Below are 49,016 nucleotides of genomic sequence, written 5' to 3'. Positions count from 1 at the left end.
TCTAGCTTCTAGCTTCTAGCTTCTAGCTTCTAGCTTCTAGCTTCTAGCTTCTAGCCAGCCAACTTAAATTACCATCCATGAAAAACAACAGTTTCACCGCCACATTGGAAATCATCGGAATTAATCCTTTTGTATTTGTTCCGGAAGAAATACTGGACACGATTTTTGAAAAATCAGGGAGAAATAAAAGTCCCATTGCTGTAAAAGGAATGGTGAATGGAAAAGAATTTAAGCAAAACCTTATGAAATATCTGGGGGAATGGAGGCTGTATGTGAATCTGACCATGCTGAAAAATTCTCCAAAAAGAATTGGAGAAGTCATCGAAATTGTGTTGGAATACGACGATTCTGATCGAAGTATTCCCATTCATCCTCAATTAGAAAAGGCAATCAAAGAAAGTGCTCTGGCAACAGAAAATTTCGAAAATCTGATTCCATCAAGAAGAAATGAGCTGATCCGATATATCAATAATTTAAAAACAGAAGCCAGTATTCAGAGAAATATCGAGAAAATCATCAGGCATTTACATGGTGAAACAGATTTTTTTGGAAAGATGATTGAATAGGATAGCCAAAAATTAAAGGTCAGAGTTTTAAAAACGCAAAGATTAAATTGAATATTGATAATTATTAAGCAAGAGAAGAAAGTGACAAAGATTGGAGTATGTACTGGATCTCTGCGTTAAATTTAAGTTAGACATAATAAAAAATGCCGGAAAAAACTTTCCGGCATTTCGTTTTTACTAAGAATTTAATGCTTTGCTAAGCTTTACAGCATCCTGGTTGGTAGGATCATACTGTATAGATTTTGCAATATGTTCTTTTGCTTTATTAGGATCAGTTTGCTGCTCTGTAAAGGCAAGATAGAAATATGCGTATGCCAGATTCTTCTTATTTTGCTCTACTTCTTCAGGCTTTACTGTTGCAATATACTTTTCATAAGCAATTTTTGCATTGGCATCATCTTTTGCAGACTGATAGGAATAAGCCTGGCTGTAATAAGCCGGAGCCCAGTCCGGTAATAAAACTGATATTTTTTTCCAGGTATCAATAGCGTTTGGCCAGTCTGAAGCCTCCTGGTAAGCATTAGCCAGTTTTGCTAATGATTCTGCATCCTTTGGATTGGCCGCGATCTGTTTTTTAAGATCTTCGATAGTTGGATTAGTTGTTTGACTCGTTGTCGCCGATGTTTCAGGCTGAGTCGTTTGTGCATTTACAAAACTTACACTGCCTGCTAGTATTAAACCTAAAAATAGACTTCTACTATTAATTTTACTCATTTTCATAATCTTATATTTTAAATTCATAATCTAAAATTCAATAATAATTCCACAAAACCGTAAAATTTAGAGGCTTTAAGTTTTTTTAGAAAATATTAACGGGAAACAGAATTTTTTTAGTTTAATTTTTGATTCGTTCATCTTTGAAGCTATCTTTGTGATTCATTTTTATTATTAATACCGATAATTTCATCATATGAACATTATATTAGCTTCAACCTCCACACTTTTTGGTGGAGAATATCTGGAATATTTAAGAGAAGAATTAATCCAACTCTATAAAGGAATCGACGAAATTGTGTTTATCCCTTTCGCTAGACCAGGTGGAATTTCTCATGATGACTATACGGCAAAAGCACGTTCTTTCTTTGAAACCATTCATATAAAAGTGAAGGGACTTCATGAATTCGAAGATAAAAAAGAAGCCATTCATCAGGCAAAAGGTTTCTTTACCGGAGGCGGAAATACTTTTTTATTGGTTAAAACATTACATGAAGAAGGGCTGATGTCTGTACTGAAAGAAAATGTATCAAAAGGAAAAGCATATCTCGGATGCAGCGCAGGAAGCAATATCGGAGGCCAGAATATGAAGACAACGAACGATATGCCGATTGTATATCCGCCAAGTTTCGACTGTATGGGATTAGTTCCTTTCAATATCAACCCACATTATCTTGACCCTAATCCGGACTTAAAACATAATGGAGAAACAAGAGAAACCCGTATCCAGGAATTCCTTACCCAGAATGATATCAAAGTAGTTGGTCTCAGAGAAGGAAACTGGATCAGAAGAACCGGAGATTCAATAACCGTTGAAGGAAGTGAGCTGACAAGGATTTTTGAAAAAGGAAAAGAGCCATACGAAATAGAAGCAGGAAGCAGCCTTTAATGAACAAAGAAGAAATCAATCTTTTCATAGAACGTAATCTCACTAATTTTTCAGTGAACAGCACCGGATGGGATGAACTGATCCGGAACTTGCTGCATGAATTTGCCGTTGCAGGATGGAATATGAATCATCGTGTCTTTGGAAAAGAAAAGTTGGGTGAATTGAGATGTTACACCTATTCCGAAGATGAAATTCTCAATGGCAAACTTAAAAAAATCAAAGATAAATATTCAGAACTTTCTGTCAAGACCTGTGAGATTTGTGGAGAAGAAGGTAAAATGAGAACAATCGGCGCATGGCAGACCACATTATGCCTGAATCATTTTCTGGAACAGCAGCCCGTTATTGAAATTGATGACAAACAGAATATCACGAGAAACAATAAGACCGTTCTGAATATTAAAAATATTACCAGCGCTGAGGTTGAATATGACCTTCAGAGATTACAGCTGTATAACAGGGAAGAAGAAGGAGTTTATTTTTCATGGCAGGAACCCAATTATTATCTGCTTTTAAAAACAATACCTATTTCACTTTTTCCGAAAGAAAATCAGCATGAGATATTAGCATTGTTTCAAAACTTACAGGATTGTGAAATATGTGGTCATAAAGCTATATATCAAAGAAGCTGTCTGCGCTGTCATCATGAACCCTGGAATGATTCCGGGTATTTTATTGAAGATTACGGAGAAAAATCAAACTATATAAAAGAATGTCAGATGGATATTTTTATAGATGAAGATGATTATGAGAAATATTTCAAACATGACCGTTCATTTGAAAAATCTCCTTACCATCAGGTTCTTTTCAATTCCGATGATCTCAGGGAGTATGAAAAGCTTTTATTTTAACTATATTTGATTTAGAATTTAAATCAATGAAAAGAGGGTCAGATACTATCAGGAATATGTATTTGAAACTTAATCATTTTGACTCAAACAACAATGCAATGAAAAAGACACTTGCTGTTCTCGTACTTTCTGTACAGATGGTAGCTGCGCAGAATATGGCCCAAAAATTAGATAAGGTAACAAAGGATCTGATGGATTCTTCGGGAGCAGTATCTTCCAGTTTATCTTTTTATGTTTCCGATGAAAATGGCAATTTTATATACGAGTATCAGGGAAATAAAGGACTTTCCACTGCTTCTACACAGAAGATTTTCACGGCAGGCGCAGCATTGGAAACATTAGGAAAAAACTATACTTTCACAACCACTTCAAGCTATTCCGGAAATATCTCCGGAGGAACGCTGAACGGAAATCTTTTCATCAGCTCCAACGGCGATCCTACATTAGGAAGCTGGAGATATGATGCCTATAAACCTGAAAATTTTAAAAAGAAGCTGATTGAGGCAATTAAAAACTCAGGGATAAGAAAAATATCAGGAGATCTTGTTATTGATGATTCATATTTTGATCACCAGACCATTCCGGGAGGCTGGCCGTGGGATGATCTTGGAAATTATTATGGTGCAGGTGTATGGGGAATCAACTGGAAAGAAAACCAGTTTGATATCAATATTAACGGAACTGATTTTAAAAGCTTTTCTTATCCGCTGGAAGGTGTGAAGTGGCTCAATGACCTTAAAGCAGGAGGAAGCTCAGATCAAAGTCTGATTTTTACAGCTCCTCATTCTGATGTCGCGCTGATTAACGGCATGCTTCCGGCAGGAAAAACGGTGACGGTTTCCGGTTCTACGCCTAATCCGCCACTCCAGCTGGCCACAGAAGTAAAACAATGGCTGAAAGAATCCGGGATTGAACTTTCAGGAAAAGCAGTAACGAATTCTCAGCTCGAAATAGAAGGAAAGCAGCCTTTAGCAGCTCCGAAAAATAATATTCTCCTGACTTATCAGTCTCCGACTTTAGATAAAATTGTCTACTGGTTTTTAAGAAAAAGTATCAATCTGTATGGAGAAACATTGATTAAAACTTTAGGAAAGGAAAAGAAAGGAAATTCAAGCTTTAAAAGCGGGGTTGCTTATCTGAAAGAATTCTGGAAATCAAAAGGAATCAATCCTAATATGATCAATTTTGCAGATGGAAGCGGACTTTCTCCACAAAATTATGTGGCTGCAAAAGCAGAAGTACAGGCGCTTTTATATGCAAAAAAACAATCATGGTTTGAAGCGTATTATGACGGATTTCCGGTTCAGGATAATGGGATGAAGATGAAAAGCGGAACGATGAGAGATACCAAATCTTTTGCAGGATATCACACCGCGAAAGATGGAAAAAAATATGTATTTTCAATTATCATCAACAACTATCAGGGAAGTGGAAATACTGAGCTGCAGAAAATCCTGAATGTTTTAAAATAAAAAACCTTTGAGAAAATCCATACTCACCAGACTGAATAACTGGATCATTTTTGTTGTCATGACTACTTTGGTTATTGCCATTGTAGTGGCCTCAACATCGCTTATTAATTTTCTCAGAAAAGAGGAGATTAAAAGGATCAGCCTTCTTTCCAAAGCCATAAGGATACAGCAGGAAGTGAAAACTCCGGATACAGATGTTCTGGATTTGCTGCCGGATATTCTGAATATCAACAATACCATTCCCTTCATTGTAACAGATAAATATAAAAACCCGATTCTTGACCTCGGATACTACAGAAATATTCCTGAAAGCACAATTAAGAATCCTGAAAAACTGCAGAGTCTGATCCGGAATATGGAGAAAAATTATGATCCTATTGAGATCAAAGTGCCGGATGGAAACAATCAGTTTGTGTATTACGATAACTCGCGTCTGCTTAATAATCTCCGGTATTCTCCCTATATTTTAGGTTTGTTTATTCTGTTGTATTTCGGTTTTTCTTTCTGGTTTTTCAGAACCATCAAAAAGACGGATGAAGGCTATCTTTGGGCTGGATTGGCTAAAGAAACCGCCCATCAGATCGGAACTCCTTTATCTTCTATGATAGGATGGATGGAAATCATGAAGCTTGATAATCCTGAATCAGAAGGAGTACATGAGATAGAAAAAGATATTGAAAGGCTTAGAACTATTTCTGAAAGATTTTCAAAAATAGGTTCTGTTCCAGAGCTGAACGATAGAAATTTCAATGAAACCATACAGGAGAATTATGATTATTTAAAAACAAGAATCTCCAGAAAAATCAATTTTACCCTCAATCTACCTACATATACCGTTCTGGTTCCCCACAATAAAATCCTGATGAGCTGGGTGATCGAAAATCTGGTGAAAAATGCTGTGGATGCCATGAAAGGAGAAGGAGCTATCACCATGTCTGTCTTTGAAAGGAATAAAAATATTCTCATCGAAGTAAAGGACAACGGAAGCGGAATGACCAAACAGCAGGCAAGAAATGCTTTTAATCCAGGGTATTCTACCAAAAAAAGGGGCTGGGGATTAGGGCTTTCACTGGCAAGAAGAGTTATTCATGAATATCATAATGGAGATATCAAGATTTCTCAGACTGAAGTAGGAAAGGGAAGTACTTTTAGAATAACAATCAGAAAGGAGGAAATTCTTTAACTGCAAATTTCTTTTACAAATAAGAAACCTAACAGGTTTTTAAAACCTGTTAGGTTTGAATGTTAAGCCAAGATTTGAATATTAAACCGAATATAAAGATCACTTGAGAAAATAAAAAGCGGGGAAACTTTTCCCCGCTTTTCTCTTTATTTTTTACCAGTAAGCCACTGTGTCTGTAGTTTCAGTTCTTCCGGAGTTGGATTTGCCTTGAATGCAGGTATTTCCATAGTCATTTTATCCAGGATTGCTTTTCCTTTCAATGTCATTTTCTCTTTTTTACCGGCGTTGTCTCTTAGAATGGTTACCGTAACTTCCTGTCCGTCCTTGATGGTTCTGGTATATCCGATAAAATCCTGTACCTTTTTGATATCTACCGTTCTTCCATCTAAAGCAAGTACCTGATCTGTGATTTTAAATCCGATACTTTTTGCAAATGGAGACAATGCAGAATGTTCATCAAAAGCAAAGGCATTGGTCTTTTCATCAAAACCTGTCTGGTTCGGATCTTTGATAAACCAGAACAGAGGCTGGCTTTCCTGCTTTTTAATATCCACACCTACCATGTTCAGGTATTGTGCATAAGGTGTTGGCTGGTTTCCTGCAATATATTTGTTGTAGAATTCTTTTACCTGAGGATATCCGGTTACCGTTACCAATTCGTCAATCAGTTTATTATCTTTGAAAGGTTTGTTTTCACCAAATCTCTGAGACAGCTTTCTGATCATATCACGATATCCCATTTCTCCGTTGGACAATTTTCTAAGCTCAATATCAAGACACATCGCAAGAAGAGCTCCTTTCTCATATACATTTCTGTACTGGTCTTTATAAGGCTCTACCAATACATTTTTACTCATTACCGTAAATGGCATCGTATCATCATAGCTCTTGGAGTTCGCAATCTTCTCTCCGATTCTTTCAAGGAACTGATCTTTATTGATCAAACCTTCCTGAATCTGGAAAAGATTGGCGAAATATTCCGTTCCTCCTTCATACATCCATAAGTGTTGAGACATTTTCGGATCTGCATAATCGAAATAGTGAATTTCTTCTGAGTGGGTTTTCAGAGGGTTTACTGTATGGAAAAATTCGTGGGAAACCACATCTGTAATGGTCTTGTCAATAGCATCTTTCGGCATTCCTTCAGGAAGAACCACACTTGTAGATTCATGGTGTTCCAAAGCTCCGAAACCTTTTATTTGAGGTCCGTCACCACCGGAAAGATAAAGCATGATGGCGTACTTCTTATTGGTGTTCATATCCCCAAGGAATTTCTTCTGGGCAACCACCATTTTTTCAAGATTTTCTTTGAAATCTGCTGCTTTATATTTTCCTGTCGGAGAATATACACCCAGTACAAGATCCATTCCTCCGGCATTGAAGGTAATATAATCCGGCTTTGTATACATTAACGGAGAATCTGTTACCTTCGCATAGTTGGCAAGAGTATAGGTATCTGTAGATTCAGATTTATCCTGATCTACCAGTGCTGTAGTTCCGTAGAAATCAGTTGGTTTCTGAACGACAAGCTGATAAGGAACATCCTGCATGTTCTCGATATATCCGATAAATCCGTGGGTATTGATCATATATACTTTTCCTTCTTCAATATCAGTTCCTGAAGGAGAAAATACAGCTTTATGCTTTGATGTATCCAATTCATCATCGAAACTGTCATTCACAAGATAGGAGATTTTGGAAAGACCCTGCGCATTTTTCAACGAATAGGTATTATCATTTACTTTAGTATAAGTAAGTTCTTTTCCTTTATTATCGTAAAATTTGATTCCTTCGATGAATCTTCCATAGTCGTCTACAGAATACGTACCCGGAACTGTTTTTGGAAAATGAAATTTAATATCTCCGGATTTCATTTTCGGAAATTCCATGGTAACGGCTACTTTATCATCTTTTACATTGACAAGGTCAATAGTGGTTTTTATAGACTGAGCATTTGCTAAAAAAGCAGCAAAAATACCAAGGCTAAGTACTGTTTTTCTCATTAGGTGTAAATTAATAGTTAAATAGTTGCTTTTTTTCTGAATTTGTTACGAAGAAAGTATTAAACTTTTCTTAAAATTTTAAAGGTAAAAAGAGAAAGGCAAATCTGCTGGTATGCAAATCTGCCTTTTTCTTTATTTAATATTTTTATAATTAATATAATAGTTGGGATCAAGCTCAACCGGAGTGCTCTTTTTAAGCTTTACAGTCTGCCATTCTTCCGTTGGATTTATGGTTTGATCACCATTGATGATGATAGGTAATTTCAGTTTTTTTACCACATCGGTATACCGGAACTTTAAAGTGTCACCATCCTGAGCATACTCAAAAGTTGGAATTTTTATTGTTCTCAGGTACTGATCAAAGACCGTTGAAAAATCGATTCCTGATTTTGAGGAGATATAATTTTCTACCTGTTGTGTGGTAACCGTCTGATGATAAAAATCTTTATTCAAACCTCTTAAAATCTGTCTGAATTTTTCATCATTATGGATGATGTGTCTTATGGTATGAATCATGTTGGCACCTTTCGGGTACATGTCTCCACTGCCTTCGTTTCTTACGCCGTACTTGCCAATAATAGGAACATCATTGCCTATCCCTTGCCTGATCCCCTGAACATAGATGTCCGCAGATTTTTTGTCCATATATTTTTCCGTGAAAAGAGTCTCGGAATAGTTGGTGAAACTTTCATGGATCCACATGTCAGCCTGGTCTTTTGCTGTGATATTATTGGCGAACCATTCGTGGCCGCTTTCATGAATAATAATGAAATCCCAGTTTAATCCCACTCCTGTACCTGAAAGGTCTCTTCCAAGATAGCCGTTCTGATATTTGTTTCCATAGGCTACATTACTCTGATGTTCCATACCAAGGTGAGGAGACTCTACCAGTTTGTATGAATCTTCATAAAATGGGTACGGACCAAACCAGTATTCAAATGCTGAGAGCATAGGTTTTACCTGTTGAAACTGTTTTTTTGCCTTGTCCAGATTATAGTCAATTACCCAGTAATCCAGGTCCAGTTTTCCTTTTTCACCGTCAAATGTATCTTTGAAATTTACATATTTTCCTATACTTGGGATAATGGAGTAGGCATTGATAGGATTTTTAACCTCCCAGGTATAGGTCGTTTTACTGCCGGTAGTTTTTTTGTCAGTGAGTCTGCCATTACCCACACCTACCAGATCATTAGGAGTTATAATTTTCATGATGATTCCGTTGTCAGGTTCATCACTCCAGATATCTTTGGTAGGAAGCCATATGGAAGCTCCTATGCCTTCGTCAGCAGCAGTCATCCATGGATTTCCTTTCTCATCTTTAGTGAAAACCCATCCGCCATCCCAGGGAGCTCTTTTAGCAATGGTAGGCTTTCCGGAATAAATGACGTTAATCGTATATTTTTCTCCTTTTTTGAATTTTTTATTCGTAGTAATGAAAATAAAGTCTCCATCCTGCTTATAATTGGAAATGGGAAAATTTCCTTCTACTTTATCTGCTTTCATGGGCTGCTGAAGATCAATCTGGAAAACAGGATTGATAACATCTTTAATAATCTCAAAGCTGATTTTATTATTTCCTTTGATACTTTTCTGTTCAAAATCCGGTTCTACGGAAAGGTCATATTTCTTGACATCCCAGAAATTTCTGAATTCAGTATTGGAACCCTTTAAAGTATCCTGTTTGGTGAAAACCTTATCCTTCTCAAAGAACTGTCCGAAAACCAGCCCTGATGCAAATAAGAGTGTATATGACAATTTTTTCATTTGAACTTTTATTAAATCTTTTCAAAAGTATAAAATTAAATTAATAGCCACATGCCGGAAATCAAATTAAATACAGATTTTAAGAAGTCCTAAAAAAAGCCCGGTCATTGCCGGGCTTTGATATAATAAAAAAAATCTGTTATTTCTGTACTGCAGGAAGATTTCCGTTGCTCTTCTGTACTTTTTTATAAGTGAATGCACACATCATAATACTGAACTCATATAAAATAAGCAGCGGGAATGCAGCCATCAGCATACTTAAAACATCTGCCGGAGTAATAATTGCAGCTACTACCATAATCAAAACAATAGCATGACGGCGGTAAGTCTTCATAAATGTAGGAGTAAGAATTCCGATGCTGGTAAGGAAGTAGATCAGAATCGGGAAAAGGAAAATAACACCCATACCCAAAACCACCTGTAAAAATAAAGTGGTATAATCACTTAAATCATAAAGCGGAACGATAATATCTGAGATCTTAAAAATAACCCCGAAATTAACCGCAAACGGAAGGATTAGGAAATAACCGCATAATACTCCGGTCATGAAAAGAATCCATACCGCATTAATAATATAAATAGAATTTTTTCTCTCTCTCGGATGTAAAGCGGGACCAATAAAACGCCACAGTTCCCATACGATATATGGAAATGCAGCTACCATTCCTCCAAAAATTGAAACAGCCATCATTACATTGAACTGCTGATACAATCTTTGTACACGAACAGGGAAATCCTTTGGAAGATGAATACTGTCTTCTCCTAAAATCATTCTTGAAAAATGATTAACAACTCTGAAAGTCGGGAAATCATTTCTGGTAGGCCCAAAAAAGATATGGTCCATAATCCAGTTGATATTAAAACCAACCACAAATGCCGCAATTATGATAGCAATAATCGAACGGATCAGATGCCCTCTTAATTCTCCTATATGCCCAAGAAAGGACATGTCTTTACCATCACTCACAGAATAAAAATTTTTAAAGTGCAAACTTATGAAATATTTAGTTAAATGACCGTTGTTGGATTCTAAAATTATCGGGGGACATATAAAGCAAAATCAAAATCCCTTTCTTTAATATTCATTTCTGTTAAAATGTCTTCTGCTGCTGCGTTGATTTTTTTCCACCTTTCATCATTACTAAGGTCTATTGATTCGAAATACCATTCTTCTTCATCCACTTCATCAGTAATCTTTTTAAAATCTGCTATTTTCAGTCTCAGCGATTCGCTGATGAAATTATTTCTGAATAATGATTCTATTTCTTCCCTGTCTGAAAATATACGTAAATCATCTCCGATATCTGTCAGAGACAGACAGTCTGCAACAGAATTGAATTTTTTATCATTATAAGTACAGAAGATCAGACATCGTATGACACCGTTAAAATAGTCTTGGCATTTTTGATCATAGTACAGATTTCTATCATAATGAAAATATTCAGGACTATGATCAGATTCCGACGGCGTATGATACACTCTATTCCTTTGTGAATCCTGGTAGTCAAGATATTTTTTCAAAAATATAGGAAATAGAATCAGTAAATAAAGAATAATCATAATACCTTAAAAATATTTAATTAAAATGCTGATCCGAAGGTATAATGTCTGAAATGTATTATTTAAAGTCTAGTTAATCCCTTCGTCTAACAGTTTATGCAGATCGATAATTCCGAAATACTTTCCGTTTTCCGTTACAACAAGCTGGCCGATATTATTTTCTTTCAGAATTTTCATGGCTTCTTTAGCCAGAGCTTCTTTTTCAATCGTTCTCGGACGGGCAGACATAATATCTTTAGCAGATACCGTACTGATATCTTCTCCTTTCATCAGCATCCTTCTTAAATCTCCATCTGTAATAACGCCAATAATCTCGTCTCCATTGGTGACCACTGTAATTCCATGACTTGAGGCACTGATGGAAATAATGACATCTCTTATTGAAGAATCTTCCGTAACCTGAGGTTTTTGGGAAGATAAAAACTGTTCCACTCTGGAAGTCAGATTTTTTCCTAAGCTTCCTCCGGGATGGAATTTGGCAAAATCATTAGCTTTGAAATCATTCAGCTCCATTAAAGCAACAGCCAAAGCATCTCCCAACGCCATTTGTATCGTTGTAGAACTTGTGGGGGCCAGTTTATTCGGGCAGGCTTCGATGTCAACATGAGTATCAAGAATCACTTCTGAAAATTCAGCCAGTTTACTGGCTTTATTTCCGGTCATTCCAATTAAGGCAGAAGAATAATCCTTTAAATAAGGAACCAGATTGGCAATTTCAGGAGAATTTCCGGAATTCGAGATGCACAGAACCACATCCTGCTTCTGAATCACTCCAAGATCACCATGAATAGCTTCCGAAGCATGTAAAAACTGAGAAGGTGTACCCGTAGAATTTAAGGTAGCTACGATTTTGTTACCCACATGGGCAGATTTTCCAATTCCTACTACAATGAGCTTCCCTTTTGCCGAGTGAATGATCTCTACAGCATGGGCAAACTGGCCATCAATTCTGTTTTTTAATTTTTCTAGTTCAGAAATTTCTATTTCTAAAGTGCTTTTGGCAATTGATATAATATTGGTTCTATCCATTTTACGATGATAAGGTATACAAAAAAGTTCCTAAAAAACGTTATATTTTAAAAAGAATATTTAATATAAATTTTATTTTTTATAAATTCGTTCGCTTTTATTTTAAGCAGAATTTTTATAACTTTGGGTGACATGCAAATTTAGCAATAGAAAATTAGATGAGCGCAAAAAAAGCCAATTTATCAGGCGAATTGAAAAAGTATTTTGGGTTTTCTACATTTAAGGGCCAGCAGGAACAAATTATAGATAACCTATTGAATGGGAAGGATATATTTGTTTTAATGCCTACAGGTGGCGGAAAATCATTATGTTACCAGCTTCCGGCTCTTATTTCGGAAGGAACGGCAATAGTAGTTTCTCCCCTGATAGCGTTGATGAAAAATCAGGTAGATGCTGTAAACGGCCTTTCATCGGATGATGGGGTAGCACATGTACTGAATTCATCATTAAATAAAACACAGACCAAACAGGTTTTTGACGACATAAAAAGCGGCAAAACCAAACTTCTGTATGTAGCTCCTGAATCATTAATTAAAGATGATTACCTGGATTTTTTGAAAGAAGTGAAAATTTCTTTCTTTGCTATCGACGAGGCCCACTGTATTTCAGAGTGGGGACATGATTTCAGACCGGAATACAGGAATCTGAAACAGATTATAGACAAAATCGCCAATGTACCGGTGATTGCTTTAACGGCTACTGCAACTCCTAAGGTTCAGGATGATATCCAGAAAACTTTAGGAATGACCAATGCATTGGTGTTTAAAGAAAGTTTCAACCGTCCTAATCTCTATTATGAAGTATGTCCTAAAATTAATGTAGATAAGGAAATCGTTAAATTTATCAATCAGCATAAAGGGAAATCAGGGATTGTTTACTGCCTGAGCCGTAGAAAAGTGGAAGAATTTGCCCAGCTTCTGCAGGTAAACGGGATCAACGCTCTTCCTTATCATGCCGGTCTTGACCAAAAAGTGAGAGTCGCGAATCAGGATAAATTCCTGATGGAAGAAGTAGATGTAATTGTGGCAACTATTGCCTTTGGGATGGGAATTGATAAACCGGATGTACGTTTTGTTATTCATTATGACTTCCCGAAATCACTGGAAAGCTACTATCAGGAAACAGGAAGAGCAGGAAGAGACGGAGGCGAAGGTCACTGTCTGGCATTCTACGATCCGAAAGACATTGAAAAACTGGAGAAATTCCTGGCTCAAAAACCTGTTTCAGAAAGAGAAATCGGATTACAGCTTTTGAATGAAGTGGTAGGATATGCTGAAACTTCAATGAGCAGAAGACAATACATTCTATACTATTTTGGAGAAAGTTTCGATCCGGTGAACGGAAACGGAGCAAAGATGTGTGACAACTCATCCAATCCGCCAAAATTGAAGGATGCAACGGCTGATTTAAAAAAGTCTTTGGAACTGATTAATGATACAGGGGAAAAATTCAAGTCAAAAGATCTGATATCCGTCATTGTAGGAAAAGAAAATGCAGTGACAAAATCCTATAAACTTGAGCAAAGCTCGCATTTTGGTTTTGGAAAAGACGAAAAAGATAACTACTGGAAAACCATTTTGAGACAGGCCACTGTTCAGAATTTTTTACAAAAAGATATTGAAACCTACGGTGTTTTAAAAATTACAGAAAAAGGGAAAAGTGTCCTGAGTGGTAAATCTAAAGACATTTTTTTAATTGCTGAAGACAGAGAATTTGATCTTACTCAGGCCAAAGCTGAGAGCGATCAGGTACAGCAGCAGGCAGGAGGAGGTCTGGATCAGAACCTTTTTAACCTGTTGAAAGAACTGAGAAAGAAAGTCGCCAAAAAACACGGAATTCCACCATACACCGTATTTATGGATCCAAGTTTGGAGGATATGACCGTTCAGTATCCGATTACGGTAGATGAAATTACCAAAATCTACGGTGTTGGGGAAGGAAAGGCGAAAAAATACGGTAAAGAATTCGCAGACTACATCAAAACATACGTAGAAGATAACAATATCGAACGTACTCAGGATATGGTATTGAAGCAGGTGGCCAATAAATCAAGCCATAAAGTTTTTATCATTCAGAGTACCGATAAAAAAATTGATCTTGAAGATATAGCAAGAGCCAAAAACCTTTCTATGGATGAACTTTTGAAAGAGATGGAAAGGATCGTTTACCAGGGAACAAAGCTGAATATCGACTACTATATTGAAGATAATTTTGATGAAGACATCGTAGACGGCTTCATGGAATTCATGAACGAATCTGAAAGTGACAGCATGAAAGTATTGCTGGATGAATTCGGGGATGAATTGTCTGATGAAGAAGTGAGAATGTTGAGAATAAAATTTATCAGTGACGTAGCCAACTAAGATAACAATATATTTTTAGAATATAATAATATAAGTAAGTTTTTCAGTAGAAGAACTTACTTTATTTTTATGGCATATCAACTGAATAGTAAATAATAGTCAAATTAAAGCTAAGTTAATTTCTGTTAATTACCATCAAAACCGCTATCTTCATCCTTGCAACATTTGAAAGATAACTAAACTTTTTAGTAACTTTGATAAGATGAAAAAGATATCTGTCATATTTATTTTGCCGGATTTAGAAACCGGGGGTGCAGAAAGGATTGTTACTACTATAGCGAATCATCTTTCCAGAGATCGGTTTGAGCCTAAGATATTGCTGTTACGTAAACAAGGCGGATATTTGAATTTCCTGAAAAAAGATGTCGAAATTATCGATATCAATACCGAAAGAATCAGACATTCATTAAAACCTATTTTAGGAGAAATCTATAGAAGAAAACCTGATATTGTATTCTCCGGTTTTGGGGAAGTGAATGCTTATTTATCCTTATTTATAAAACTGTTTCCAAGAACAAAATTCATTGCAAGGGAAACCAATGTTGTTACACAGCATGTAACCCGCAAAGAAATTAAGTTTTTCTATAATTTTTACAATAATTATCAGAGAATCATTGCTCAAAGTGATGATATGATGAAGGATCTTGTTGATAATTTTAATATTAAAAAGAAAAAAATTGTCAAGATCAATAATCCTGTAGACTTTGATTTCATTGAAGATAAAATAGCTTTGTCCGTAAAACCCGAATGCTTCAAATACAATTATAAAAATGTAGTTGCAATTGGCAATTTATCTTCCAGAAAAGGATTTGATAACCTGCTGAAGGTTTTTTCAAGGCTTAAAAATGAAAACATCATGCTCCATATTTTAGGTGACGGAAAAGATAAAGACCTGCTCCTTCAGACCAAAGAACTCTTAGGATTAAAAAAAGTTATTTTCCATGGCAGACAGGAAAATCCCTATCAGTATCTGAAATATGCGGATTTATTTGTGCTTTCTTCACGATACGAAGGTTTTCCCAATGTTCTTCTTGAAGCAGGTGCCTGCGGAACTTATTCTTTAGCCAATAACTGCCCGGGAGGAATCAATGAGATTATTCAGCATAATGTAAACGGAGAAATTGCAGACATTGAGAACCATGACAGATTTGCCCAGGAGATTGTAAGAATACTTCAGAGCAATTATAATCGGGATGCTATAAAAAACTCTATTAAATCAAGGTTCTCAAAGAATATTATTCTTGATAAATATGAAAAGGTTTTACTGGATTTGATCAAACCTTCATAACCCCATTTGCTTTATAGGGTGTTAATTTCTTACTTTTGGAGCTATAAATTTTATCTGAAAACCAATTTTTTCATTCATGAATAAAATCCAAAAATTAGGATGCGCCTGTGAGAAACCGAACTCCAGCTATACAGAGTATAGAAGTTCGGAATTAGGAATTGATCATACCAACGGAAGATATGGAGAAGTAACGATTCAGCAATGCAAGTTGTGCCAAAGAATATGGATTCATTATTTTGTGGAATATGAAAGCTTTTCCCAATCAGGAAGATGGTACAAAGGAATTGTTTCGAAAAAAGACCGTCCACAAATAACCCCGGAAAATGCAGTGGATTATCTTGAAAGTCTTGAATGGTATGTGTATGGAGGTTCATTTTTTGAAAGTACAGGCGAATTTGGACAGGGAAAATTGAATGTAGATCTGTAATTTCTGGAAAATGAATATATAAAATAATTACTTTTACTAATTAATCCTATTTTTAACCATGAAGGACGAATTGAAGAGAGAAATATTTAATAAATACAATACCTATCTGGCTGAAAATTATAGCGAAAAATATATTTATCGATTAATACTTCAGGAAGGCTACAATCAACAAGATGTAGATGAAGTAATGAAAGGAATTCATACTGATAAACAGGAGATGTTAAAGAAAAAAAATAAATATCGTTCTGTTATCAGTATCATGTTATATATAGCAGGAGTTATCGTTATTTTTTCAGGAATAATGATGATGGTTTTGGGAGGAATCAAAATGGGAATGATTTTAATTTTTTTAGCGGTGATTATCTGGATAAAAGCCAATAGATAAAAGTTTTTTTAAAATCTAAAATTCAATAAAATTGATAAAACTCACTTTGGTGCTTGGTAATTTATATGTAAATTTGTGAGAATTAAGATAGATAATAATAAACAAATTCATACAATAACATGAGTCAATTCGATGTTACCGTAATAGGTTCTGGTCCCGGTGGTTATGTTGCTGCTATCCGTGCAGCACAATTAGGTTTCAAAACAGCAATTATTGAAAAATATTCAACTTTAGGCGGAACTTGTCTTAACGTTGGATGTATTCCGTCAAAAGCGCTTCTTGACAGCTCTGAGCATTTCGAAAATGCAAAACACAATTTTGCAGGTCACGGAATTATCATCAATGAGCCGCAAGCGGATATCGCAAGAATGATCGAGCGTAAAAACGAAGTAATTAAGCAGAATACAGACGGAATCAGCTATCTGATGAACAAAAATCAGATTACTGTTTTTGAAGGAGTAGGAAGCTTCGAATCTGCTACTCAGATTAAAGTGACAAAAAACGACGGTTCTTCTGAAACCATCGAATCTAAATATACCATCATTGCAACTGGTTCTAAACCCTCTACACTGCCTTTCATCTCTTTAGATAAAGAAAGAGTGATTACTTCTACGGAAGCTTTAAACCTTAAAGAAATTCCTAAACATCTGGTAGTAATCGGAGGTGGAGTTATCGGTCTTGAACTAGGTTCTGTATACCTGAGATTAGGAGCACAGGTAACTGTTGTTGAATTTATGGATAAAATCATCCCTGGAATGGATGGAGCTTTAAGCAAAGAATTGACTAAAGTTCTTAAAAAACAAGGAATGAAGTTTATGCTTTCTACTGCAGTTTCTGCGGTTGAAAGAAACGGAGATACCGTAAAGATCACGGCTAAAGATAAAAAAGGAGAAGAAGTAGTAGTAGAAGGAGATTACTGTTTGGTTTCTGTAGGTAGAAAACCTTACACAGACGGTCTTGGTCTTGAAAAAGCAGGTGTAGAACTTGACGAAAGAGGAAGAGTAAAAGTAAACGACCACTTACAGACCAATGTTGCTAATATCTATGCGATTGGTGACGTTATCAAAGGTGCGATGTTGGCTCACAAAGCTGAAGAAGAAGGAGTTTTCGTTGCTGAAACTTTAGCTGGACAAAAACCTCACATCAATTATAACCTGATTCCTGGTGTTGTTTATACATGGCCGGAAGTTGCAGGAGTGGGTAAAACTGAAGAGCAGCTGAAAGAAGAAGGTATAGCTTACAAAGTAGGCTCTTTCCCAATGAGAGCATTAGGAAGAAGCCGTGCAAGTGGTGATGTTGACGGTCTTGTTAAGATTATTGCAGACGAAAAAACTGACGAGGTTTTAGGAATGCACATCGTAGGAGCAAGAGCTGCTGACCTTATTGCTGAAGGAGTAATTGCTATGGAATTCCGTGCAAGTGCTGAAGATATTGCAAGAAGTTCTCACGCTCACCCAACCTATGCAGAAGCTATTAAAGAAGCTGCATTGGATGCTACAGCAAAAAGACCTATCCATATGTAATATTTGATTAATAAATTTAATTATTTAAATATAAAAAGGAGAAATCAATTCGGTTTCTCCTTTTTTTGGCATAATAATGGAGACGGTTTTTGAAAATTTCATGTATGAAAAAGATTTTTATCAGTGGTATGCTTTTGGCGGGAATCAGTTCATGGGCACAGAAAGCGGGAAAAGCAGGAGAATTATTAAAAAATGAGGCTTCCACTACAGAAATGAGAACCTCTAAAAGTCCGGATGAAAGAAATAAAACTTTTGATCAGCGGAGATCCGGAAATAATACAACTTCTAAGAGAAGAGGATATGAAAATATAATAGAAAAGCCTGATTATCAATGGAACAGGAACTATGGCTATGCAGAAGTTTTTCTGAGAATTCCTGAACAAGGCTTTTTTACCGTTGAAGTGGGAGACCAAATGATGGGAAACGGTTCCGGAAAATACAAGTTTTTTGATCTGCCATCAGGGAGAATTCCTATCTCCATATATGATAATGGATTTCTGATCTACAGAACCACACTGGTGCTTCGAAATAACAATAGAACAGTACTTGATTTTTTTACCAACGAAGGGTTATATCTCCTGGATTCTTATCCTGTACAAAATCAATATGGCTTTAATGACTGGAATGATGTATGGAATAATCCTTATGGCAACCAACCCGGAGATGGATACAATCACGGAAATGTAATGGATACTCATTCTTTTCGCCAGTTTTTTGATATGATGATGAGAAATGAGAAGTTTGATGATGGAAAAATTGCGATGATTAATCAGCAAATGCGTACTTCTATGTTTACTTCTGCACAAATAAGAGATCTGGTGAAAGCACTCAGTTTTGATAATAAGAAATTGGCACTCGCTAAATCGATGTTCCGTAACTGTGCAGACAAAAACCAATATTTCATGGTGTATGATGCTTTTGATTTTGAAAGCAGCAAACGTGAGCTGATGGATTATATTTCGAACTTATAATATTCAATAGAAACGGGCTTTAGATCATTTATTTTATACAGTCAATTCATTGGCTTCAGCCAAAACATATCTTTTAAAACACTACGTTTTTCATAGTTTCATAACTTTTTGTAAAGTCCTTAAAGCAATTATAATTATATAGACTAGGATCGCATCTTCAAATTTCCGTACCTTTGTCAGCTAATTTTATCATCATGCAACTCGGAAAAACTCAAACTTTAACAATTTCAGAAAAAATTAATTCAGGATGCATCCTTGTGGATGAATCCGGTGAAAAGGCTTTTCTGCCAAAAATCTTTATTCAGGATGAAAAAGAAATCGGTGAGGAGGTTGAAGTTTTTGTATATCAGGATGATGATAAATTGAAAGCTACTACCGAAATTCCATTGGCTGAAGTAGGTGAATTTGCGGTAATGAGCTGTGTACAAAGTCTTCCAAGCGGAGCTTTTATGGATTGGGGAATCATTAAAGATTTATTTATCCCTTACAAACAGCAGAAAACAAAAATCATCGAAGGAAAAAGATATCTGGTGTATATCTATGTAGACGAAGATATGGAATTGATCACCGGAACTACCAAGTTTAAGAGAAACCCTCAGTATGATGAGCTTCCATTCAAAAAAGGAGACAAAGTAGACCTGATTATGATGAATGAAAGTGAACTGGGCTGGAATGTGATCATCAACAAAGAATACATTGGTTTGATATATGCTTCCGATGTTTTCAAAAAGCTATATCCGCTATCAGAGGAAACAGGATATATCAAAACCATTCGTGAAGATGGAAAAATAGATATTTCTTTACAGCCGGAAGGTTTTGAAAATATTGATGAGTTCAAACAAAAGATTCTGAACAAACTGGAAGAAAATTATGGACTTCTCTATGTCTCAGATAAATCTTCACCTGAAGAGATTAAAGATGAGCTTCAGATGAGTAAGAAAAACTTCAAGAAAGCAATCGGAGGACTTTATAAAGATAAGATCATCGATATCTCAGACGACAAAATCAAATTATTATAAACAAAAAAACGAGCAGAAATTTCTGCCCGTTTTTAGTTTTTTTCTTTCAGAAATGAGATTTGTTCTTTTAGCATGACTATCTGGTCGTCTTTTGACTGGATTAGCTTGTCATATGTTTCTTTAATATCTTTAATAAGATCTTTATAATCATTATTGATAATTTCTACATAGCCGTTTCCTTCATTGGATTGATTATTAAATACATTTTTAGTATCTATATCCAAAAAATTGGATAAATCTTCGTCGAGAATTTCAGATATTTTCATCAGTCTTTCCACACTTAGTTTAGTTTCTCCGGTTTCTATTTTGCGATAAGCAGCAGGAGTGATGTCTAATTCATGAGCCATATTTTCATAAGTATAGCCCTTTTTATTCCTTTGTTGGGCTATTTTCTCTATAATTTTCTCCATTTCCATCGTTTATATTTATTTTCCTCAAAAGTATAATTTTTTTTACTAAAAGTATAAATATTTTTATTGAAAGTGTATCACTGTAGAAAGAAATATGTTTAGTTTAGTCTTCAGAAAAACACGAGTGCACAAATGTTTTTTTAGTGTAATAAAATTTATATTAAAATCTAAAAATCATTTTTATGAAAAAAATTCTATCAATAGCAGTTCTGCTATCGGGCATTTCATTAGGATTTGCAAAAGATGTAAAATTGGAGACAGAAAAGACTCCAAATGTTCAAACAATTAATACAACTAATTCTCTTGTTGAAAATGAGGAAATAGTTAATAAAAAAGTTAGTATAATAGGAACTTGGATACATGTTGAATTCTATTATGTGATTGGCGATGCTTTATATTATAATGATTATTGGATATGTGTTCCATAAAGTTTAATAAATAAGTAAATTATAGCATTAGCCTATGTTAATGCTATTTTAATTTTTTAATAAATAAATCTATTTTATGAAAATTATTTTTTCAGTATATTTTCTTTTTGCTTGTCTATTTGCTTCTGCGCAAGGCAATACAAAAGAAAATATCATAAGTATTGCTTCTTATGAAGAGCAACCAATTCTCTCTCCAGATGCTTTTAAAGATGTGCCTGAACCATATCGGGAAATGGTTAGTAAAAATACGAAACCTCTTCCAAATTATTACGAACTCTCATTTAATAATAATGAGGCTTTGTATAAAAAGGTACAAAAAAAAGTAGACACACCAGAAGATATGAATACAGGAAATATACAAATGAAACAGACTGTGTTGTCTTTTGGAGTAACTGTTGAGATGTACGAAAATTATAAAACCCAAAAATCAGTATCTTCAAGAATGATACTGGATAAAGAATTTTTAATTTCAGAAGATTTAAAAAAAATAGATTGGAAACTAATTAATGAAACAAAAACTATTGGAGGTTTTACATGTAAAAAAGCTCAGGCAAAAATAGGAGATGATTTGGTAGAAGCATGGTACTCTCCGGATGTTCCTACAATGGCAGGACCAGGTATTTATTGGGGATTGCCTGGACTTATTGTGGAATTAAAAAGCAAAAACTGTCATTATATAGCAATCGAAATAAAAGAAAATGCAAAAGGGCAGATGATTCCACCTACGAAAGGAAAACAAATAAGCAGAGAAGAATTTAAAAAGCTGGTTGACGAGCGACTCAATGATTTTAAAAGAGAACATCCTAATAATTTTAAAGTTACAGGCCAATAATAAAATTTAGAAACCTCTATACTTTTTATGGAGATTACTTTTACTACTCAAAAACAATTTTATAGTATAAATGAAGAACTTCAATTTTCTGTTCTTTTTATTTTTCCCTGTTTTTGTGTTTTCTCAGTTTAAAATCACCGGGAAGACACTTAATAGCAATCATTCTCCGATAGAGAATGTAATTGTTCAGGTATTGGATAAAAATGGGAATACACTTGCTTATGGAAATTCTGACGAAGATGGAAAATTTAGTTTTCAAATCAATGAAGGTACACCGTATAGTGTGGAACTCAATAAAATGGGTTACGAAAAGATTAATAAAGAAATTACAGTAGATAATAATCAGAAATCAATTGTACTGGAAGAAATACTTTCAGAAAAAATGAATCAGATTGAAGAAGTAAAGATTATCGGACAATCAACTTCCGTAAAGCAAGAAGGAGACACAATAACATATAAAACAAAATATTTTACGACAGGAGCTGAACGCAACCTTAAAGATGTCCTTAATAAAATACCTGGCTTTGATGTTGGAGGTGATGGGCAAATACGAGTAAACGGAAAAAAAGTAGATAATCTCCTCGTAGACGGGAAAGAATTTTTTGGAGATAATCATCAGTTAGCAACAGAAAATTTAGGTGCAGATATGATTGATGATATAAGAGTTATTAATCATTATTCGGATTATTCAAAAGTAAAAGATTTAGAACCTTCGGATAAAACAGCTTTAAATATTGGTATAAAGAAAGAATTTAAAGGAAGAATAACAGGCAATGCAACTTTGGTTTCTGCTTATGAAGGACGTTATAAATTAGGTGTAAATTTGTTTAAATTTTCTAAAGCTGCCAATATTAGTTTTATAGGGAATTCAAACTCTATCAACGATGAAGTAATTACATTTGACCAATATTTCAAAATGATTATTGCTTCTAAAAATGATTTTGTGAGCAGGCGTAACAGCGGTTCAGATTTTCAAATTCCCACAATCCTTCTAAGTGATGATAAAATGACGGAAAAGTATAATAATTTTGGTGCATTAAACATTACTTCTTATTTATCAAAAAAAACGAAGCTTAATATATATAGCATTTTCAATAATGTCAGCCAAAATAAAAATATCTTAAATAATACCTTATTTTTTGACCAAAATTCAAATTATAGTACTGCCGAAAATATAAAAACAAAAGAAAATCTATTTTTTAACAGAACCAGAGCTAATATTGATTATTTGGTGTCAGATAACAGTTTACTTACTTATAGTTTAGCATTTGATCCATACAGTGCAAATAAAAATATCCAGATAGATCAAACTTTTGGTACTATTGAAAATAATATATATGAAAAAATTAATGATAAGCCTTATACATTATCCCAACAATTAAGTTATACATCTAAATTATCTCCAACAAAGCTTTTAGCTCTTTATATTTTTAATGACATCAACCATCAAAAAAATAGCTTTCAAATAGATAACTTTCCGAACATTTTAAATTTAGATTCACCATTATTACAATATAAAAAGTACAATCAAAAAACGTATGGATTTTTAGGTACTTATACTTTTAAACCCAAAAAATTAATTTATTATATAGGTTTGGGATATTCTTCTGCTCAGGAGAATTTTTTATCGTCAATTGAAAATTCTTTATATTCAAATACTAATGGATTTAATAGAAATTTTTACAATGTAGATTTCAATATTTATAAAAGGAAGGGTTTTTTTCAGTTTTCACTACAAAATACATTATTGTATTATTCTTCACTAAACAAATTTTTGTATTTACCCAAAGCAAGCGTGAAATTTCAATTAGATAAAATGTCTGAACTCAATTTTCTTTATGAAGCAAAAAATGATTTTATAAGTTCTAATCAAGTTTTCACTCAACCCATATTGGAAGATTATAACAGATTGTTAAAAGATAATATCTTAAGTGTAGGTCTTCCTGTCAGAAGCCATAATTTGAGTGTCTATTTACGATATTTAAACTTGTATTCGGGTACACAACTGTCTTTAAATTTTAGTTTTATTAAAAACGAAAAATCGATTATAACAGCAAGTCAGTTGTTGCCACAATATGTTGCAATAAGTCAGGTTCTGAATTCAAATTCTACGCAAACATGGTGCACAGGTGTTAATTTTGAAAAGAGGCTTAATTTTATCAAAAATAAGATTAAATTAAATGGTAGTTATTCCAGATCTAATACATTGAATATTGTAGATCAGATAGAAAATCCAATTACTTCAGAAAATATTCTTATAAAGGCAAGTTTAATGAGTGTTTTTAAAAAAGGATTTTTCAATTATGAATTAGGTATTTCTAAACAAACAAGCATTAGTAATTATACTTCTTTAAATAGAAAAGTAACCAATGATAGAACTGAAGTATTTGTAGATTTCGAAGGTTCTATTAATAAAGTTTTAAAATACAATCTTCGCAATCATTATAATATATATACCTCTGAAGAAAAACAGTGCTTTTTAAAAACAGATTTTGAAATATCGTACGATTATAGTAAAAAATGGGAGTATAGTATGGTTGGTAATGATATTTTAAATTTTAATAAAACACAAGTTGTTCTGTCCACCTTACAAAATGTAACACTTCAAACAAGTATTATCCAGAGATTACCTGGATATATTGGACTAAAAGTGAAATACAATTTGTAACTCTTTTTATTCTAAAAATCCATACTTTGAAGCTTATGTCTCAACAGAAAAATAAAAGGATTCTTCCACCACTCATTTTATGACAAATCATATTAAGAGAATAAAAAAAGACTCTTTTAACATTAATGGAGATACTAACGTGAAGACTTACCATTTTTGGAAGCTTACAACGGATCAAATTGTTAATTAAAAAAAATAACAATTTATAGTGGCTATCCATATTTTCTTTTTGTTAAGCGTCGGCGTAAATTTTCATAGATTGACTTAGCCGTGTCTATTCCATAGTACATCATTGACGCTACAAGTGCTTCACTTCTTGCAAACATAATAGTATCATCCAAATCAGAAACTATTGTAGGGTCTTCCTTAAGATAAGTTTATTCATGTCTAAGGAGAATCTTCTTTAGATATTTCCTATTTCAAACTTTCATTCCTAAACCTGATGGATATCATAACAATTCTGTTTAATTTTTTTGTTTAACAATTTTGTCAAAAATAATTTTTACTATAAATTTGCACAAATTTGTTTAACAAAAATGTCAAATCAAGCAAAAAAAGACCAAACACAGGAATTGATCAAGGAGACAGCGAAGAATTTATTCTTTGTGAAAGGAAAATTTGATGCTACTACGCAGGAGATTGCAGATGAAGCAGGAGTGAATAGAACCCTTATTAATTACTATTTCCGTTCAAGGGATAAGCTTATCCAGATCATCTTTGATGAAGCGCAAAGAGTAGAGCAGGAAAAATCGAAGATCATTCAGAATTCAGCTCTTCCTTTTAAAGAGAAGATCAGCAAGTTCATAGAAAGCAGCCTTTCTACAAGCCTTCAGTATCCTTATCTGGAAACGTATATCGTATCACAGATTAATAAGGGAACTTGCCATCACAGAGAAATCGAAGAGGATATCCTGAATGATATGTACAAGGATATTGAAAAAGAAATGGAATTGGGAAATATTGAGAAAATGGCACCCGTTCAGTTTATTCTGAATATGGTTTCGCTGCTGGTATTCCCAAGTGCTATAAGACCATTATTTATGGAGAATTTATTGATTAATGATGAAGAATATGATAAGATTATTTCTGAAAGAAGAGAGATCATTATTAATATGTTGTTTAAAAATTAAAAAACTAAAGTATTTCTGAAAATGATTCGTCATTTAGAAATAAATAATGAATGAAAATTAAATAAAAAATAAACGAAGTATAAAATTATGAATAGAAAACGTATAACTGCTACAAAGCTAAAAATTGGGATAGCTTCAGCATTTATGATTTTCGGCTCTACACTGATGTCTGCCCAGCAGCAGGTTTCCCTGCAGGAAGCAATAAAACAGGCACTTCAGAATAAGGCAGAAGCTAAAAAAGCTGCTTTACAGGTCAAAAAAGCCGAATACAAGATTGATGAAGCCAGAGCCGGTGCCCTTCCACAGGTCAGTGCAACAGCAGGTTTAACCTATAATCCGATTATTCAGGAATCTTTGCTGGAATTTGGAGGTGAGAAAATCAGAGCACAGTTTGGGCAGCCCTGGGGATCAACAGCTTCTGTACAACTTCAGCAGGCCATTTTTGACCAAAGAGTATTTACTGGACTTAAAGCGGCAAAATCAACAAGAGAATTCTATGTACTGAATGCTCAGTTAACCAATGAACAGATTATTGAAAATGTAGCAACAGCTTATTATCAGGTGTTTGTACAGGAGGAAAATCTTAAAACGGTAACGGCCAGCTATGCCAATACTGAAAAAGTAAGAAATGTTATTAAAAGTCTGGTTGATAACGGTTTGGCCAAATCAATCGATTTAGACAGAACAAATGTTCAGCTTACCAATATTGGTTCCAATAAACAGGCCTTAATCAATTCTGTTGAACTTTCAAAAAATGCCCTGAAGTTTTATATGGGAATCCCGATTTCTACAGATATCGAGCTTGAAGAAAAACAAATCGAACCAAAGCCTGAGCTGATTGCGAGTAATGTAGATCTTAATAACCGTACAGAACTTAAAGTTTTAAATAAAAACAGGGAACTTTTGGTTTTTAATAAAAAAGCGACTGAAGCTTATCTTTATCCCTCAGTAAATCTTACAGCAAACTACGGATGGGGGGCAAACGGAGCAAAATTCCCTTTGACAAATGGTCTTAGCAGAGGCGTTCTTTGGAGCGATTACTCAGCAATTGGTTTGAATGTAAATATTCCTATTTTCACGGGAGGAGCTACAAAAGCGAAGATCAACCAGGCAGAAATTGATATTAAGGATCTTGATGTTGATATTGAAAATACCCAGTTGAGCTTAAGTTTAGATTATAAAAATGCAGTTACCAATATGGAAAATGCATTGATTAATATCGAAAGCATGAAAGATAATGTAGGATTGGCAGAAAGAGTTCAGAAAAATACTCAGTCTAACTACCAGTATGGTCTGGCAACCCTTACAGAGGTACTGGATTCTGAAAATGCTTTGACACAAGCAAAACAGAACTATTCTAATGCATTGTTAGATTACAAGCAGGCAGAGATCAAGCTGATAAAAGCTAAGGGTGAACTAAACACACTACAAAACTTATAATAAACTAAAATGAAAAAAACTTTAATATATATCATCGTAGCAGCTGTACTGGTAGGGTTAGCCGCTTACAAGATTGCTGGTAACAAAGAAAAACAGACGCAGGAAGTAAAAGAAGTTGCGAAGCAGGTGGATAAAATCAATGTTAATATTGTAACCGTTACAAGAGAAAATATTGATACAGACTACTCAGCCAACGGTACTTTTATTCCTAAGCAGGAAATGAACCAGTCTTCTGAAATCTCAGGACGTATCGTAAGCGTTTTGGTAAAAGAAGGTTCAAGGGTAGGAGCAGGGCAGGTTTTGGCAACGATCAAAAAAGATGCTATCGAGGTGGATGTTACCCAGGCTCAGAACAATCTGCAGAATGCTATTATTGATAACCAGCGCTATGAAAACGCATACAAGACAGGTGGTGTTACAAAGCAGCAGCTTGATAACTCAAGATTACAGCTTAAAAATGCTCAGGCTGCAGTAAAAGCTCAGGGAGTAAAAGTAAATGATACAAGCATCCGTGCAGGAATCAGCGGTACAATCAATAAGAAAATGGTTGAACCTGGAACAGTCGTTTCTCCTGGAACGTCAATGTTTGAAATCGTTAATATCAACAGTCTGAAACTTTCTGTTTTAGTAGATGAAAGCCAGATTGGAAAAATCCAGCTAGGTCAGGAAGTTCCGATTAAAGTAAATGTTTTGCCTGAAGATTCTTTCGTAGGTAGAATTACTTTCATTGCTCCTAAAAGTGATGCATCTCTGAATTTCCCTGTTGAAATTGAAGTACAAAACAGAGGAAACCTTAAGGCTGGTATGTATGCAACTGCTAAATTCAGTACAAACAACGGCGCAGAAACTCAGAATATGCTGACCGTTCCTGCAGAAGCGTTTGTAAATGGAGTAAGCTCAGGACAATTATTCGTTGTTCAGAATGGAGTTGCTAAATTGATCAAAGTAACCATTGGAAAAGTTTACGGAGATAAAGTTCAGGTTTTAAGCGGATTGAATGGAGGTGAGCAGGTAGTTACCAGCGGACAGATCAATCTGGACAACGGATCTAAAGTGAACATTATAAAGTAGCAGATCGATGAAGTTAGCAGAAATATCCATTAAAAGACCCTCGCTGGTAATTGTATTATTTACAATTCTGACGCTGGGAGGTATCCTGAGTTATACGCTCATGGGATACGAATTGATTCCGAAGTTTGAAACCAACATGGTAACTATTTCTACGGTATATCCGGGAGCTTCACCTGCAGAGGTGGAAACATCCGTAACCCGAAAGATTGAAGATGCCGTAGGTTCTTTGGAAAACGTTAAAAAAGTAGAATCTTCTTCATACGAAAGTTTATCCGTAATCATGGTTCAGCTGAACGACGGAGCCGATGTAGATTACGCTTTAAATGATGCACAGAGAAAGGTAAATGCTATTCTGGCAGACCTTCCGGAAGATGTGAAAGCACCGTCTCTGAACAAATTCTCCTTAGATGATCTACCTATTATCACGATGAGTATTTCATCGGATAAACTGAACAGTAAGGATCTTTATGATCTATTGGATAAAAAGATTGAACCTATTTTCTCCCGTGTAAACGGTGTGGCTCAGGTGGACCTAGTAGGTGGACAGGAGAGGGAGATTCAGGTAAATCTTGATGAGAAAAAATTACAGGGGTACGGACTTTCAATTGGAGACGTACAACAGGCAATTCTTTCATCAAACCTTGATTTTCCTACAGGAAGTTTGAAAACGAGAACTACAAAATCTACGATCAGACTTTCAGGAAAGTATAAGTCTACTGAGGAAATGAATAACCTTGTTGTTTCCAATAAAAACGGTGCACAGGTACGTTTATCAGATATCGCAACAGTTTTTGACTCTCAGAAAGATGTTGAGAAAGTAGCGAGATTCAACCAGTTTCCGACCATTTTAATGCAGGTTAAAAAACAATCTGATGCAAATGCGGTAGCAGTATCTGAAAGTGTTCAGAAAACCATCAAAACTGTAGAAGATGCATACAAAGTTCAGGGAGTAAAAGTAAAAATCGTAAACGATACCACAGAATTTACCCTTGAATCTGCAAACCACGTTATTTTCGACTTATTCTTAGCAATTATCCTCGTGGCGATTGTAATGTTGTTATTCCTTCACAGTATCAGAAACGCCTTTATTGTAATGGTTTCTATCCCGGCTTCATTGGTGGCAGCGTTCATCGGAATGAACCTGATGGGATATACTTTGAACCTGATGAGTTTGCTGGGACTGTCACTTGTGGTAGGTATCCTGGTGGATGACGCAATTGTAGTACTGGAAAACATTTACCGTCACATGGAGATGGGTAAAAGTAAGATCAGAGCAGCGTATGACGGAGCTTCAGAAATTGGATTTACCGTTGCGGCGATTACCTTGGTAATTGTGGTGGTATTCTTACCGATCGCGATGAGTTCAGGTCTTGTAGCCAACATCCTTGCCCAGTTCTGCGTCACGGTAGTTATTGCCACCTTGTTATCCTTATTGGCTTCATTTACCATCATTCCTTGGTTATCATCAAGATTCGGTAAACTGGAACATTTAACAGGTAAAAACTGGTTTGAGAAATTTATTCTTTGGTTTGAAGGATTAATTGACAAATTTACACACTGGATCACAGGAATCCTTGAATGGTGTCTGAAAACTACATTAAGAAGAATCTCAACAGTGGTGATCACATTTATTGTTTTAATCAGTTCATTCATGCTGGTGGTATTCGGATTTATTGGAGGAGAGTTCTTCCCGCCAATTGACCGTGGTCAGTTCTTAGTGCAAATGGAATTGTCAAAAGATGCAACCGTTGAAAAGACAAACCAATTAACATTAGAAGTTGAAAAATTCTTAAGAAACGATAAAGATGTTGTAGATCTTATTACAACAGTCGGACAGCAGTCTACAGGTTTTGGTGGGGCTCAGGCAACCACTTACCAATCTGAGGTTCAGGTAAATTTAACAGATAAGTCTGAACGTACAGAAAGTACCAACATCAAAGCTGCAAAAATAAAAAGACAGTTAGAGGAGAAATTCACAGGAGTTGAGTTTAAAACTGCTCCAATCGGTATCATGGGTGCTGAAAATGCTCCTATTGAAATGGTGGTTACAGGTCCTGATAACGCTACAGCAGTAAAAGAAGCAACAAGAATTCTTGAACTATTGAAAAAAGTTCCGGGAGCAGTAGATGCCGAATTATCAACTGATACAGGTAGCCCTGAGGTTCAGGTAAGTATTGACAGAGATAAAATGTCTGCGTTAGGTTTAAATCTTTCAAGTGTAGGACAAACGATGCAGACGGCATTCAACGGAAATACAGACGGGAAATTCAGAGCCGGAGAATATGAATATGATATCAATATCCGTTTCGGAGATGTGAACAGACAGTCTATTGATGACGTTAAAAACCTTATGTTTACAAATCCTCAGGGGCAGCAGGTTCGTTTAAGTCAGTTTGCCCATGTAGAAATGGGGTCGGGACCAAGTTTGCTGGAACGTAGAGATAAATCTCCTTCTGTAAAAGTAAGAGCGAAAGCTGTTGGTAGACCGGTAGGTGACGTAGCTAATGAGTGGGCGAATCAGTTCATGAACAGCACTAAAAAACCTGTAGGTGTAGATTACATCTGGAGTGGAGATATGGAGAACCAGCAGGAAGGTTTCGGTACGTTAGGAATTGCACTATTGGCAGCTATCGTATTGGTGTACCTGGTAATGGTTTCACTATATGACAGTTTTGTATATCCTTTCGTGGTATTGTTCTCAATTCCGTTAGCAATGATCGGGGTAATGGTAATCCTTGCCTTAACAGCCAACTCACTGAACATTTTCACCATGCTGGGGATGATTATGTTGATTGGTCTGGTAGCGAAGAATGCGATCCTTATTGTTGACTTTACGAATGCAAGAAAAGCAGCAGGAGCTAACACTCACGATGCTTTGGTACAAGCCAACCACGCCCGTCTTCGTCCGATCCTGATGACCACCATTGCGATGATCTTCGGTATGTTACCGATCGCATTGGCAACAGGTGCCGGAGCTGAGATGAACAAAGGCCTTGCATGGGTAGTAATTGGTGGTTTAACATCATCACTATTCCTTACATTGATCATTGTACCGGTAGTATACTCTCTATTTGACTCTGTTCTAAGAAGAATGGGTAAAGATACTAAAGTAGACTACGAAGCTGAAATGAAAGCAGATTACGTACACAGAGAATTGAATGAAGACGGATTTACTCCGAAGCATTTAGACAAATAAAATTAAACCTTTAATTAACCGAAAGCGCCTCAGATTTTCTGAGGCGCTTTTTTGTTGATATTTGATGATTTAAAATTAGGTTATATAGGTTTTGGCTAAAGCCATTGGATGATTTTTATTATTGTAAATGGGCTAAAGCCCATTTCTATTGATGATGATTATTGCGCATTAAGAAAATATTCAATAGGAGCGGGCTTTAGCCCGCTTAAATTTATAACAGCCAATATTGGCTTTAGCCAAAACATAACATCCGGTTTGGGCAACAAAAAAGCTTCCAGCAAAAACTGAAAGCTCTTATATATATTGTAATGTAAAAAAAATTAATCTGCCATTGCCTCTCCGGACTTTCTGTAAACGAAGTTTCCGTAGATATGTCTTCTTGCAAAACGGCTTGGTGAATCAGCATTAATCATTTTGATATACGTGTTTTTTGGAACCCCCATATACTCATACATATTTCCGTTCAAATGCTGAACCGTTAAAATTGATTTTTCAAGATAAAAATCCTGAATATTGGATTTTGTAATCGTTTCAGTATATTCTTCCTTGTACTTTTCCTGTGTTTCAGAATTAATGCTTACCAAAAAGTGATACGCTTCAATTACAGATTTGCTCTTTTCTTCAGCTTCCAGTTTTCCGGCTTCATCATTAATAAATTTATCAGGATGCGTATCTTTCATCACATTTCTGTAAATTGTCTTTAATTCTTTTAAAGTAACATTTTTATCTACTCCAAGAAGCGTTCTGTGCTCACCAATTTTTTTCATATCTCTAATCCTTATTTTCGGGGTGCAAAATTACGGATTTAAATCTGATAAACCATAACTTATTCATTATTAATTTATTTGAGTATTTTTAAAGCATTAAATTATAATGATAAAGAGCTGCTAGAGTGTGTATAGTTAACTTTCACAGCTCATTAAGATCTGATTGTAATGGTTATTCAATCTGAAAATAAATAAAAAACAGTACCCAATCTGAGTACTGCTAGTATATTTTTAAATATTTAAATGCTTCAATCTTTTAATAAACCTATGGCTGATCACAAGTTCTCTTCAGCCTGGTGAAAATCTTATCAAAATCCTTGTATGTGGTCTCTTCATTATCACGCTTTTGTCTGAAACTGCTGTTGGCACAGTTGTGAAAACCCAGCCCAATCATATCAATTAATGCATAATCTTCTTTTTGAGGATCATTCATTTTGGCATCAAATCTTGCCATTACACCCTTGGGGTCAGCATTATTTTTGCTTTTAAGTTCAGTGTATGTTCGCCATGCTGCAAACATCTTTTCTCTGTCGGGCGAGGATATGGCATCAATCTGCTCTCTGCAGGTATCGTAATATTTACTGTTTCTCAATGTGGAAGGATCAGAATAGGCGAGGATTTCTTCTTTATTAAGCTGGTATTCATTTTCAAAAGAATCAATAGTTTCTTCCATTAATTTTTTCCATTTGGGAAGATCAATTACTTTGAGGCTGTACAATTCTTTTTTCTTTTCGTCATACTGCTTTTCCAGTTCCTGTAAATACGATTCTCTGTTTTTACGGATTTCTTCAAGCTGGGCAATTTTAAAAACAGGCTGGGTATCAAATACAACCCCATTGAACTGATACAAAAGTTTGTTAATCCCGTCTATTTCTTCTTTTTTATATTTAGCCGGGTCAAAATACCCTTTATTGTCACAGTTAAAAGTCTGATAGCTGTAAGGGGTAAGATTGTTTGCTTTTGCAGGAGTTTTTTGCCCCCAAATAGTAATGGATAAGGCCAAAGCAAGCCCGATCATCATTTTTTTCATGTACATAACCTGTTGAAAGAATCCGAATTTTCTGAATTTCTATGCAAAATTAAGGCTTTAAATTGAAAATATAAAGGATTAAATAGATTTTCTCAATGGTTTTTGTGAATTTTATACGAATTTTGCACTAACGATTTTATCTTTTAAAAATCTCAGACCGTAAAATTCTAAAAAATGAATAGTAATAAACTGATACAGAGCTGTTTTTGTTAATAATAATTACTTACTTCAATAAGACTGTAATCCGGGTTACGGAAAATAAAAAGATTGAATTTTTCCTTACATACCGACTACTTCTTGTTTGAAAGCCAGAAATCCGGTATTTTTATCCAAAGAAGTATATTGGGAAATTACTTTCAACATCAGGATGCTGAAAAAAAGGACTAAAAATAAAGCACCAGCTTTAATTATCTGTATTCCCAAAGACTTCATATCGTATAAACTACCGGAGTTAAGTTATTGCCTTTATTCAAATAGGCGGTTTTCTGTATCAATTATCCTTTATCAATCATCATTGATATTATAATTTTACAAGATTCCTTTAATCCTCAGATGCTGCAAAAGCATAATGGTTTTCGCATCTTTAATTTCTCCGGTATCAATCATTTTCAGGCTTTCTTCAAACGATAATTCCAGCACTTCTATATTTTCACCTTCTTCTTCCAGGCCGCCTCCATCATTGATTTTCATTTCATGGGAATATTCTGCAATGAAGAAATAAAGAATTTCCGTCACGGATCCGGGCGACATATAGGCTTCAAATATTTTTTCCACCTTGGAGATTTTATAGCCGGTTTCTTCTTCCGTTTCCCTTTTTATACAGTCTTCAGGATTATCATTATCCAGAAGTCCGGCACAGGCTTCTATCAGCATCCCTGTAGCATTTCCGTTGATATAAGTAGGTAATCTGAATTGCCTGGTGAGGATAACCGTGTTGGAGACTCTATTGTAAAGTAGAATTACAGCTCCGTTTCCACGGTCATAGGCTTCTCTGCTCTGGGTTTCTGTAGTCCCGTCTTTTTTTAAAACAGAATAGGTGACTTTGTTTAAAGTATACCAGTTATCTGAAAGGATTTCTGTGTTTAATAAGGTTATGTTCGGGTTTTTCATTAGAATATTGCTGTGTTATAATAACTATTTTATTGAAATTATTTCTTTAATAAATCTTTTAAAGCTTTCTCAAGACCCGGAAATTTGAAATGGAAACCTGCATCCTCAAGTTTCTTTGAGGAAGCCCGTGACCCTTCCAATATAGCAACAGCGAGTTCGCCAAATAATAGTTTCAGAACAAACCCGGGAACATTAGGCATAAATAAAGGTTTCTTTAGTATCTGGGCAATCTTTTTTGTCAGCTCTTTATTGGTGGTATGCTGTGGAGAGACTGCATTATAAGCTCCATCCATATTAGGATTTTTTAAAGCAAATTCATAAATAGAACAAATATCTTCAATATGAACCCAAGGCATGTATTGCCTGCCGCTTCCCAGAGGAGAACCGATATAATATTGGATAGGAGGGATCATTTTCTTTAATGCTCCGTCCTTTTCAGAAAGAACAACAGCGGTACGTATTTTGACAACTCTTTCTGCCAGATCCTGTTCCTTAAAATCGTCAGCAGCTCTTTCCCATAAAACAACTACCTCACTTAGAAAATCGTTGCCTGGCGGATCTGTTTCTGTATAAATTTTTTCTGAAGTTTCCGTACCATAAAAATTAATTCCCGAAGCTGAAATAAAAGATTTTAGCCTGATCTTGTTTTTTCTTAAAGTTGTTCTCAGCAATTCCGCAGAATCTACACGACTGGAAATCAGTTCTTTTTTTCTTTCCGGAGTCCAGCGCTTTTCTGAAATATTGGCACCTGCAAGATGAATGATGTGGGACACATTCTCAAAGGCGGTCTCATCAATAGTTCCTTTTTTGATGTCCCATTCATATTCATGATTATGAACTTTTTTTCGGGTCAGAAACCTGATTTCGTATTCCTTATCTATTTTTTTTGCCAGTTCTTTGGCAATCATGCCGCCGGCACCTGTGATCAGAACGACTTCTTTCATAATTTTATATTTGTGGTGGGTGGGTTATGCCTGATTTTTTACAATCAGTACAAAATCATCTTCCAGGAGTTTATAACCGTAATCATAAATGAATTTGTATTCAGAACCATTTTTATAAACTTTCAGGTTGGTAAAATAATCGAAATCAAAACCCAAGCCATCCAGTCTGGACCTGGTAACTTTTGTTTTACCATCGGTATTGATTTCCATCAGAATACGGTAATTCTTACGGAGTTTGTTGTTTACATTCCGCATCAGATTAGTAGAATCCTTATTCTGCTTATTGTTATAGGCGTTCCGACAGGCATCATTGCAGAATTTTTTATCAGATCTTCCAATGATCTTCTCGCCACATTCCAGACAATTCATGATTTTTATTTTAAGTGATGTTGGTGTCTTTTTTTTAACAGTTTTTTGAACATGCTGTGGGTAGGATAGCTTCTGTTGGAAGTAATATTATTAAAAAATAAGGCTACAATCAAAAGAATAATGCATCCGGAAAGAACAGGGGAGAGTACATACCAATAGCCCAGTTCCGGAATTTTTCCTGTAGAACTCACTGCAATCAGCGCTGTAGCTCCACCTGGCGGGTGTAATGTTTTCGTATACTGCATCAATACAATGGAAAATGCTACTGCCAAAGGTGCCGAAAGCCAGATGATATCCGGAACAAGCTGATAGACGGTAACGCCTACTAATGCCGAAAGCACATGCCCGCCTATAAGGTTTCGGGGTTGGGCCAAAGGACTCTGGATAGCACCATAAATAAGAACGCTTGATGCTCCAAAAGAACCGATCAGGAATATATTTTCAGTTTCTGTGAGTGAATGAGACTGGATAAACGCAATGATCCCGATCCCGAAAAATGCTCCCAGAAATGACCAGAAATGCTCCTTATAATCAACAAGCGTCTCTTTATAAATCACATATTTTGAAACCCTGAATGTTCTTTTGAATGTCTTCTTCATTTACTCTTCTTTATCTTTTATAATTTAAATTAGATTTTCCGCGAACGGCTGTAAAACATGGTATGAATATAAATTCCTCTCGTAATTGTTCACAATACAGACCGTGTGTCAAAGATACGGAATTATCCGTTTGTAAATGGATAGGATTTGAATGATATAAGGACCGTTAAAAGTCATATTACTTTGTAAAAAAGAAAGCCAGAATAGAAATGTTCTATCCTGACTTTAGTATATTTTTTTGTAAAAGATGTTTGCTATTTTTTAAGTCTTTCGATCTCTTCTTTCAGCAGACCAATATATTCCTGCATGGTTTTTATGATTTCTATGCTTAATTCATTGCTGATATGCCCCATATTGTTGGCGGAGAAACCACTGTTACCAACGTTTGCTCCAGGGCTGTCATTAAAAACAGGATTTTCAATAATAATGGTAGCTTCCTCTTCTTCATAAATTTCGTCTACCGGAACATCTAAAAACTTAGCCAGCTTTTGCCATTCAGTCTGTGTTATAGATACACCACCGCTTTCTTTTCTGCTATAATTGGAGACGTCAGTGGGGATCACTTCAGCCATTTGCTGCTGAGTAAATCCTTTCATCTTTCTTACTGTACGTAGTTTTTCTTTTTGCATATCAGACGTTTTTACAAATTTGCAAAAAAAAAATCAAATTAAAGAGAAAAAATCCCTTGTCATAGATCTGTTTTTCCATGTTTTTTTAAAAAGAAAAATATTTTAGGAAGTGTTTTCATTTTATTAAATTTTTAATTAATCGGAAGTATTAATGCTTTTTAATTCTGATAAATTCTGTATAAAAAAGATTCTTTTTATTTTATTATCCGTTTTCAAACGGTTACAAACGAATTTAAATAGTTTATAACCGACTGAGAATGGGAAGCATCGCAATCTTTGCAACAGAGATTTGAGAAAGCAGTGAACGTCTCTTATCTGAATTATTAATCTTTAAAATATAAAAGTTATGTCACTAAGAAACAAAGTAACATTAATTGGTTACACAGGTAAAGAAGTTGAAATGGTAAATTTCGACAATGGAAACGTAAAAGCAAGTGTATCCTTAGCTACCAGTGATCATTACACCAATGCTAAAGGAGAAAAAGTAGAAGAAACGCAATGGCACAATTTGATTGCATTTGGGAAAACAGCGGAAATCTTTGAAAAGTATGTTCCTAAAGGAAAAGAAATAGCCATTGAAGGAAAGCTTACCTACAGATCATATGATGATAAAGATGGGATAAAGCGGTATATCACGGAAATTCGTGTAGATGAAATCCTACTGTTAGGAGGAAAATAACTTTAAAAACACCTATGATGAGAGTGAAAATTTTTAAAATCAGGCTGCCTGAAGAATTTCTCTACAAAGATCAGAAAATGCTGGATGATTTTCTGGAAGGTAATGAAATTATGAAAGTAGAAACAGCTTTTGTGAGTGAAGAAAAGTATTGGTCTGTCATATTGTATTTTGAAGACTTAAAGCTTGCAAAAAGTACAGTAAAAGAATCCAAGGCAGTAAAATATTCTGCAGAAAATGATCTTTTGAATACAGATGAAGAAAAGATACTGGATGCTCTGAAGCTTTGGAGGTCAGAAAAAGCACGGGAACATAATCTTCCTACTTATTTCATCGCAAGTAACAAAGAACTGATATCTGTTGCTAAGTATAAACCTGCTAAGAAAGAAGAATTGCTGGAGATCAAGGGGTTCGGGAAGCATAAGATTGAAAATTATGGTGAAGAAATTCTTGAAATCCTTGAAAGCTTATGATTTTTTTTGAATAATTGATAGCATCACAAGAAAAGCTGAGGGAAGACTTTCTTCAGCTTTTTATACTATGTAAAATTCCTTTCAATTCCGTACTTTTGCATTTATCAAAATGACATACAACAAATGAAGCCAAGTTTAGCAAAAGGGACGAGAGATTTTACGGCACAGGAAGTTTCCAGAAGAAAATATATCATCAATATTTTACAGAATAATTTTGAATTATTCGGTTTTCAACCATTGGAAACCCCAAGCTTTGAAAATCTTTCTACGTTAACAGGAAAATACGGAGAAGAAGGTGACCGCTTAATTTTTAAAATTTTAAATTCAAGTATCAATGAAGCAAAAGAAGAGAAAAAAACTCAGATGCTTCATGACTTTCAAAAAGCATTGGAAAAGCCATTCAGTGCAGAGAGCCTTACAGATAAAGCTCTTCGTTATGACCTTACCGTACCTTTTGCAAGATTTGTAGCGATGAATCATGGTAAACTCACGTTTCCATTCAAACGTTCTCAGATCCAGCCGGTGTGGAGAGCAGACAGGCCTCAGAAAGGAAGATTCAGAGAATTTTATCAGTGCGATGCCGACGTTGTAGGAAGCGAGAGTTTACTACAGGAAGTAGAGCTGGTTCAGTTGTATCTGAAATCTTTTGCAGATCTGAAAGTTCCTGTAACCATTCATATGAACAACAGAAAGATTCTATCCGGATTGGCAGAATATGCAGGAATCACAGATAAATTGATAGATTTCACTGTAGCATTAGATAAGCTGGATAAAATAGGTAAAGACGGAGTTGTAAAAGAATTACTGGAAAGAGAAATTTCTCAGGAATCTATTGATAAGCTGGATTTCTTGTTCAGCCAGTCGGATGATGCGCTGGAAAATCTTCTTCAGCTGAAAGAAAAATTTGCAGGAAATGAAATCGGTCTGAAAGGAGTGGAAGAACTGGAATTTGTTCTTACACAATCGCTGAACCTGGGTGTGGATATTCAAAATCTGGTATTCAATATTACACTGGCGAGAGGTTTAGACTATTATACAGGAGCTATCTTTGAAGTGAAAGCAGATGAAGTTGCCATGGGATCTATCGGAGGTGGCGGTAGATATGATAACCTTACCGAAGTGTTTGGCGTTAAAAATATTCCTGGAATAGGAATTTCATTCGGATTAGACAGAATTTATCTTGTGATGGAAGAACTCAATCTATTCCCAGAAGAAGCATCAGCCAAAATAGAATATCTGTTTGCTAACTTTGGAGGAGAAGGAATTACAGATGCATTGAAGCTGATCATGCAGCTAAGAGCCAAAGGAATTTCAGCAGAGTTATATCCTGAAAATGCAAAGATCAACAAACAGTTTACCTATGCTGAAAAGAAAGGCATAAAGAATCTTGTTTTCCTGGGTGAAGAAGAAATTAAAAATAATACGGTTACTTTTAAAGATCTTGAAGCAGGAGAGCAGAAAACGGTTTCCTTAGAAGAGTTTTTAGGAGAATAATAGGATAGATACATAAAAAAAAACAAATCAACCACAAAAGTAATTTTGTGGTTGATTTGTTTGATGGATGCTAAGATTTAAATACTTTTGAGTAAAAAAGGAATGACTAATAATTGTGCATTGTGTATTACAGAATTAACATCCATGGATACCCTTTTGGGAGCAAATACGCTTTCAGACGGTAATGTCTTATGCAATAAATGTTTAAATAAAGTAACTGATATCAATGAAGAGTTGCTTTATAACCTTAATAAATTCAGCATTCATGATATCAGTAAAATGCTGAGCAAAGAGAAAACTGAAGAAGTTCAGGCAGTAATGACTGCAGACCAGAACCTTCCTGCAATGGCAGATTATGACTCTCATCAAATCCCAAAAGAAGTTTATAAACGAAGACACCAGAAAATAAAGAAGGAACTGGAAATGCTTCATTCTAATCTGTCCGTCTTTACCAAAGGAGAAATCAAAGAACTTCCGTATTTGATTTCAGAAGATGAGCAGATTATCGCTATTACAGATGCTCAGTTTGTGAATACTTTGGCAGCAGGAATATTGGTGGCAACACCGTTGAGGCTGATTTCAGTATCAAAAGCAATGTTTGGCGATGCAAAAATCAATAATTATCCAAACGAAACCATTAAGGCTGTAAGTTTTGTAACAGATCCGAGATCACCAATTATTAAATTACATCTTGACGAAAGAGTGGTAGCGTTTGAATGCTTTATGGATAAAGATGATGCAGAAAATTTCTATGACAAGATAAAAGGTATTTATAATCATCCTAAAGAACAATCTCCAAAACAAATTGATAATGTGGTAAACAAAGGAATTTCATCAGAAGAAATTCTAAATCAGCTTGAGAAATTAGGAAAATTGAGAGAGAACGGAATTTTAACCGATATGGAATTTGCAGAGCAAAAAAAGAAACTGCTGGAGCAATTAAAATAAAATTTGTAAACCGAATTATGAAGGATAAAGTATCTTCAAAAATAGTAGAGAGCTGGCTTAAAGGATGGTGCCTGTCAAGAGATGTCTCTTTTCCTCTTCCCTATAAATCCGGGTTTTATGTAAATGTAGGAGATGAAAAGCAAAAAGAACGTTTTGTGTTTCCTGAGCTTAATGATGATTTTTTCCAGCATGCCCATTCAATTGATGATCCGTGGATTTATCTGAAAGTATCTGCTTCTCCTGATGAATTTATACATAGAATTCCCGAAAGGTGGAAACTGCAGCCACAGGGATATATGATGACCTGTTTTCATCCTATGAATTTTCCGGAAATGAATCTTGCAGAAGGATATCATTTAGAATTTTCTGAGTATAATACAACCTTTGTTGTCAGGATTGTAGCGGAAAATGGTGAACAGGCTTCTATTGGTCGTGTTTCTCTTATTGATGATGTTGCAGTGTATGACAGGATTATTACCGAAACAAATCATCAAAGGAAAGGGCTCGCCCGTTTTCTATTGAAAGAATTGGAGAAGATCGCTTTATCCAAAGGTTTTTACAAGAATATTTTGGTGGCAACGGAAGAAGGAAAGCTGTTGTATGAAACATTGGGCTGGAAGCTATACTGTTTGCATACTTCTATTGTGATACCATCAGAAGACTAATATTTTTATTGAATTAAATTTTTATTACTTATAAAGAGTAATTTAGACCCAAAAACTAACGCTATGAGTGAAAAATCAAGACTAGACGAAATAAGAGAAGAACTTAAAAAGCTGGATATCAGCCCTACCATATTTGCCCGGAAAGAAATTCATGAACTACCGGATATCCTTTCACCGGAAGAAAGAATTGTATATCTGGTAGAAGGCAGAAATAAACTGAACAATCATCATATCATCTTAGTTGCCACTGACAGAAGACTGATTTTTGTGGATAAGGAATTCATGTACGGATTGAAAGTGGAAGACTTTTCTTACAGTAAGATAAGCTCCATACAATATGAAACAGAATTTTTACTGGCTTCCATAGATATTCAGGTTACAGATGATATTGTAGAGATTGATGGAGTAGGAAAGTATCATGCTGAACTGTTCTGCGAAAAGGTAAGAGAATTCATGTCCCGTCCGGAAACACATTTTCAGAATACATCTGAACCTAGTGTTTTAGATCAGTTGGAACAATTGGGAAGATTAAAAGAAACGGGAGTTCTAAGTGAAGACGAATTTCTTGAGCAGAAGAAGAAATTAATGGATAAATTATGATTGTCGTATGCTGATAACGAAAATTACTTTATAGGAAAACTCACACTTTTTTAAACTTAAACCATGGAAAATTACTTAGAAATTAATAAAAAATCATGGAATGCCAAAGTAGAACCTCATCTGAAATCGGATTTCTACTTTGTAGATGAATTTTTAAAAGGGAGAACATCCCTGAACTCAATAGAATTAGATCTTCTTGGAGATATAAAAGGAAAAACTATTCTGCATTTGCAGTGCCATTTTGGGCAGGATTCTATTTCCTTGTCAAGAATGGGAGCAAAAGTGACAGGAATTGATCTTTCTGATAAAGCTATTGATACCGCCGGATATCTTGCACAAAAATGCGCTACCGATACAGAATTTATCTGTTCAGATGTGTATAATTTGCCAAATGTTCTGGATCAGAAATTTGATATCGTTTATACAAGCTATGGTACAATAGGATGGCTTCCCGATCTTGAAAAATGGGCAGGTGTTATCAATCATTTTTTGAATCCGGGAGGAAAATTCATTATGGCAGAATTTCACCCTGCCGTCTGGATGTTTGATGATGATTTTACAAAAGTAGCTTATAGCTATTTCAATGAAAAACCGATTGTAGAAACGTATGAAGGAACATATGCGGATCAGTCTGCATCCATCGTGCAGGAATATGTTATGTGGAATCATTCTTTGGCAGAAGTCCTTGATAATTTGATTAAAAAAGATTTACAACTGAATACTTTCCGGGAGTTTGACTGGTCACCTTATCCTTGCTTCAGGCACGTAGAAGAATTTGAAAAAGGGAAATGGAGAATTCCACAGTTCGGCAATAAAATACCTCTTGTGTATGCGCTGGCAGCACAGAAAAAATAAAACCACAATAGTTAACAAAAATAAAAAGTCATCGTAAGTACTATTACGATGACTTTTTCCTATATATGAATGTTAAAAAAACTGCTCTGTGTTGGTTAGTTTAGAGAATCCTCAGCTTTTGTTTTTACTTCGTCCACTTTATTCTGAACCTGGGAAGCAACATCATTGGCTTTGCTCTTAAGGTCATTTCCCCATTTATTAAGATTGTCTTTTGCAGTATTGATTTTATCCTTTACAGCTTGTTGATCTTCAGGACTCGAATTCTTATATTTCCAATAAGCTAATGCACCTAGTCCTAGTAAAGCTAATAATCCTTTTGTCTTGTTTCCCATGATTTCTATTTTTTTATGTTATTATTACAATTTGTTGTTATGAATAATGTAAAATACGTGCCAAAAAAATAAATGGACTTATAAAAAAATGTTAAATTTAAGAGAAGACTTCAAGTTTTTCGCCATCAAAACTGGCGAAAACCATAGTAGGATACGAATCCCTATGATAGATATTTCCATCTTTATCAATAGCGATAGCACCTGCGAATCCATCAATAGTTTTAAGTTCATCAAATGTCTTGCTGAAAGCCTGTTCAAGGCTCATACCATCCGTAACTCTGGTTACAATTTTGGCAGCAGTAGCATTGCTGACAATATCTTCACCTACACCAGTACAACTTACCGCACAGAAAGCATTGGCATAATTTCCGGCCACAGTGGCAGAATCTGAAATTCTTCCGGGAATTTCAAACCCTTTTCCTCCGGTAGACGTGGCAACAGCCAGTTTTCCTTCATGGTCAATGGCTACACAGCCTACAGTTCCTTTACCTCCATTGGAAAGTTTGGCCTCATACTCTTTTCTTCTCTGGGGAATTTCCGTAGAAAAATTTTCAAAACCATTTTCTGTAGCATATATTTTGGCACCATTTCCTCCTAAAACTCTGTCATCCTCACCGATAAGATCTTTAGCCACAAAAATAGGATTTTGTACATTCTGAATATTAATGACGCCGCTTAGTTTCTGAGTGTTCCCGTTCATGATGGCAGCACTCATACGGATCACACCATCACTCTGGATTTGAGAACCTATTCCTGCATTATATAAAGGATCGTCTTCCAGTAAGGAAACAGCATAGGCAACGGTATCAAAAGCCGAATGTGTTGTAAGATAGTCGAATGCCTTTTGAGCAATTTCTTTTAATGAATCCTGTTTTGCTGTTTTTACTTCTTGGCTTTGGTCGCTTTCAGAGAAAAAACCGCCGTGGATAATTACTTTCATAAAATTATAGATGATGATTGATAAATGATATTCTTTTACGAAGTTAATTAATAAAAGATAAAAGATAAAAGATAAAAGATAAAAGATAAAAGATAAAAGATAAAAGATATTGTTGTTAAACAACTATAATGCATCTGGATATCAACATCAATCGAGGTGGGCTTTAGCCCGCCTTACAATAAACATTTTAAATCCATTTTAGCCCAAAAATATAAATTTTAAATAAAAAACGGAACCTCGGTTCCGTTTGTATAGCTGTATTTATTGTTCTACTTATCCTGTGGAATAGGATTAAACTGAGAATTCTCAATCGTCAGCGTTTTTGTCGTCAGATCATAATGATCATTCATAGACATAACATGTACTGTTAAATTATCAATAGAAATCGGTTCTCCAAGATTGATATTAGTAAGGTTGGTATCTTTGATAAACCTTCCGTCTACCAGAATAACAAGACCTGAACCTACGGCAGTCATTACGTCATTATGAATGAAAAGTCCTGTATCTTCACCTAATCCGATTCCCAGTGTTCTTGGATTGTTGACTACTGCCTGGAAAAGCCGTCCGATTCTTCCTCGTTGTACAAAATGGGTGTCAATAATAACATTATCGATTAACCCCAATCCCTGAGTGGTTTTGATTTCTCCTTTCAATAAGGCTTCAGAACTGCTTCCCTGGTAGATCATATTTTCAGAAGCTGCGGCAGCACCTGCAGAAGTTCCGGAATAAATAAAATCCTGTTCCTGGTATTTTAATAAAATCGTATCATGAAATCTTGTTCCTCCAAGAATAGAAGTAAGTCTCAGCTGATCTCCTCCGGTGAACATCATCACATCGGCAGCGTTGGCTCTTGCCACCATTGCATCAGAATTGGCTTCTTCACGGTTGTGGATGTCAAGAACATTTACATTTTTAGCTCCAAGAAATTCAAATGCTTTTTTATATTCAGAACCTACGATCTGAGGAATTTGGGAAGCGGTTGTGACGATTTCAATCACAGAATTCTCTTTAAGTTTTGATTCGTTGATGATCTTTCGCAAGATCCCACGTTCAAAAAAATTAAGATTCTTTTCTATATTCTGATCGTAGTCGGTTTCAGCAAAACTTCCTTTGTTTACCGCTCCTCCAATAACTATTAATTTTCCAACGGGTTTCATCATAGTGCAAAATTAAAAAATAATTAACATTCTTTCGCTAATTTCATGCCATCTTTAGTTGATTTTTAAGGTTTTAAGAATGTTAATTAAAATTATTTTTTTTTTAACGAATCTTTAAATGTGGTATAGTTTCGTTTAGGGTTTTACATTATCTTTGGTTTTGAAAGGAGTTATTGTTAACTGTTAAAATGCCAATAGACTATGAAAATCGAAAAGATTCAGGCACTAAGAGGTCCTAACATCTGGAGCATCAGAAGAAAGAAGCTGATACAGATGAGGTTGGACTTAGAAGAAATGGAGAATTATCCTACCAATAAAATCGAAGGATTTCGGGAAAGGATTGAAAAATTAATCCCATCATTAATTACGCACCGATGCTCGGAAGGAGTAGAAGGAGGCTTTTTCCATAGAGTGGAAACGGGAACCTGGATGGGACACGTCATTGAGCATATTGCTTTGGAAATACAGACCCTGGCAGGAATGGATGTAGGGTTTGGAAGAACCCGTGAAACAAAAACTCCGGGAGTATATAATGTAGTATTTAATTATATCGAAGAAAATGCAGGGATCTTTGCTGCAGAAGAATCTGTAAAGATTGCAGAAGCGCTGATTGAAAACAAAGATTATGATTTGAATGCATGTATTCATAGATTAAAAGAAATCAGGGAGCGTGTTCGTCTCGGGCCTTCCACTGGAAGTATTGTGGAAGAAGCTGCATCCAGAAGAATTCCATGGATAAGACTGGGAACAAACTCTCTGGTACAGCTTGGCTATGGAGTGAATCAGCAAAGATTTCAGGCTACGATTACCGGAAACACAAGTTCTATTGCTGTAGATATTGCCTGTAATAAAGAATTAACCAAGAGAATGCTTCACGATGCAGCTATTCCGGTACCCATTGGAGAGCTGGTAGTTGATGAAGAAGGATTAAATGCTGTGATCAGAAAAATCGGGTATCCTATTGTTATCAAGCCTTTGGATGGAAATCATGGAAAAGGATCTTCCATTAATGTCAACGATTGGGATGCTGCCAAGATAGGTCTTGAGCACGCTCAGAAATATTCAAGAAAAGTAATTGTTGAAAAATACATTACGGGATATGATTTCCGTATACTGGTGATCAATAATAAAATGGTGGCTGCTGCCAGAAGAGTTCCTGCCCATGTTGTAGGAGATGGAGAACTGAACCTTCAGCAGCTTATTGAAAAAGAAAACAAAGATCCAAGGAGAGGCTATGGTCATGAAAATGTCCTTACCGAAATTGAAGTGGACAAAGACACTTTAGAATTACTTGATAAGCTTCAGTACACGCTGGAAACCATTCCTCAAAGAGGAGAAGTGGTGTATCTGAAATCAACGGCCAATCTTTCAACGGGAGGAACATCCATTGATGTAACAGATATGGTGCATCCGGAAAATATTACGATGGCTGAAAGAATTTCTAAAATTATAGGCTTGGATGTCTGTGGTATTGATGTGATGGCAGAGAATCTTACCCAGCCTTTAAAAGAAAGTGGCGGAGCTATTATTGAAGTGAATGCAGCGCCGGGATTCAGAATGCATCTTGCTCCAAGTGAAGGGCTGCCAAGAAACGTAGCTGCTCCGGTGGTTGATATGCTGTATCCACAGGGAAAACCCTTTACCATTCCAATCATTGCGGTAACGGGAACCAATGGAAAAACAACAACTACGAGACTTATTTCCCATATTGTAAAAAGTAATGGTTACAGAGTAGGATTTACCACTTCGGATGGAATTTATATTCAGAATACCATGCTGTCAAAAGGAGATACTACCGGACCGCTTTCTGCAGAATTTATCTTAAAAGACCCTACCGTAGAATTTGCCGTGCTGGAAACAGCAAGAGGCGGTATCTTACGTTCAGGACTTGGCTTTTCACAATGTGATATCGGTGTTTTGACCAATATTGAGGAGGACCATTTGGGAATGAATGATATTCACAGTCTGAAGGATCTTACCAAAGTAAAGCGTGTTGTGCTGGATAGCGTGAAAAAAAGCGGCTGGAGTGTTTTAAATGCCGACAATGAATATTCCATGAAGATTGTGAGTGATCTCGATTCCAATGTGGCTATTTTCAGTATGGATGAAAATAATCCTCATATTGTAAAATTTGCCAAAGAAGGAAAGATCACCTGTATTTATGAAGAAGGTTTTGTAACCATCAAAAAAGGAGACTGGAAAATCAGAATAGGTAAAGCCAAAGACTTCCCGATTACGATGGAAGGAAAGGCCAGATTTATGATCGAAAATGTATTGGCAGCCAGTTTGGCAAGTTATCTATACGGATTCGGAATTGAAGATATTTCTAATTCTTTGAGAACCTTTATTCCAAGTGCTCAGCTCACACCGGGAAGGCTGAATATTTTTAAATTTAAAAACTTTAAGGTGCTGATTGACTTTGCTCATAATCCTTCAGGATACGAAGCTATTGAAGATTATCTGAAAAATGTAGAATCCACCAAGAAAATAGGTATTATTTCCGGTGTCGGAGACCGAAGAGATAACGATATCAGAGAATGTGGGAAGATTGCAGGACGAATGTTTGATTATATTATCATCCGGAATGAAAAGCATCTTCGTGGAAGAACGGAAGACGAAATTAACGGATTGATTATTGATGGGATTAATTCTGCAGGCAGGGATGTGAGTTACGAGATTATTCCCAAAGAGATTGAAGCATTAAAACACGCCATGGGAATGGCTGAAGAAGGAACATTTATTACTGCTTTAAGTGATGTTATTTCCAATGCCATTGATCTGGTTCAGGAATATCAGGCCAAGGAATTACTGGAAGACGATAAAAACCTCTAAATACATCTTTACAGAACTTATTAAAATTGCAATACGGAATGAAAAAACGTATTGCAATTTTTGTATCTATTGGTTTGTGACTGTTTATTTCACAGTATACAAACAATTTAAATTGAATCATTACGGTTTCCCGTATGGTTACCATTGCATTCTCTACTTATATTTACGGAGTTTGTATAAACTAAAAGTACAAGTCAAGTTTTTTAATACCTTTCCATATGGGAAGGTTTTTGCTTTTTATTATTGGCAGACAAAGTGCAAAATATCCATGTTGACTGCACCGGCTTTATTTTGGCAGCGTAATTCGGGTAGTGTTGAGAGGTTTAAGATACGCGATCTTTTTCTCCGCTACCATTTTTTCAAATAGCTTGTTTCTTTCATGAATGGGCAAATTAATGATTTGATCCAGTTCATTGATATCTGAACCGTTCCAGCCTCCATTTTTCTTATGGTCTTCCCTTATTTTCTCTATTATTTTAGCTTCTAGTTCTTCCATGTTTTCCATGGTTCAAATATACTACTTAATAAACATTTGATAAACTAAAACAATCCATCCGATTCCACATGTCCACGTAATAAACCCAATAAGCTTCACTTGCCAGTCCGGGCTTTGAAATAACAAACAATCTTTAATAAATTCTTTCATCTTTCTAAGATACTTTTATTGAATGTTTTTTGTTTACGGAAATCCGTAAAGAATATTTTTTTATGTTAAATCTTCATTTGTAGAATAATTTTTATATTTGATTCAGAACTAAAATCAAAACCATGAAAAATTTAAAGAAAATCTCTAAGGAGAAATTAAGAAGTATTACTGGAAAAAGAGGATGTCCTCCAGGCTGGTATGACTGCCCTATGCCATGGGGCGATGATAAAGTATGTATTCCACATGACAACCAAATGGCATGTCCGGATTTATAAAAATCAATCCCTCGCTGAGAGGGATTTTTTGTTACTGTATTTCAAGTTTTTGGTTATTAAAATAGGGTGTTTTTCCCTCATTATTTTGGGCGTTACAGATTTAATTTTGCTCAACAATAAATAAAACGAAATCCATGAGAACAATCAATTACATAGTTATACATTGTACAGCAACACAGCCAGATGTTAAAATAGAGAGCATTAAAAGGTACTGGAAGGAAAACCTGAAATGGAAAAATCCAGGGTATCACTATATGATAAAAGCAGATGGAGAAATAGTAAAGACTTTGCCTATCGATCAGATATCCAATGGAGTTGCAGGGTGGAATTCTCAAATTATCAATATATCATACATTGGAGGCATTGATAAAAGCGGTAATCCAAAAGATACAAGAACGGAAGAACAAAAAAAATCTATTGCCAGGCTGTTAAGAGAACTAAAATCAAAATTTCCTAAAGCTAAAATTCAAGGACATAGGGATTTTCCCAATGT

The 49,016-nt window shown here is 35.3% G+C and carries 47 protein-coding genes; 29 read left to right on the top strand and 18 right to left on the bottom strand.

All coding sequences use genetic code 11. The features are described 5' to 3' along the window. Positions 1-77: 77 nt before the first annotated feature. Positions 78-566, top strand: a complete 489-nt coding sequence (locus tag ACODR7_RS17825; RefSeq protein ID WP_488841128.1) for a YdeI/OmpD-associated family protein — start codon at positions 78-80, stop codon at positions 564-566. A gap of 177 nt (positions 567-743) precedes the next feature. On the opposite strand, the gene ACODR7_RS17820 is transcribed toward ACODR7_RS17825, so the two are convergent. Further along, positions 744-1,280 (bottom strand): tetratricopeptide repeat protein, encoded by a 537-nt coding sequence (locus ACODR7_RS17820; RefSeq protein WP_488841126.1) that lies wholly within the window; start codon positions 1,278-1,280, stop codon positions 744-746. A gap of 196 nt (positions 1,281-1,476) precedes the next feature. On the opposite strand from ACODR7_RS17820, the gene pepE reads away from it, so the two are divergent. From pepE to ACODR7_RS17800, 4 genes are all read left to right on the top strand, one after another. Next, positions 1,477-2,169 (top strand): dipeptidase PepE, encoded by a 693-nt coding sequence (gene pepE / locus ACODR7_RS17815; protein WP_488841124.1) that lies wholly within the window; start codon positions 1,477-1,479, stop codon positions 2,167-2,169. Next, positions 2,169-3,020 carry a hypothetical protein gene (locus ACODR7_RS17810; protein ID WP_488841122.1) on the top strand — a complete coding sequence of 284 codons (852 nt, stop codon included), beginning with the start codon at positions 2,169-2,171 and terminating at the stop codon, positions 3,018-3,020. The genes pepE and ACODR7_RS17810 overlap by 1 nt, the downstream gene beginning before the upstream one ends. Positions 3,021-3,118: 98 nt before the next feature. After that, positions 3,119-4,492 carry a D-alanyl-D-alanine carboxypeptidase/D-alanyl-D-alanine endopeptidase gene (dacB, locus tag ACODR7_RS17805; RefSeq protein ID WP_488841120.1) on the top strand — a complete coding sequence of 458 codons (1,374 nt, stop codon included), beginning with the start codon at positions 3,119-3,121 and terminating at the stop codon, positions 4,490-4,492. 7 nt (positions 4,493-4,499) lie between these two features. Next, positions 4,500-5,675, top strand: a complete 1,176-nt coding sequence (locus ACODR7_RS17800) for a sensor histidine kinase (protein ID WP_276967887.1) — start codon at positions 4,500-4,502, stop codon at positions 5,673-5,675. 146 nt (positions 5,676-5,821) lie between these two features. On the opposite strand, the gene ACODR7_RS17795 is transcribed toward ACODR7_RS17800, so the two are convergent. From ACODR7_RS17795 to ACODR7_RS17775, 5 genes are all read right to left on the bottom strand, one after another. Beyond that, positions 5,822-7,678, bottom strand: a complete 1,857-nt coding sequence (locus tag ACODR7_RS17795; RefSeq protein ID WP_488841118.1) for a M61 family metallopeptidase — start codon at positions 7,676-7,678, stop codon at positions 5,822-5,824. A gap of 132 nt (positions 7,679-7,810) precedes the next feature. Continuing rightward, positions 7,811-9,442, bottom strand: a complete 1,632-nt coding sequence (locus ACODR7_RS17790; protein WP_488841116.1) for a M1 family metallopeptidase — start codon at positions 9,440-9,442, stop codon at positions 7,811-7,813. A 139-nt stretch (positions 9,443-9,581) separates the two neighbouring features. After that, positions 9,582-10,409: a twin-arginine translocase subunit TatC gene (gene tatC / locus ACODR7_RS17785; RefSeq protein WP_488841114.1), complete on the bottom strand. Its 828-nt coding sequence runs from the start codon at positions 10,407-10,409 to the stop codon at positions 9,582-9,584. A gap of 68 nt (positions 10,410-10,477) precedes the next feature. After that, the gene (locus ACODR7_RS17780; RefSeq protein WP_488841112.1) at positions 10,478-11,002 is read right to left on the bottom strand and encodes a hypothetical protein; all 525 of its coding nucleotides are present in this window, start codon (positions 11,000-11,002) and stop codon (positions 10,478-10,480) included. 69 nt (positions 11,003-11,071) lie between these two features. Next, complete coding sequence (locus ACODR7_RS17775) at positions 11,072-12,031, bottom strand: KpsF/GutQ family sugar-phosphate isomerase (protein ID WP_488841110.1); 960 nt, start codon at positions 12,029-12,031, stop codon at positions 11,072-11,074. A gap of 158 nt (positions 12,032-12,189) precedes the next feature. Here ACODR7_RS17775 and recQ point away from each other — a divergent pair, with 158 nt between their 5' ends. From recQ to ACODR7_RS17740, 7 genes are all read left to right on the top strand, one after another. After that, positions 12,190-14,394, top strand: coding sequence for a DNA helicase RecQ (gene recQ / locus ACODR7_RS17770; protein ID WP_488841108.1), 2,205 nt, complete (start codon positions 12,190-12,192; stop codon positions 14,392-14,394). A 202-nt stretch (positions 14,395-14,596) separates the two neighbouring features. Continuing rightward, complete coding sequence (locus ACODR7_RS17765) at positions 14,597-15,682, top strand: glycosyltransferase (protein WP_488841106.1); 1,086 nt, start codon at positions 14,597-14,599, stop codon at positions 15,680-15,682. A gap of 76 nt (positions 15,683-15,758) precedes the next feature. After that, the gene (locus ACODR7_RS17760) at positions 15,759-16,109 is read left to right on the top strand and encodes a hypothetical protein (protein ID WP_488841104.1); all 351 of its coding nucleotides are present in this window, start codon (positions 15,759-15,761) and stop codon (positions 16,107-16,109) included. Between the two features lie 58 nt (positions 16,110-16,167). Then, positions 16,168-16,494 carry a hypothetical protein gene (locus ACODR7_RS17755; RefSeq protein ID WP_488841102.1) on the top strand — a complete coding sequence of 109 codons (327 nt, stop codon included), beginning with the start codon at positions 16,168-16,170 and terminating at the stop codon, positions 16,492-16,494. 119 nt (positions 16,495-16,613) lie between these two features. Then, on the top strand, positions 16,614-18,017 hold the full coding sequence (gene lpdA, locus ACODR7_RS17750) for a dihydrolipoyl dehydrogenase (protein ID WP_488841100.1): 1,404 nt from the start codon (positions 16,614-16,616) through the stop codon (positions 18,015-18,017). Positions 18,018-18,121: 104 nt separating this feature from the next. Then, on the top strand, positions 18,122-18,988 hold the full coding sequence (locus ACODR7_RS17745; protein ID WP_488841099.1) for a proline and serine-rich protein 1 family protein: 867 nt from the start codon (positions 18,122-18,124) through the stop codon (positions 18,986-18,988). A gap of 194 nt (positions 18,989-19,182) precedes the next feature. Further along, complete coding sequence (locus tag ACODR7_RS17740; protein WP_488841097.1) at positions 19,183-20,007, top strand: CvfB family protein; 825 nt, start codon at positions 19,183-19,185, stop codon at positions 20,005-20,007. Between the two features lie 32 nt (positions 20,008-20,039). Here ACODR7_RS17740 and ACODR7_RS17735 read toward each other — a convergent pair whose 3' ends face one another. Beyond that, positions 20,040-20,417: a helix-turn-helix domain-containing protein gene (locus ACODR7_RS17735; protein ID WP_465091071.1), complete on the bottom strand. Its 378-nt coding sequence runs from the start codon at positions 20,415-20,417 to the stop codon at positions 20,040-20,042. Between the two features lie 182 nt (positions 20,418-20,599). On the opposite strand from ACODR7_RS17735, the gene ACODR7_RS17730 reads away from it, so the two are divergent. The 7 genes from ACODR7_RS17730 (at position 20,600) to ACODR7_RS17700 (ending at position 31,182) form a co-directional block, all read left to right on the top strand. Next, entirely contained in the window at positions 20,600-20,845 is a 246-nt protein-coding gene (locus ACODR7_RS17730) for a hypothetical protein (RefSeq protein WP_465091072.1), read from the top strand. Between the two features lie 76 nt (positions 20,846-20,921). Next, a complete protein-coding gene (locus ACODR7_RS17725) occupies positions 20,922-21,677 on the top strand; it encodes a GLPGLI family protein (RefSeq protein WP_465090715.1) in 756 nt (251 codons plus the stop codon). A gap of 70 nt (positions 21,678-21,747) precedes the next feature. Beyond that, on the top strand, positions 21,748-24,345 hold the full coding sequence (locus ACODR7_RS17720; protein ID WP_488841096.1) for a carboxypeptidase regulatory-like domain-containing protein: 2,598 nt from the start codon (positions 21,748-21,750) through the stop codon (positions 24,343-24,345). 536 nt (positions 24,346-24,881) lie between these two features. Beyond that, on the top strand, positions 24,882-25,475 hold the full coding sequence (locus tag ACODR7_RS17715) for a TetR/AcrR family transcriptional regulator (protein ID WP_227943757.1): 594 nt from the start codon (positions 24,882-24,884) through the stop codon (positions 25,473-25,475). Between the two features lie 87 nt (positions 25,476-25,562). Next, positions 25,563-26,915 carry a TolC family protein gene (locus tag ACODR7_RS17710; RefSeq protein WP_488841094.1) on the top strand — a complete coding sequence of 451 codons (1,353 nt, stop codon included), beginning with the start codon at positions 25,563-25,565 and terminating at the stop codon, positions 26,913-26,915. 9 nt (positions 26,916-26,924) lie between these two features. After that, positions 26,925-27,986: an efflux RND transporter periplasmic adaptor subunit gene (locus ACODR7_RS17705; RefSeq protein ID WP_076597779.1), complete on the top strand. Its 1,062-nt coding sequence runs from the start codon at positions 26,925-26,927 to the stop codon at positions 27,984-27,986. A gap of 7 nt (positions 27,987-27,993) precedes the next feature. Further along, positions 27,994-31,182, top strand: coding sequence for an efflux RND transporter permease subunit (locus tag ACODR7_RS17700; protein ID WP_488841091.1), 3,189 nt, complete (start codon positions 27,994-27,996; stop codon positions 31,180-31,182). 320 nt (positions 31,183-31,502) lie between these two features. Here the strand turns inward: ACODR7_RS17700 and ACODR7_RS17695 are convergent, their stop codons facing one another. From ACODR7_RS17695 to ACODR7_RS17665, 7 genes are all read right to left on the bottom strand, one after another. Beyond that, complete coding sequence (locus ACODR7_RS17695) at positions 31,503-31,949, bottom strand: KTSC domain-containing protein (RefSeq protein WP_076597776.1); 447 nt, start codon at positions 31,947-31,949, stop codon at positions 31,503-31,505. Between the two features lie 265 nt (positions 31,950-32,214). Then, entirely contained in the window at positions 32,215-32,979 is a 765-nt protein-coding gene (locus ACODR7_RS17690) for a hypothetical protein (protein ID WP_488841089.1), read from the bottom strand. Positions 32,980-33,507: 528 nt separating this feature from the next. Next, positions 33,508-34,089 (bottom strand): GDP-mannose pyrophosphatase NudK, encoded by a 582-nt coding sequence (gene nudK, locus ACODR7_RS17685; protein ID WP_488841087.1) that lies wholly within the window; start codon positions 34,087-34,089, stop codon positions 33,508-33,510. A gap of 38 nt (positions 34,090-34,127) precedes the next feature. Then, entirely contained in the window at positions 34,128-35,033 is a 906-nt protein-coding gene (locus ACODR7_RS17680) for a TIGR01777 family oxidoreductase (RefSeq protein ID WP_488841085.1), read from the bottom strand. A gap of 24 nt (positions 35,034-35,057) precedes the next feature. After that, positions 35,058-35,402, bottom strand: coding sequence for a hypothetical protein (locus ACODR7_RS17675; protein ID WP_488841083.1), 345 nt, complete (start codon positions 35,400-35,402; stop codon positions 35,058-35,060). A 5-nt stretch (positions 35,403-35,407) separates the two neighbouring features. Continuing rightward, positions 35,408-36,001, bottom strand: coding sequence for an HPP family protein (locus ACODR7_RS17670; protein WP_488841081.1), 594 nt, complete (start codon positions 35,999-36,001; stop codon positions 35,408-35,410). Positions 36,002-36,255: 254 nt separating this feature from the next. Beyond that, positions 36,256-36,630 (bottom strand): helix-turn-helix domain-containing protein, encoded by a 375-nt coding sequence (locus tag ACODR7_RS17665; protein WP_228407962.1) that lies wholly within the window; start codon positions 36,628-36,630, stop codon positions 36,256-36,258. A 346-nt stretch (positions 36,631-36,976) separates the two neighbouring features. Between ACODR7_RS17665 and ACODR7_RS17660 the strand changes: the two genes are divergently transcribed. From ACODR7_RS17660 to ACODR7_RS17630, 7 genes are all read left to right on the top strand, one after another. Next, positions 36,977-37,309: a single-stranded DNA-binding protein gene (locus ACODR7_RS17660; protein WP_076597771.1), complete on the top strand. Its 333-nt coding sequence runs from the start codon at positions 36,977-36,979 to the stop codon at positions 37,307-37,309. A gap of 14 nt (positions 37,310-37,323) precedes the next feature. Next, the gene (locus ACODR7_RS17655) at positions 37,324-37,779 is read left to right on the top strand and encodes an HRDC domain-containing protein (protein WP_488841079.1); all 456 of its coding nucleotides are present in this window, start codon (positions 37,324-37,326) and stop codon (positions 37,777-37,779) included. A 123-nt stretch (positions 37,780-37,902) separates the two neighbouring features. Continuing rightward, on the top strand, positions 37,903-39,273 hold the full coding sequence (gene hisS, locus ACODR7_RS17650; protein WP_136521031.1) for a histidine--tRNA ligase: 1,371 nt from the start codon (positions 37,903-37,905) through the stop codon (positions 39,271-39,273). A gap of 102 nt (positions 39,274-39,375) precedes the next feature. Then, complete coding sequence (locus ACODR7_RS17645; RefSeq protein ID WP_488841076.1) at positions 39,376-40,221, top strand: PH domain-containing protein; 846 nt, start codon at positions 39,376-39,378, stop codon at positions 40,219-40,221. 17 nt (positions 40,222-40,238) lie between these two features. Beyond that, a complete protein-coding gene (locus ACODR7_RS17640; protein ID WP_488841074.1) occupies positions 40,239-40,886 on the top strand; it encodes a GNAT family N-acetyltransferase in 648 nt (215 codons plus the stop codon). Positions 40,887-40,949: 63 nt separating this feature from the next. Continuing rightward, a complete protein-coding gene (locus ACODR7_RS17635) occupies positions 40,950-41,486 on the top strand; it encodes a PH domain-containing protein (RefSeq protein WP_488841072.1) in 537 nt (178 codons plus the stop codon). Between the two features lie 63 nt (positions 41,487-41,549). Then, positions 41,550-42,341 carry a class I SAM-dependent methyltransferase gene (locus ACODR7_RS17630; RefSeq protein WP_488841070.1) on the top strand — a complete coding sequence of 264 codons (792 nt, stop codon included), beginning with the start codon at positions 41,550-41,552 and terminating at the stop codon, positions 42,339-42,341. Between the two features lie 95 nt (positions 42,342-42,436). Here the strand turns inward: ACODR7_RS17630 and ACODR7_RS17625 are convergent, their stop codons facing one another. The 3 genes from ACODR7_RS17625 to ACODR7_RS17615 all read right to left on the bottom strand — a co-directional run bounded on the left by ACODR7_RS17625 (position 42,437) and on the right by ACODR7_RS17615 (position 44,770). Continuing rightward, positions 42,437-42,673 (bottom strand): YtxH domain-containing protein, encoded by a 237-nt coding sequence (locus ACODR7_RS17625; protein ID WP_123871504.1) that lies wholly within the window; start codon positions 42,671-42,673, stop codon positions 42,437-42,439. Between the two features lie 97 nt (positions 42,674-42,770). Beyond that, positions 42,771-43,613 (bottom strand): isoaspartyl peptidase/L-asparaginase, encoded by an 843-nt coding sequence (locus ACODR7_RS17620; RefSeq protein ID WP_488841068.1) that lies wholly within the window; start codon positions 43,611-43,613, stop codon positions 42,771-42,773. 269 nt (positions 43,614-43,882) lie between these two features. Then, the gene (locus ACODR7_RS17615; protein ID WP_488841130.1) at positions 43,883-44,770 is read right to left on the bottom strand and encodes a cyanophycinase; all 888 of its coding nucleotides are present in this window, start codon (positions 44,768-44,770) and stop codon (positions 43,883-43,885) included. A gap of 201 nt (positions 44,771-44,971) precedes the next feature. On the opposite strand from ACODR7_RS17615, the gene cphA reads away from it, so the two are divergent. Further along, entirely contained in the window at positions 44,972-47,602 is a 2,631-nt protein-coding gene (gene cphA / locus ACODR7_RS17610) for a cyanophycin synthetase (RefSeq protein WP_488841066.1), read from the top strand. Between the two features lie 286 nt (positions 47,603-47,888). On the opposite strand, the gene ACODR7_RS17605 is transcribed toward cphA, so the two are convergent. After that, positions 47,889-48,098: a hypothetical protein gene (locus ACODR7_RS17605; protein WP_488841064.1), complete on the bottom strand. Its 210-nt coding sequence runs from the start codon at positions 48,096-48,098 to the stop codon at positions 47,889-47,891. Positions 48,099-48,370: 272 nt separating this feature from the next. Here ACODR7_RS17605 and ACODR7_RS17600 point away from each other — a divergent pair, with 272 nt between their 5' ends. Continuing rightward, positions 48,371-48,523, top strand: coding sequence for a bacteriocin-like protein (locus ACODR7_RS17600; protein WP_488841062.1), 153 nt, complete (start codon positions 48,371-48,373; stop codon positions 48,521-48,523). Between the two features lie 134 nt (positions 48,524-48,657). Then, positions 48,658-49,016 (top strand): N-acetylmuramoyl-L-alanine amidase (locus ACODR7_RS17595; protein ID WP_488841060.1); only part of this gene is annotated, 359 nt, incomplete at its 3' end.

Source organism: Chryseobacterium sp. FG46, assembly GCF_057809135.1.
Note: the sequence above shows the minus strand (reverse complement) of the source record. Positions and strands in the feature narration are given on the sequence as shown.

Excerpts from the sequence above, each read along its gene's own strand:
- ACODR7_RS17825 (WP_488841128.1), top strand. The coding sequence starts at position 78 with ATGAAAAACAACAGTTTCACCGCCACATTGGAAATCATCGGAATTAAT.
- ACODR7_RS17820 (WP_488841126.1), bottom strand. The coding sequence starts at position 1,280 with ATGAGTAAAATTAATAGTAGAAGTCTATTTTTAGGTTTAATACTAGCA.
- pepE (WP_488841124.1), top strand. The coding sequence starts at position 1,477 with ATGAACATTATATTAGCTTCAACCTCCACACTTTTTGGTGGAGAATAT.
- ACODR7_RS17810 (WP_488841122.1), top strand. The coding sequence starts at position 2,169 with ATGAACAAAGAAGAAATCAATCTTTTCATAGAACGTAATCTCACTAAT.
- dacB (WP_488841120.1), top strand. The coding sequence starts at position 3,119 with ATGAAAAAGACACTTGCTGTTCTCGTACTTTCTGTACAGATGGTAGCT.
- ACODR7_RS17795 (WP_488841118.1), bottom strand. The coding sequence starts at position 7,678 with ATGAGAAAAACAGTACTTAGCCTTGGTATTTTTGCTGCTTTTTTAGCA.
- ACODR7_RS17790 (WP_488841116.1), bottom strand. The coding sequence starts at position 9,442 with ATGAAAAAATTGTCATATACACTCTTATTTGCATCAGGGCTGGTTTTC.
- ACODR7_RS17780 (WP_488841112.1), bottom strand. The coding sequence starts at position 11,002 with ATGATTATTCTTTATTTACTGATTCTATTTCCTATATTTTTGAAAAAA.
- ACODR7_RS17775 (WP_488841110.1), bottom strand. The coding sequence starts at position 12,031 with ATGGATAGAACCAATATTATATCAATTGCCAAAAGCACTTTAGAAATA.
- recQ (WP_488841108.1), top strand. The coding sequence starts at position 12,190 with ATGAGCGCAAAAAAAGCCAATTTATCAGGCGAATTGAAAAAGTATTTT.
- ACODR7_RS17765 (WP_488841106.1), top strand. The coding sequence starts at position 14,597 with ATGAAAAAGATATCTGTCATATTTATTTTGCCGGATTTAGAAACCGGG.
- ACODR7_RS17760 (WP_488841104.1), top strand. The coding sequence starts at position 15,759 with ATGAATAAAATCCAAAAATTAGGATGCGCCTGTGAGAAACCGAACTCC.
- ACODR7_RS17755 (WP_488841102.1), top strand. The coding sequence starts at position 16,168 with ATGAAGGACGAATTGAAGAGAGAAATATTTAATAAATACAATACCTAT.
- lpdA (WP_488841100.1), top strand. The coding sequence starts at position 16,614 with ATGAGTCAATTCGATGTTACCGTAATAGGTTCTGGTCCCGGTGGTTAT.
- ACODR7_RS17745 (WP_488841099.1), top strand. The coding sequence starts at position 18,122 with ATGAAAAAGATTTTTATCAGTGGTATGCTTTTGGCGGGAATCAGTTCA.
- ACODR7_RS17740 (WP_488841097.1), top strand. The coding sequence starts at position 19,183 with ATGCAACTCGGAAAAACTCAAACTTTAACAATTTCAGAAAAAATTAAT.
- ACODR7_RS17735 (WP_465091071.1), bottom strand. The coding sequence starts at position 20,417 with ATGGAGAAAATTATAGAGAAAATAGCCCAACAAAGGAATAAAAAGGGC.
- ACODR7_RS17730 (WP_465091072.1), top strand. The coding sequence starts at position 20,600 with ATGAAAAAAATTCTATCAATAGCAGTTCTGCTATCGGGCATTTCATTA.
- ACODR7_RS17725 (WP_465090715.1), top strand. The coding sequence starts at position 20,922 with ATGAAAATTATTTTTTCAGTATATTTTCTTTTTGCTTGTCTATTTGCT.
- ACODR7_RS17720 (WP_488841096.1), top strand. The coding sequence starts at position 21,748 with ATGAAGAACTTCAATTTTCTGTTCTTTTTATTTTTCCCTGTTTTTGTG.
- ACODR7_RS17715 (WP_227943757.1), top strand. The coding sequence starts at position 24,882 with ATGTCAAATCAAGCAAAAAAAGACCAAACACAGGAATTGATCAAGGAG.
- ACODR7_RS17710 (WP_488841094.1), top strand. The coding sequence starts at position 25,563 with ATGAATAGAAAACGTATAACTGCTACAAAGCTAAAAATTGGGATAGCT.
- ACODR7_RS17705 (WP_076597779.1), top strand. The coding sequence starts at position 26,925 with ATGAAAAAAACTTTAATATATATCATCGTAGCAGCTGTACTGGTAGGG.
- ACODR7_RS17700 (WP_488841091.1), top strand. The coding sequence starts at position 27,994 with ATGAAGTTAGCAGAAATATCCATTAAAAGACCCTCGCTGGTAATTGTA.
- ACODR7_RS17695 (WP_076597776.1), bottom strand. The coding sequence starts at position 31,949 with ATGAAAAAAATTGGTGAGCACAGAACGCTTCTTGGAGTAGATAAAAAT.
- ACODR7_RS17690 (WP_488841089.1), bottom strand. The coding sequence starts at position 32,979 with ATGAAAAAAATGATGATCGGGCTTGCTTTGGCCTTATCCATTACTATT.
- nudK (WP_488841087.1), bottom strand. The coding sequence starts at position 34,089 with ATGAAAAACCCGAACATAACCTTATTAAACACAGAAATCCTTTCAGAT.
- ACODR7_RS17680 (WP_488841085.1), bottom strand. The coding sequence starts at position 35,033 with ATGAAAGAAGTCGTTCTGATCACAGGTGCCGGCGGCATGATTGCCAAA.
- ACODR7_RS17675 (WP_488841083.1), bottom strand. The coding sequence starts at position 35,402 with ATGAATTGTCTGGAATGTGGCGAGAAGATCATTGGAAGATCTGATAAA.
- ACODR7_RS17670 (WP_488841081.1), bottom strand. The coding sequence starts at position 36,001 with ATGAAGAAGACATTCAAAAGAACATTCAGGGTTTCAAAATATGTGATT.
- ACODR7_RS17665 (WP_228407962.1), bottom strand. The coding sequence starts at position 36,630 with ATGCAAAAAGAAAAACTACGTACAGTAAGAAAGATGAAAGGATTTACT.
- ACODR7_RS17660 (WP_076597771.1), top strand. The coding sequence starts at position 36,977 with ATGTCACTAAGAAACAAAGTAACATTAATTGGTTACACAGGTAAAGAA.
- ACODR7_RS17655 (WP_488841079.1), top strand. The coding sequence starts at position 37,324 with ATGATGAGAGTGAAAATTTTTAAAATCAGGCTGCCTGAAGAATTTCTC.
- hisS (WP_136521031.1), top strand. The coding sequence starts at position 37,903 with ATGAAGCCAAGTTTAGCAAAAGGGACGAGAGATTTTACGGCACAGGAA.
- ACODR7_RS17645 (WP_488841076.1), top strand. The coding sequence starts at position 39,376 with ATGACTAATAATTGTGCATTGTGTATTACAGAATTAACATCCATGGAT.
- ACODR7_RS17640 (WP_488841074.1), top strand. The coding sequence starts at position 40,239 with ATGAAGGATAAAGTATCTTCAAAAATAGTAGAGAGCTGGCTTAAAGGA.
- ACODR7_RS17635 (WP_488841072.1), top strand. The coding sequence starts at position 40,950 with ATGAGTGAAAAATCAAGACTAGACGAAATAAGAGAAGAACTTAAAAAG.
- ACODR7_RS17630 (WP_488841070.1), top strand. The coding sequence starts at position 41,550 with ATGGAAAATTACTTAGAAATTAATAAAAAATCATGGAATGCCAAAGTA.
- ACODR7_RS17625 (WP_123871504.1), bottom strand. The coding sequence starts at position 42,673 with ATGGGAAACAAGACAAAAGGATTATTAGCTTTACTAGGACTAGGTGCA.
- ACODR7_RS17620 (WP_488841068.1), bottom strand. The coding sequence starts at position 43,613 with ATGAAAGTAATTATCCACGGCGGTTTTTTCTCTGAAAGCGACCAAAGC.
- ACODR7_RS17615 (WP_488841130.1), bottom strand. The coding sequence starts at position 44,770 with ATGAAACCCGTTGGAAAATTAATAGTTATTGGAGGAGCGGTAAACAAA.
- cphA (WP_488841066.1), top strand. The coding sequence starts at position 44,972 with ATGAAAATCGAAAAGATTCAGGCACTAAGAGGTCCTAACATCTGGAGC.
- ACODR7_RS17605 (WP_488841064.1), bottom strand. The coding sequence starts at position 48,098 with ATGGAAGAACTAGAAGCTAAAATAATAGAGAAAATAAGGGAAGACCAT.
- ACODR7_RS17600 (WP_488841062.1), top strand. The coding sequence starts at position 48,371 with ATGAAAAATTTAAAGAAAATCTCTAAGGAGAAATTAAGAAGTATTACT.